General features: G+C 75.7%; 22 protein-coding genes and 1 pseudogene (1 of these 23 running past the window's edge). 19 read left to right on the top strand and 4 right to left on the bottom strand.

All coding sequences use genetic code 11. The features are described from left to right. From ACFVXK_RS05960 to ACFVXK_RS05930, 7 genes are all read left to right on the top strand, one after another. On the top strand, positions 1 to 466 hold the 3' end of the coding sequence (locus tag ACFVXK_RS05960) for an NAD(P)/FAD-dependent oxidoreductase (RefSeq protein WP_389610302.1). Its footprint begins 728 nt before the window's first position; only the last 466 of its 1,194 coding nucleotides appear in the window; its start codon lies off the left edge, out of view; it ends in the stop codon at positions 464 to 466. Positions 467 to 528: 62 nt separating this feature from the next. Then, the gene (locus tag ACFVXK_RS05955; protein WP_389610301.1) at positions 529 to 8,313 is read left to right on the top strand and encodes an amino acid adenylation domain-containing protein; all 7,785 of its coding nucleotides are present in this window, start codon (positions 529 to 531) and stop codon (positions 8,311 to 8,313) included. Beyond that, positions 8,310 to 17,117, top strand: a complete 8,808-nt coding sequence (locus ACFVXK_RS05950; RefSeq protein ID WP_389610300.1) for an amino acid adenylation domain-containing protein — start codon at positions 8,310 to 8,312, stop codon at positions 17,115 to 17,117. The genes ACFVXK_RS05955 and ACFVXK_RS05950 overlap by 4 nt, the downstream gene beginning before the upstream one ends. A gap of 11 nt (positions 17,118 to 17,128) precedes the next feature. Further along, complete coding sequence (locus ACFVXK_RS05945; protein WP_389610299.1) at positions 17,129 to 20,941, top strand: amino acid adenylation domain-containing protein; 3,813 nt, start codon at positions 17,129 to 17,131, stop codon at positions 20,939 to 20,941. A 43-nt stretch (positions 20,942 to 20,984) separates the two neighbouring features. Then, positions 20,985 to 21,692: a thioesterase II family protein gene (locus ACFVXK_RS05940; RefSeq protein WP_389610298.1), complete on the top strand. Its 708-nt coding sequence runs from the start codon at positions 20,985 to 20,987 to the stop codon at positions 21,690 to 21,692. 65 nt (positions 21,693 to 21,757) lie between these two features. Then, the gene (locus ACFVXK_RS05935) at positions 21,758 to 22,714 is read left to right on the top strand and encodes an ATP-binding cassette domain-containing protein (RefSeq protein WP_389610297.1); all 957 of its coding nucleotides are present in this window, start codon (positions 21,758 to 21,760) and stop codon (positions 22,712 to 22,714) included. Then, the gene (locus tag ACFVXK_RS05930) at positions 22,711 to 23,472 is read left to right on the top strand and encodes an ABC transporter permease (protein WP_389610296.1); all 762 of its coding nucleotides are present in this window, start codon (positions 22,711 to 22,713) and stop codon (positions 23,470 to 23,472) included. The genes ACFVXK_RS05935 and ACFVXK_RS05930 overlap by 4 nt, the downstream gene beginning before the upstream one ends. 90 nt (positions 23,473 to 23,562) lie before the next feature. Here ACFVXK_RS05930 and ACFVXK_RS05925 read toward each other — a convergent pair whose 3' ends face one another. Continuing rightward, positions 23,563 to 25,077 (bottom strand): FAD-dependent monooxygenase, encoded by a 1,515-nt coding sequence (locus tag ACFVXK_RS05925; RefSeq protein WP_389610295.1) that lies wholly within the window; start codon positions 25,075 to 25,077, stop codon positions 23,563 to 23,565. A gap of 328 nt (positions 25,078 to 25,405) precedes the next feature. Between ACFVXK_RS05925 and ACFVXK_RS05920 the strand changes: the two genes are divergently transcribed. The 8 genes and pseudogenes from ACFVXK_RS05920 (at position 25,406) to ACFVXK_RS05885 (ending at position 49,745) form a co-directional block, all read left to right on the top strand. Beyond that, positions 25,406 to 25,639 carry a phosphopantetheine-binding protein gene (locus tag ACFVXK_RS05920; protein ID WP_389610294.1) on the top strand — a complete coding sequence of 78 codons (234 nt, stop codon included), beginning with the start codon at positions 25,406 to 25,408 and terminating at the stop codon, positions 25,637 to 25,639. Next, positions 25,636 to 26,886 carry a cytochrome P450 gene (locus tag ACFVXK_RS05915; RefSeq protein ID WP_389610293.1) on the top strand — a complete coding sequence of 417 codons (1,251 nt, stop codon included), beginning with the start codon at positions 25,636 to 25,638 and terminating at the stop codon, positions 26,884 to 26,886. The genes ACFVXK_RS05920 and ACFVXK_RS05915 overlap by 4 nt, the downstream gene beginning before the upstream one ends. Next, positions 26,883 to 27,626 carry a thioesterase II family protein gene (locus tag ACFVXK_RS05910; protein WP_389610292.1) on the top strand — a complete coding sequence of 248 codons (744 nt, stop codon included), beginning with the start codon at positions 26,883 to 26,885 and terminating at the stop codon, positions 27,624 to 27,626. Before ACFVXK_RS05915 ends, ACFVXK_RS05910 begins: the two co-directional genes overlap by 4 nt. A gap of 96 nt (positions 27,627 to 27,722) precedes the next feature. Next, entirely contained in the window at positions 27,723 to 30,878 is a 3,156-nt protein-coding gene (locus ACFVXK_RS05905; protein ID WP_389610291.1) for a type I polyketide synthase, read from the top strand. Positions 30,879 to 30,931: 53 nt separating this feature from the next. Continuing rightward, positions 30,932 to 36,586: pseudogene (locus tag ACFVXK_RS05900) on the top strand (SDR family NAD(P)-dependent oxidoreductase); the annotation flags it as partial. Positions 36,587 to 36,595: 9 nt separating this feature from the next. Next, positions 36,596 to 43,234, top strand: a complete 6,639-nt coding sequence (locus ACFVXK_RS05895) for a type I polyketide synthase (RefSeq protein WP_389610290.1) — start codon at positions 36,596 to 36,598, stop codon at positions 43,232 to 43,234. 4 nt (positions 43,235 to 43,238) lie between these two features. Then, positions 43,239 to 46,370: a type I polyketide synthase gene (locus tag ACFVXK_RS05890; RefSeq protein ID WP_389610289.1), complete on the top strand. Its 3,132-nt coding sequence runs from the start codon at positions 43,239 to 43,241 to the stop codon at positions 46,368 to 46,370. Positions 46,371 to 46,547: 177 nt separating this feature from the next. Next, entirely contained in the window at positions 46,548 to 49,745 is a 3,198-nt protein-coding gene (locus tag ACFVXK_RS05885) for an AMP-binding protein (protein WP_389610288.1), read from the top strand. Between the two features lie 416 nt (positions 49,746 to 50,161). Here ACFVXK_RS05885 and ACFVXK_RS05880 read toward each other — a convergent pair whose 3' ends face one another. Together ACFVXK_RS05880 and ACFVXK_RS05875 are read right to left on the bottom strand one after the other, a co-directional pair. Next, complete coding sequence (locus ACFVXK_RS05880) at positions 50,162 to 50,923, bottom strand: thioesterase II family protein (RefSeq protein ID WP_389610287.1); 762 nt, start codon at positions 50,921 to 50,923, stop codon at positions 50,162 to 50,164. A 65-nt stretch (positions 50,924 to 50,988) separates the two neighbouring features. Continuing rightward, positions 50,989 to 52,290, bottom strand: a complete 1,302-nt coding sequence (locus ACFVXK_RS05875) for a PLP-dependent aminotransferase family protein (RefSeq protein ID WP_389610286.1) — start codon at positions 52,288 to 52,290, stop codon at positions 50,989 to 50,991. A 223-nt stretch (positions 52,291 to 52,513) separates the two neighbouring features. Between ACFVXK_RS05875 and ACFVXK_RS05870 the strand changes: the two genes are divergently transcribed. The 3 genes from ACFVXK_RS05870 to ACFVXK_RS05860 all read left to right on the top strand — a co-directional run bounded on the left by ACFVXK_RS05870 (position 52,514) and on the right by ACFVXK_RS05860 (position 55,646). Continuing rightward, positions 52,514 to 53,317 (top strand): alpha/beta fold hydrolase, encoded by an 804-nt coding sequence (locus tag ACFVXK_RS05870; protein WP_389610285.1) that lies wholly within the window; start codon positions 52,514 to 52,516, stop codon positions 53,315 to 53,317. A gap of 188 nt (positions 53,318 to 53,505) precedes the next feature. After that, positions 53,506 to 54,996: an MFS transporter gene (locus tag ACFVXK_RS05865; protein ID WP_389610284.1), complete on the top strand. Its 1,491-nt coding sequence runs from the start codon at positions 53,506 to 53,508 to the stop codon at positions 54,994 to 54,996. Positions 54,997 to 55,169: 173 nt separating this feature from the next. Continuing rightward, on the top strand, positions 55,170 to 55,646 hold the full coding sequence (locus ACFVXK_RS05860) for a carboxymuconolactone decarboxylase family protein (RefSeq protein ID WP_389610283.1): 477 nt from the start codon (positions 55,170 to 55,172) through the stop codon (positions 55,644 to 55,646). A gap of 4 nt (positions 55,647 to 55,650) precedes the next feature. Here the strand turns inward: ACFVXK_RS05860 and ACFVXK_RS05855 are convergent, their stop codons facing one another. Continuing rightward, a complete protein-coding gene (locus tag ACFVXK_RS05855; protein WP_389610282.1) occupies positions 55,651 to 56,046 on the bottom strand; it encodes a MarR family winged helix-turn-helix transcriptional regulator in 396 nt (131 codons plus the stop codon). A gap of 57 nt (positions 56,047 to 56,103) precedes the next feature. Here ACFVXK_RS05855 and ACFVXK_RS05850 point away from each other — a divergent pair. Continuing rightward, on the top strand, positions 56,104 to 57,671 hold a 1,568-nt coding region (locus tag ACFVXK_RS05850), incomplete at its 3' end, for a DHA2 family efflux MFS transporter permease subunit (RefSeq protein ID WP_389610281.1).

The following is a 57,671-nucleotide window of genomic DNA, read 5'->3' as shown; positions in this document are numbered from 1 at the left end:
CAGCACCGCCCCCGACCTGTACGAGCGGATGCGCGGCGGCCGCCGCGAGGAGCAGATGTACGGCACCGGCCACCAGGAGAACTTCTTCCGCAAGGCCTACGGGCCCGGCTGGGTGCTGGTCGGCGACGCGGTCAACCACAAGGACTCCATCACCGCCCGCGGGATCACCGAGGCCTTCGTCCAGGCCCAGTCCCTCACCGACCTGATCGGCGACCGGCTGCACGAGGACGCCCCGCTCCGCTCCGCCCTGCGCCGCTACGAGAACGAACTGGGCAACGAGGCGCACAGCCAGTACCAGGGCGCCCTCAACGTGGCCGAGCTCAAGCCCGAGGGGCGCACGGACATGCTGCGCAAGCTCGTCGGCCACCAGGAGCACATCGACCGGTACTTCTCCACCCTCTCCGGGGCGGTCTCGATCGACGACTTCTACAACGAAGAACTCTTGACCCTGCTCGACCAGAGCTGAGCGACGACCCGCCTGCCCGACCCGCTCGACCTGCTCCCTGGTTCGCCGATTTTGGAGACACAATGATCCCGTTGTCGTTCGCGCAGCGCCGGCTGTGGTTCGTGGACCGGTTCGAAGGCCCTTCCCCGACCTACAACGGCGCGTTCGCCCTGCGGCTGACCGGTGAGCTGGACGCGGGCGCCCTCGAAGCGGCGCTCCGCGACGTGGTCGACCGGCACGAGGTCCTCCGCACGGTGATCGCCGAGGGCGACGACGGGATCCCGCACCAGCGGGTCCTGGCCTCCGGGGAGCGGCACGTCACCCTGCCGGCCGTCGACACCGCCCCGGACGAGCGGGCGGCGGCGGTCGACCGGGCGGCCAAGGAGACCTTCGACCTGGCCGCCGACACCCCGATCCGCGCCACCCTCCTGCGGACCGGCCCCCGCGAGCACACCCTCGTGCTCGTGGTCCACCACATCGCGCTGGACGGGGAGTCCCTCGGACCGCTGCTGCGCGACCTCACCGAGGCCTACGCGGCCCGGCAGCGGGGCGCGGCCCCGGCCTGGGAGCCGCTGCCCGTCCAGTACGCGGACTACACCCTGTGGCAGCAGGACGTCCTCGGCGACGAGTCCGACCCCGAGAGCCTGGCCGCCGGACAGCTGGCGTACTGGCGCGAGGCCCTGGACGGCATGGCGCAGCCGCTGGCCCTGCCGACGGACCGCCCCCGCCCGCAGCGCACCGCCCCCGACGGCGGCCTGGTCCGCTTCCCCGTCGGGCCGGACCTGCTGGCCGCCGTGGAGAAGCTGGCCGCCGAGCAGGACCTCACCGTCTCCATGGTCATGCACTCGGCGCTCGCGGTGCTCCTGCACCACCTCGGCTGCGGGGACGACATCCCCATCGGCGCGCCGATCGCCGGCCGCACCGACGAGGAACTGCGCGACCTCGTCGGCTTCTTCGTCAACACCTGGGTGCTGCGCGTCGACCTCTCCGGCAACCCCACCTTCCGCGAGCTGCTCCGGCGGGTCCGGGACCGGGCGCTGGCCGCCTACGACAACCAGGACATCCCCTTCGAACGGTTGGTGGAACTGCTCAACCCGGACCGGTCCATCGCCTACCACCCGTTCTTCCAGGTGATGCTCGCCTGGCAGGAGCCGCTGGGGGAGCTGGAGTTCCCGGGCCTGGCGGCCGAGGCCGAGACGCTGGAGACCGGAACGGCCAAGTTCGACCTGTTCTTCAACATGATCCCGGACGGCACCGGCGGGGCGGGCGTCCGGCTGGAGTACGCCACCGACCTCTTCGACCGGGCCACCGTCGAAACCCTCGCGGCCCGGTTCGTGCGCGTCCTGGAGGCCCTCGTGGCCGGCTCGGACCGCACCGTCGGCTCCGTCGACGTGCTCGACGCGGCCGAACGCGAGCGCCTGCTCGGCCGGTTCAACGACACCGCGACCGAGCTGCCCGCCCTGACCGTCCCGCAGCTGTTCGAGGAGCAGGCGGCCCGCACGCCCGACGCCCCGGCGCTCGTGTGCGACGGCCGGACGCTGACCTACCGGGAGCTGGACGCGCGGGCCGAGTCCGTCGCCCGGGAGCTGGTGCGGCGCGGCGCCGGACCGGAGGACCTGGTGGCGCTGGCCCTGCCGCGCACCGGGGAACTCGTCGCGGGCCTGCTCGGCATCCTCAAGTCCGGCGCCGGCTACGTCCCGCTGGACCCGCAGTACCTCGCCGGACGGGCGCGGACCGTACTGGCCGAGGCCCGCCCCAAGCTGGTGCTCACGGACACCGCCACCGCCCGGGAGCTGCCGCCCCACGAGATCCCCGTCCTCGACGTGGACGACCGCGCGGCCTGGGCGACCGGTCACGTGGACCGGACCGCGCCGGCGCCGGACAACCTGGCGTACGTGATGTACACCTCCGGCTCCACCGGCAAGCCGAAGGGCGCGGCGATCACCCACCGCGGCGTGGTCAACGGCGTACGGGAGCTGGTGCGCGTCCTCGACGTGGAGCCCGGCTGGAAGATGCTCTGCGGCACCTCCGTCAACTTCGACGTCTCGGTCTTCGAGCTGCTGACCACCCTCTCCACCGGCGGCACCGCCGAGCTCGTGGACAACGCCCTGGCCCTCGCCGACCGCGACGGCTGGGACGGCCACGTCCTCAGCGGGGTCCCCTCGGTCCTCGGCGAGCTGGTGGGCCGGCTGGACCGGGCGCCGGAGGTGTGCAGCGTCGTCCTCGCGGGCGAGGTGCTCCCGGCCCGGCTGGTGCGGCAGCTGCGCGAGGCGCTGCCCGGCGCGCAGATCGTCAACTCCTACGGGCAGAGCGAGAGCTTCTACGCCACCGCCTTCTCCCTCCCCGCCTCCGAGGAGTGGGCCGGGGGCGAGGTCGCGCCCATCGGCACCCCGCTGGGCAACATGCGCGCCTACGTGCTGGGCCCGGGACTCGCCCCCGTCCCGCAGGGCGTGGTCGGCGAGCTGTACGTGGTCGGCACCTGCCTCGGCCGCGGCTACCACGGCCGCCCGGGCCTGACCGCCGAGCGCTTCGTCGCCAGCCCCTTCGGCCCGCCCGGCGAACGGATGTACCGCACGGGCGACCTCGCCCGCTGGGACGCCCTCGGCCGGCTGGAGTGCGTCGGCCGCGGTGACGGCCAGGTGAAGGTGCGCGGCTTCCGCATCGAGACCGCCGAGGTCGAGGCGGCGCTCACCGCGCACCCCGGCATCAGCGAGGCCGTGGTCATCGCCCGCGAGGTGCCCGCGGGCGGCAAGCGGCTCGTGGCGTACGTGGTCCACACCGGCGAGGGGGCCGTCGGCGACGACGGGGCCGGCGGCATCGGCGACGTGGACGTGCAGGCCGGCGCCTCGGCCGCCGAACTGCGCAAGTTCACCGCCGCCCGGCTGCCCGACTACATGGTGCCCTCGGCCTTCGTGGCCGTCGGCCGGCTGCCGCTGGGCCCGACCGGCAAGCTCGACCGTGCCGCGCTGCCCGAACCGGAGTTCCTGGGCGGCGCCTACCGGGAGCCCCGCACCGAGGCCGAGCGGATCATCACCGCCGCCTACGCCGACGTGCTCGGCGTCGACCGGGTCGGCGTGGACGACGACTTCTTCGCCGTCGGCGGCGACAGCCTCCGCTCGATCCAGGTCGTCGCCCGGGCCCGGGCGCGGGGCCTGGAGGTGACCACGCGCGAGATCTTCGAATGCCGTACGGCGGCCCGGCTGGCCGAGGCGGCCGCCGACCGCCGGGACCGGGTCCCCGTCCTCGCGGAACTCGACGGCGGCGGCGTCGGCACGCTGCCGCTCCAGCCGGTGGCGCGGCACGTGTTCGAGCACGGCGGCGGGCTGAACCGTTTCGCCATGTCGCTCGTCGTGGACCTGCCCGAGGGCATCGACGAGACGGCCCTGGCCGCCACCCTCGACGCCGTGCTCGACCGCCACGACCTGCTGCGCTCCCGGCTCGTGCGCGACGCCGGCGAGCCCACCCTCGTCGTCCGCCCCCGGGGCGCCGTCCGGGCGGCGGAGCTGATCCGCCGCGTCCCCGTCACCGGCGGCTGGGACGACCCCGCCGCCCTGGCGGCGGCCAAGGCGGAACTGGAGGCCGCGGCGGACCGGCTCGACCCGGCCGCCGGGACCATGGCGGACTTCGTCTGGTTCGCCGCCGGCTCCGGCCAGGGCCGGCTCCTGCTGGTCCTGCACCACCTCGTGGTGGACGGGGTCTCCTGGCGCATCCTCATGTCCGACCTCGCCGAGGCCTGGCAGGAGGTCCGCTCCGGCCGCACCCCCGCCCTGCCCGCCGTCGGCACCTCCGCCCGCCGCTGGGCGACCGCCCTGGACGACGCGGCCTTCTCCCCGGAGCGCGAGGACGAGCTCGACCACTGGCGCGACGTGCTGGAGTCCGCCAACCTCCCGCTGGGCGAGCGGGCCTTCGATCCGGCCGTGGACACCATGTCCACCCTCGACACCGTACGGGTCCAGCTGCCCGCCGAGGTCACCGAGGCGGTCCTGACCCGCCTCCCCGCCGCCTTCCGGGCCACCGGCACCGACGTGCTGCTCGCCGCCCTCGCCCTCGCGGTGGGCCGCTGGCGCGGCGACGGGCGCTCGACCCTGGTCCGGCTGGAGGGCCACGGCCGCGAGGAGGACGCCGTCCCCGGCGCCGACCTCTCGCGCACCGTCGGCTGGTTCACGAGCATGTACCCGGCGAAGGTCGACGTGGCGGGCCTGGACCTGGCCGAGGCGCTGGCCGGCGGCCCCGCGGCCGGCGCCGCCGTCAAGCGGGTCAAGGAGCAGCTGCGCGCGATACCCGGCAAGGGCCTCGGCTACGGGCTGCTGCGCTGGCTGAACCCGGAGACCGCCGTCCAGCTGGAGGAGTACGCGGCCCCGCAGATCGGCTTCAACTACCTCGGCCGGATCTCCGACGCCGACGTGCCCGAGCACCTGCGCGGCCAGGGCTGGGCCCCGTCCGACTGGTCCGCCGAACTGGTCCCGATGCCCGACCCGGACCTGCCCGCGCTGTCCGCGCTGGAGGTCAACTCCGTCGTCACCGACACCGAGGACGGCGCCCGCCTCCAGACCGTGTTCATGTTCCCCACCGGGGTCCTCTCCCGCGAGCGGACCGCCGAACTCGCGGACCTGTGGGTGGAGGTGCTGCACGGCTTCGCCGCCCACGCCGCCCGCCCCGGGGCCGGCGGCCTCACCCCCTCCGACGCCCCCCTGGTCACCGTGCGGCAGCAGGAGATCGAGGAGTGGGAGGAGCGCTACGGCCGCCTCGTCCAGGTGTGGCCGCAGGCCCCCGGCCAGTCCGGGATCCAGTTCCAGGCGGCCCTCGCCGACGGCACCTTCGACGTCTACCACATGCAGTTCGTGCTGCACCTGTCCGGACCCGTGGACCCCGCCCGCATGCGGGCGGCCGGCCAGGCCCTCCTGGACCGCTACCCCAACCTGCGTTCCGCGTTCCTCGCCGCCGACGGCGGCGACCCGGTCCAGGTCGTCGCCGAGCACGTCGCCGTGCCCTGGCGCCACCTCGACCTGACCGGCCGCACCGGCGCCGAGCAGGACGCCGCCCTCGACCGGGCCCTCGCCGACGACCGCGCCGACCAGCTCGACCCCACCCGGCCGCCGCTGTTCCGCCTGGCCCTGCTCACCTGCGGGCCCGACCGCTCCAAGCTGATCGTCACCGCCCACCACACCCTCTTCGACGGCTGGTCCTCGCCGCTCGTCATCAAGGACCTGGTCCGGCTGTACGCCGGCGACGAGGAGCTCCCCCCGGTCCGCGGCTACGGCGACTACCTGGCGTGGCTGTCCCGCCAGGACCGGGAGGCCTCGGCCGCCCGCTGGCAGGAGGAGCTCGACGGCTTCGAGCAGCCGACCCTCGTGGCCGCCGACCGCGCCGCCGAGGGCGAGGCCACCGCCCTCGGCCGCGTAGAGGTCCCCTTCACCATCGACCAGGGCCGCGAACTCGCCCGCCGCGCCGCCGGACTCGGCGTCACCCTCAACACCCTCCTCCAGGGCGCGTGGGCCGTGGTCCTCTCCAAGCTGACCGGGCAGCACGACGTGGTCTTCGGCGCCGCCGTCAACGGCCGCCCCGCCGACCTGGCCGGATCGGACGAGATGGTCGGCCTGTTCATCAACACCCTCCCCACCCGGGTCCGCTGCCGGCCCGGCGACACCCTGGCCCGGGTCGTCACCGACCTCCAGGACCGGCAGATCTCCCTCCTCGACCACCACTACTACGGCCTCGCCGACATCCAGCGCGGCGTCGGACTGCCCTCGCTGTTCGACACCATCGTCGTCTTCGAGAACTACCCGATCGACCGCGAAGGCATCGTCGAAGCCAACGAGTCGGCGGGCCTGACCATCGACGCCATCCGGCCCTTCGCCGGCTCGCACTACCCGCTCACCCTCAACTCCTCCGACCCCTACCTGCGGCTCTCCCTCGACTACCAGACCACCCTCTTCGACCGCGGGGCCGCCGAGGCCGTCGCCGCCCGCCTGGTCCGGGTGCTGGAGCGGTTCCTCGCGGACCCCGACACCCCCGTCGGCGCCGTCGACGTCCTCTCGGCGGACGAACGCCACCTGCTGACCGAGCGGGTCAACGACACCGCGCACCCCGTCGCCGACGACACCCTGCCCGGCGCCTTCGAGGCCCAGGTGCGCCGCACCCCCGACCGGGTGGCGCTGATCGGCGAGCACGAGACCCTCACCTACGACGCGTTCAACCGCCGCGCCAACCGCCTCGCCCACTGGCTGGTGGAGCAGGGGGCCGGCCCCGAGCGGCTCGTCGCCGTACGGATCCCCCGCTCCGTCGACCTGATGGTGGCGATCTACGCCGTCGTCAAGGCGGGCGCCGCCTACGTGCCCGTCGACACCGAACTGCCCGAGGACCGGGTACGGCTCGTCCTGGACACCGCCGACCCGCTGCTCGTCCTCGACGCCGCCCTCCCCGACGTCTCCGGGTACCCGGACACCGACCCGGCGCCCGCGCTCACCCCGGACCACGCCGCCTACGTCATCTTCACCTCCGGCTCCACCGGCCGCCCCAAGGGCGTCCAGGTCGCCCACCGGGCCATCATGAACCGGCTGGCCTGGGGCCTGTCCCACTTCGACGTCACCCCCGAGGACCGGATCCTGCTCAGCACCACCGCGAGCTTCGACGTCTCGGTCCCGGAGATCTTCGCCCCGCTCCAGGCGGGCGCCGCCGTGGTCGTCGCCCGCCCCGACGGCCGGCGCGACCCCGCCTACCTCGCCGACCTGATCCGGCGCGAACGCGTCACCGGCGCCGACTTCGTGCCCTCCCTGCTGGAGGCCTTCGCCGCCGAACCCGCCGCCGGGGACTGCGCAAGCCTGCGCTGGATCGAGGTCGCCGGCGAGGCCTTCCCGCCCGCCCTGGCCAACAAGGTCGCCGCCCTCCTGCCGGACCTCGGCGTGTACAACCTCTACGGGCCCACCGAGGCCTCCGTCGAGGTCACCGCCCACCGCCACGTACCCGGCGCCGACCGGGTGCCCATCGGCGCCCCCGTGTGGAACACCCGGGTCTACGTCCTCGACGCGGCCCTGCGCCCCGTCGCCCCCGGAGTCCCCGGCGAGCTGTACCTGGCCGGCACCGGACTCGCCCGCGGCTACCTCGGCCAGACCGCCCTCACCGCCGAACGCTTCGTCGCCTGCCCGTACGGCGAGCCGGGCGGCCGCATGTACCGCACCGGCGACGTCGTCCGCTGGAACGCCGACGGCCAGGTCGAGTACATCGGCCGCTCCGACTTCCAGGTCAAGCTCCGCGGCTTCCGCATCGAGCTCGGCGAGATCGAACAGGTCATCGCCGCGCACCCCGACGTCGAGAGCGCCGTCGCCCTGGTCCGCGAGGACCGCCCCGGCGACCAGCGCCTGGTCGCCTACGTGGTCCCGGCCGCCGGCCGCACCCCCGCCCGCCTCGACCTGGCAGCCCTGACCGCCCTGGTCGGCGAGCACCTGCCCGCGTACATGGTCCCCTCGGCCGTCGTCCCCCTCGACGCGCTCCCCTCCACCCCCAGCGGCAAGCTCGACCGCAAGGCGCTCCCGGCGCCCGACCTCCCCGCCCGGGCCGAGCCCGGACGCGGCCCGCGCAACCCCACCGAGGAAGCCCTGTGCCGGCTGTTCGCCGAGCTGCTCGGCGTGGACGAGATCGGCATCGACGCCGACTTCTTCGACCACGGCGGCCACTCGCTGCTGGCCACCCGGCTCACCGGCCGCATCCGCAACGCCCTCCACGTCGACGTGAAGGTCACGACGGTGTTCCGCAACCCGACCGTCGCAGGCCTCGCGGAGAAGATCGCGGAAACGGCCGGGTCGACGTCGAACCGCCCCCAGCTGCGCCCCCGACTGGGCCAGATGACCGTATCGGAGCAGGCCCGATGATCCCCCTGTCCCACGCGCAACGCCGGATGTGGTTCCTCCACCGCCTGGAGGGCCCCTCCGCGACCTACAACATCCCGTTCGTCCTGCGCCTGGACGGGCCCCTGGACACGGGCGCCCTGGCCGCCGCCGTACGGGACGTCGTCGCCCGCCACGAGAGCCTGCGCACCCTGATCGAGGAGGACGAGGACGGGACGCCCGAGCAGCGGATCATCCCGCCCCAGGAGGCCGACCCGGGCCTGCGGGTGACCGACGTGCCCGCCGGGGCCGTGGACGCGGCGCTGCGCGCGGCCGTCGCCGAGCCCTTCGACCTGGACACCGAGCTGCCCCTGCGGGCGACCGTCCTGCGCACCGCCCCGCAGGAGCACGTCCTCGCGTTCGTCTTCCACCACATCGCCGCGGACGGCGCCTCCATGGGCCCCTTCCTGCGCGATCTGATGGAGGCCTACACCGCCCGCCACGCGGGCGAGGAGCCCGGCTGGGCCCCGCTGGACGTGCAGTACAAGGACTACACGCTGTGGCAGCGGCAGCTGCTGGGCGACGAGGACGACCCGCAGAGCATCGCGGCGGCCCAGCTCGACCACTGGCGCCGCGAACTCGCCGACGTCCCCCAGCCGGTCAACCTGCCGCTGGACCGGCCCCGTCCGGCCGTCGCCAGCCACCGCGGCGGACACGTCTCCTTCGAGCTGGAACCCGAACTCGTCGCCCGGCTCGGGAAACTCGCCGCCGAACACGGCGCCACCGCCCCCATGGTCGCCCAGGCCGCCCTCGCCGTACTGCTCCAGAAGCTCGGCGGCGGCGAGGACGTCACCATCGGCAGCCCCATCGAGGGGCGCACCGAGGAGGCCCTCGCCGACCTGATCGGCTTCTTCGTCAACACCTGGGTGCTGCGCGCCGACCTGTCCGGCAACCCCTCCTTCGGCGACCTGCTGGACCAGGCCCGCGACAAGGCCCTCGCCGCCTACGACAACCAGGACGTCCCCTTCGAACGGCTGGTGGAGCTCATCGGCCTGGACCGCTCCACCTCCTACCAGCCGCTGTTCCAGGTGATGCTCGCCTGGCAGTTCGTCTGGCCGGAGATCCGGATGCCCGGACTGCGGGTCACCCCCGTCGCCCTGGGCACCGACACCGCCAAGTTCGACCTGTTCTTCAACATCGTCCCGGACGCCGCCGGCCGCGCCCACGGCCGCCTGGAGTACGCGGCGGAACTCTTCGACCACCCCACGGCCGTCGCCGTCGTCGACCGCTTCGTGCGCATCCTGGAGCAGGCGGTCGCCGACCCCGCCCTGCGCCTCGCCGACCTCGACGTCCTCGACGCGGACGAGCGGGACTGGCTGCTGCGCACCGCGAACGACACGGCCGAACCGACCCTGGAGCCGGGCCTGGTGGAGGCCGTGGCCCTCCGGGCCCGGACGGCGCCGGACGCCCCCGCCGTCATCGGGGAGGACGCGACGCTGACCTACGCCGAGCTGGAGGCGCGGGCCGGCCGGCTGGCGCACTGGCTGGCCGGCCGCGGGGTGCGGCCCGAATCCCTGGTCGCCGTCCGCCTGCCCCGCTCCGCCGACCTCGTGGTCGCCCTGCTGGCGGTCCTGAAGACCGGCGCCGCCTACGTGCCGGTCGACCCCGACCACCCCCGGTCGCGCATCGAGTACATCCTCGCCGACTGCCGCCCGGCGCTCGTCCTCGACGCCGACGCCCTGGCCACCGCCCGCGAAGAGGCCGCCGGCCCCGGCCCCGCGCCCCTGCCGCAGGCCTCCCCGGACAACACCGCGTACGTCATCTACACCTCGGGCTCCACCGGCAACCCCAAGGGCGTCGCCGTCCCGCGCGGCGCCCTGGACAACTTCCTCGCCACCATGGGCCGCCGGGTCCCGCTCACCCCCGCCGACCGGTGGCTCGCGGTGACCACCGTCTCCTTCGACATCGCGGCCCTGGAGCTGTACCTGCCGCTGGTCAGCGGCGCCGCCGTCGTCCTCGCCGGGAAGGACACCCTCGCCGACCCCTCGCAGACCCTCGCCCTGCTGCGCCGCCACCGGGTCACCGTGGCCCAGGCCACCCCGGCGTTCTGGCAGATGCTGCTGATGTACGAGCCGGACGCCGCCACGGGCCTGCGGGTCCTGACCGGCGGCGAGGCCCTCCCGGCCCGGCTGGCCGACACCCTGGCCGGCGCCGCCGCCGAGGTGGCCAACGTCTACGGCCCCACCGAGACCACCATCTGGTCGACCCTGGCCCCCGTCGGGGCCGGGACGGGCGTGTCCATCGGCGCGCCCATCGGCAACACGCAGGTGTACGTCCTCGACGCCCGCCTGAACCCCGTCCCGCGCGGGGTCCAGGGCGAGCTGTACATCGCCGGGGACGGGCTGGCGCGCGGCTACCAGGGCCGCCCGGAGCTGACCTCCGAGCGGTTCACGGCCTGCCCGTTCGGCCCCGCAGGCGCCCGCATGTACCGCACCGGCGACCTGGTGCGCTGGTCCGCCGACGGCCGGCTGGAGTACGTCGGGCGGACCGACTTCCAGGTGAAGGTGCGCGGCTTCCGCATCGAGCTCGGCGAGATCGAGAACGCGCTCGCCGGGCACGAGGGCGTGGCGCAGGCCGTGGTCGTGGTGCGCGAGGACCAGGAGGGCGACAAGCGGCTCGTCGGCTACGTGGTGCCCGACCCGGACGGCGCGGCGGCCGGCGCCGACGCGGACGCCCAGGTGGACGAGTGGCGCCAGGTCTACGACGACACCTACGCCGGCTCCGGGGACGAGGCGCTCGGCGAGGACTTCGAGCTGTGGACCTCCTCCTACGACGGCGAGCCGATCCCCCGCGAGCAGATGCGGGCCTGGCAGGACGCGGCCGTGGCCCAGGTCCTGCGGTACCGGCCGCGGCGGGTGCTGGAGATCGGCGTCGGCTCCGGCCTGCTCCTGGCGAAGATCGTCGGAGAGGTCGAGGAGTACTGGGGCACCGACATCTCGGCCACCGTCGTCGACCGGGTCCGCCGGCAGGCCGAACAGGCCGGCCACGGCGCGCGGGTGCGGCTCAGCGCCCAGCCCGCGGACGACGTGTCCGGGCTGCCGCGCGGCACGTTCGACACGATCGTCCTGAACTCGGTCGTCCAGTACTTCCCGAGCGCCGGCTACCTGGACCGGGTGCTGCGCCAGGTGACGGAACTCCTCGCGCCCGGCGGCCGGGTGGTCGTCGGCGACGTCCGCAACGCCGCGACGCTGCGGATCCTGCTCACCGCGACCCAGCGCGCGGCCCACCCGTACGCGGCCCCCGAGGAGCTGCGCAGCCTGGTGGAGAAGGCCCTGTTCGCCGAACGGGAGCTGGTGGTCGCCCCCGAGTGGTTCACCGCCTGGGCGCAGGAGCACGGCGCCGCCGCCGACATCCGGCTCAAGCCGGTCACGGAGCACAACGAACTGACCCGGCACCGCTACGAGGTCGTGCTGCACGCGGATCCGGCCCGGGTGCTCGACCTGACCGGCGTCCCGGCCGTGCCCTGGAGCCGGGAGCAGGACTCCGGCCTCGCCCGACTGGCCGCCGCCGTGGACCGGGAGGGCCCGCTGCGGGTGACGGGCATCCCCAACGCGCGGCTGGCCGAGGAGGCCGCGGCGGCCGTCGCGGCGGGAGTCCTCGCCCCGGTGCCGCTGCCCGCCCCCGGCGCCGCCGACCCCGAGGAACTGCGGGCCGCGGTGCGCGGCCTGGGCGCCGACGCCGTCGTCACCTGGTCCGGCGAGGACCCGCGCCACTTCGACCTGGTCCTGCTGCCCCCGGGCCAGGTCGGCCCGGACGCCGCCGTCGCCGCCTTCGCCGCCGCGCCCGGCGGGGCGGCCGGGCGGATCCGGGCGAACGACCCCTCGCTGGCCGGCTCGATCGGCCCGCTCCTGGCCCGGCTGCCCGAGTACCTGCGCGGACACCTGCCGGACTACATGGTGCCCACGGCGATCGTCCCGCTCACGGAGATCCCGCTGACCCCGAACGGCAAGCTCGACCGCCGGGCCCTGCCCGTCCCGGACTACGCGCAGGTCTCCACCGGCCGGGCGCCGCGCACCGCGCGCGAGGAGACCCTCTGCGCGCTGTTCGCCGAGGTCCTCGGCCTGGAACGGGTCGGCATCGACGACGACTACTTCGCCCTCGGCGGCGACAGCATCCGCTCCATCCAGGTCGTCGCCCGCGCCAAGGCCCGCGGCACGGTCCTCACCGTGCGGGAGATCTTCGAACACCGCACCGTCGCCCGGCTCGTGGAACTGGCCGACGCCCGGGACGAGGAGGGCCCCGCCCTGCCCGAACTCCCCGGCGGCGGCACCGGCCGGGCCCCACTGCCCCCGCACGGCACCGCCGTGGGCCGGCCCTACACCTCCACGCTGCTCACCCTGCCCGAGGGCGTCGGCCACGAGGAACTCGTCACGGCGGTCCAGGCCCTCCTCGACCGGCACGACGTCCTGCGCGCCCGCCTCGACCGGGAGGACCCGGGCCTGCTCATCGAGCCCCCCGGCACCCCGGACGCGCGCGGACTCCTGCGCGAGGCCCCCGGCGGCGGCGCGGACGCCGCCGAGGACGCCGTGCGCGCCGCACTCGACGCCGCCGCGGCCCGCCTGGACCCGGACGCGGGCGTGATGGCGCAGTTCGTCCGGCTCGGCCCCGCGTCCGGCACCCAGGACGGAGGGCGGCTGCTGGTCGTCGCCCACCGCCTGGCCGTGGACCCGGCGTCCTGGCCGATCCTGGTCGCGGACCTGGTCCGCGCCTGGCAGCAGGCGCGCGAGGGCCGGATCCCCGCCCTGCCCCGCACGGGCACCTCCTACCGCGGCTGGGCCCACGCCCTGGCCGAAGCCGCGCCCTCCCCGCAGCCGCAGCGGGCCCCGTACGGGGACGAGTCCCCCTTCGGCAGCCACGAGGCGCCCGGCACCGGCACCGGCACCGGCACCGGCGCCGCGGACCGGGTGCGGGTGCGCGTACCGGCGGAGGTCACGGCCACCCTGCTGGACCGGCTGCCCGCGCTGCTGCGCACCGGCGCCGAGGACGGCCTGGTCACCGCGCTCGCCCTGGCGCTGGCCCACTGGCGCGCGGCGCGCGGCCTGCCGGCGGCGCCCGCCCCGGTCCGGCTGGAGGCGCGGGAGCGGCCCGCGCACCTGGTGCCCGGCGCCGACCTGGCCCGCACCGTCGGCCCGTTCACCCCGGTGTTCCCCGCCCGGCTGGACCTCACCGGCCTCGACCTCGCGGAGGCGCTCGCCGCGGGACCGGCCGCCGGCCGGGCCCTGAAGGCCGTCAAGGAACAGGTCCGGGCGGCGGCGGCCCACCTCCCCGGCCCCGGCGCCCCCGCACCGCGCATCGGGTTCGGCTACCTCGGCCGCACCTCCGCCGCGCGGCTCCCCGAAGACCTGCGCGGCCTGGGCTGGGCCGTCGACCCCGCCCACCCGGACCCGGCCGCCGCCCCGGACGCCGGGATCCCGCTGCCGTCCGGCCTGGAGGTCGAGGCCGTGGCCGCCCCCGGCCCCGGCGGCGAGGAACTGACCGCCGCCTTCACCTTCCCGGCCGGGACCCTCTCCCGCGAGGAGGTGACCGAACTGGCCCTGCTGTGGGTCCGGGCCCTGACCGCCCTGGCCCGGTACGCCGCCACCCCCGGCGCCGGCGGGCTCACCCCCTCCGACGCGCCCCTGGCCGGCGTGACCCAGGAGGAGATCGACACCTGGGAGGCCCGGTACGGACGGCTCGCCGAGATCAGGCCGACCACCGCGACCCAGTCCGGGATGCTCTTCCACACCCAGCTCGCCGGGACCTCGTTCGACCCGTACCACAACCAGCTGGTCTTCCAGCTCTCCGGCGACGTCGACCCCGACCGGATGCGCCGCGCCGGACAGGCCCTGCTGGAGCGCCACCCGGGCCTGCGCGCCGCGTTCGTGGCCCGGGCCGACGGCGACCTCGTCCAGGCCGTCCCGGCCGCAGGGGTCGTCCTGCCCTGGCGCCACCTCGACCTGACCGGGACCGGGGAAGGCGTACGCACCGAGGAGTTCGAACGGTTCCTCACCGAGGACCGGGCCGCCCACTTCGACCTGGACGCCCCGCCCCTCTTCCGGCTCTCCCTCGTCGTCCTGGAGCCCGGCCGCGCCGAACTCGTGATGACCTCCCACCACGTCCTGTTCGACGGCTGGTCCACGCCCCTGCTGATGCGGGACCTGCTGCTGCTCTACGGATCCCGCGGCGACGGCTCCGCCCTGCCCCCGGCCCCCGGCTTCGACGCCTTCCTGAGCTGGCGCGCCCGGCAGGACACCGCGGAGTCCCTGCGGGCCTGGACCGCCGAACTCGACGGGGCCGAGGAGCCCACCCTGCTCGCCCCCGGCTCCGAGGGCGTCGGCGAACAGGGCGTCGCCCAGCTCGACGTGGACCTCCCCGCCGAGGAGGCGCGCGCCCTCGCGGCCCGCGCCGCCGAACTGGGCGTCACCGTCAACACCCTGGTCCAGGGCGCCTGGGCGCTGCTGCTGGGCCGGCTCACCGGCCGCCGGGACGTGGTGTTCGGCGCCACCGTCTCCGGCCGCCCGCCCGCCGTGCCGGACGTGGACGCGATGGTCGGGATGTTCATCAACACCCTTCCCGTGCGCGTCGCGTACGCCCCCGGCGACACCCTCGCCGAGATCCTCACCCGGCTCCAGGACCGGCAGGCCGGCCTCCTGGACCACCACCACCTCGGGCTCACCGAGATCCAGCAGGCCCTCGGCCGGCCGTCCCTCTTCGACACGCTGTTCGTCTTCGAGTCCTACCCGGTCGACCGCGAGGGCCTCGGCGCCGCGAGCGCCGCAGCGGACGGCATCGCCTTCACCGGCCTGCGCCCGGCCACCGCCACCAACTACCCGCTGGCCCTGATGGCCGCCGTCGACCCGCACCTCCAGCTGATCCTCCAGTACGCGCCCGGAGTCTTCGACCGGGAGGCGGCGCAGGTGATCGCGGCCCGCCTGGTCCGCGTCCTGCGGCAGCTGGCGGCCACCCCGGACCTCAAGGCCGCGCACCTGGAGGTCCTGGACCCGGCCGAACGCGAACGGCTGCTCACCGGCCTCAACCCCCCGGCCGCGCCCGCCCCGGACACCACGGTCCCCGGCCTGGTCGGGGCCCAGGCCGCCCGGACCCCGGACGAGCCCGCCCTGGTCACCGAGGACGAGACCCTCACCTACCGCGAACTCGACTCCCGCGCCGAGGCCCTGGCCCGGGTCCTGGCCGCGCACGGGGCGGGCCCGGAGTCGCTGGTCGCCCTGGCCCTGCCCCGCTCGGCGGCCCTGGTCGTCGCCCTCCTCGCCGTCCTGAAGGCGGGCGCCGCCTACCTGCCGGCCGACCCCCGCTACCCGAGCCACCGCCTGGCGGCCATCCTCGCCGAGGCCCGCCCGCACCTGGTCCTCACGGACTCCGCCACGGCCGCGGCCCTCCCGGAGCACGAGGCCCCGGCCCTCCTCCTCGACCGGCTCGCCCCGGCCGCGGACGACGCCGCCGCCCCGGCGCCCCGGATCCACCCGGACCAGCTGGCGTACGTGATGTACACCTCCGGCTCCTCCGGGAAGCCCAAGGGCGTCGCCATCACCCACGCCAACATCGTGAACGGCGTCCGCCAACTCGCCCCCGTCGTCGGGATGGGGCCCGGCAAGAGGCTCCTCGCCGGCACCTCCGTCAACTTCGACGTCTCGGTGTTCGAGATCGTCACCACCCTCGCCTCCGGCGGCGTCGTCGAACTGGTCCGGGACGTCCTGGTCCTGGGCGAACGCAAGGAGGGCTGGAGCGGCGCCGTCGTCTCCACCGTCCCCTCCGCCTTCGCCGAACTCCTCGACGCCATCGCCGGCCGCACCGAGGTCGAGACGGTCGTCTTCGCCGGTGAGGCCCTGCCCGTCTCACTGGCCGAGAAGGTCCGCGCCGCCTTCCCCGGCGTCCGGGTCGTCAACGCCTACGGGCAGAGCGAGTCGTTCTACGCCACCGCCGCCGTGGTTCCGGCCGGCGCCGGCCGCTCCGGCAGCGCCCCGGTCGGCGCCCCCCTCGGGGGCATGCGGGCCTACGTCCTGGGCCCCGACCTGGCCCCGCTGCCGCAGGGCGCGACCGGCGAACTGTACGTCGGCGGCAGCCTGGGCCGCGGCTACCAGGGCCGCGCCGACCTGACCGCCGACCGCTTCGTCGCCGACCCCTTCGGTCCGCCCGGTGCCCGCATGTACCGCACCGGCGACCTGGCCCGCTGGAACGCCGAGGACCAGCTGGAGTACGCGGGCCGCGGCGACGCCCAGGTCAAGGTGCGCGGCTTCCGCGTGGAGCCCGGCGAGGTCGAGGCCGCGCTCACCGCGCACCCCGCCGTCGCCCAGGCCGCCGTCGTCGCCCGGCCGGGCCCCGGCGGCGGGCAGCAGCTCGTCGCGTACGCGGTCCCGGCGGGCGCCCTGACCGCCGAGGAGCTGCGCCGGTCCACCGCCGAGCGGCTGCCCGACTTCATGGTCCCGTCCGCCTTCGTCCTCCTGGAGCGGCTGCCGCTGATGCCCAACGGCAAGCTCGACCGGGCCGCGCTGCCCGAACCCGAGTTCACCGGCGCCCCCTACCGGGCCCCCCGCAGCGCCCGCGAGGAGTCCCTGGCCGCGCTGTTCGCCGAGGTCCTCGGCCTGGAGCGGGTCGGCATCGACGACGGCTTCTTCGAGCTCGGCGGGCACTCCCTGCTCGCCACCCGGCTGATCAGCCGCGCCCGTGCCGAGCTGGGGCTGGAGATACCCATCCGCAAGATCTTCGACCTGCCGACCGTCGCGGCGCTCGCACCGTGGCTGGCGGAATCGGCCGCCGCGCGCCGCCCCGGTCTGCGCCGGATGTTCGTATGAGGAGTGAAGCAATGATCCCGCTGTCCTTCGTGCAACGACGCACATGGTTCCTGCACCAGCTGGAGGGTGCGGAGACCTGGAACATCTCCTCGGCGTTCCGGCTGACCGGGCCGCTGGACCGGGAGGCCCTCCTCGCGGCGCTCGGCGACCTGGTCGACCGGCACGAGGTCCTGCGCACCGTCTACCGCACGGACGAGGACGGAGAGCCGTACCAGGTGATCCTCCCGCTGGACGAGGCGCTGGCGCAGGTGTCCGTGCCGGTCGCGGACGTGGCGCCCGAGGGCGTCTCCGCCGCCGTCGACGAGACCGTCGCCCACTGGTTCGACCTGGAGACGCGGATCCCCCTGCTGGCCCGGCTGCTGCGCACCGCGCCCGAGGAACACGTCCTGGTCCTCGTCATCCACCACATCGCCTCCGACGGCAGCTCGGGCGCCCCCCTCGCCCGGGACCTGGCCACGGCCTACAACGCGCGCCGGGCCGGCCGGGCGCCCGGCTGGGAGCCGCTGCCCGTCCAGTACAAGGACTTCACCATGTGGCAGCGCGAGGTCCTCGGCGACCTCGCCGACCCGGAGAGCCTGGGCGCGCAGCAGGTCGCCTACTGGCGCCGCGAACTGGCGGGCGTGCCCCAGCCGCTCGACCTCCCGCTGGACCGGCCCCGCTCCGTGGAGGGCGGCACCGACGGCGACGCCGTCCCCATCCCCGTCGCCGCCGACGTCATGGCCGGACTGCAGAAGCTCGCCGACGGGCGCGGGCTGACCATGTCGATGGTCATGCAGGCCGCCCTCGGCGTCCTGCTGGGCAAGCTCGGCGGCGGCGAGGACATCCCCGTCGGCACCCCCATCGCCGGCCGCACCGACGAGGCCCTCAACGACCTCATCGGCTGCTTCGTCAACAACCTGGTCATCCGCATGGACCTCTCCGGCGACCCCACCTTCGCCGCCCTCCTCGCGCAGGTCCGCGACAAGGCGCTGACCGCCTACGAGAACCAGGACGTGCCCTTCGAGGTGCTGGTCGAGCAGCTCAACCCCGACCGCTCCGCCGCCTACCGGCCGTTCTTCCAGGTGATGTGCGGCTGGCAGAACACCGAGAAGTGGTCCCTCACGCTCGACGGCCTCGACGTCGAATACCGCCAGGCCCTCCTCGCGACCACCCAGGTCGACGTCTTCTTCAGCATGACCACCGGCGAGACCGGCGCCCTGCGCGGCGACATCTCCTACGCCACCCACCTCTTCGACCGGGACACGGTCGAGGACATGGCCGCCCGCTACGCCCGCGTCCTCCAGCAGCTCGCCGCCGACCCGCAGATCCGCATCGGCGAGGTCGACGTCCTCGTCGACGGCGAACGGGAAATGCTGCTGACCGAGGTCAACGACACCGCCGCACCCACCCTCGACGGCGGCATCGCCCAGGCCCTGCGCCGGCAGGCCGAGGCCGCCCCCGACGCCCTCGCGATCGTCGCCGAGGAGGAGACGCTCACCTACCGCGAGCTGGAGGCCCGCTCCAACCGGCTCGCGCGCTGGCTCGTCGGCCGCGGCGTGCGCCCCGAGTCGCTGGTCGCCGTCATCCTGCCGCGCACCGCGAACCTGCCGGTGGCCCTGCTCGCCGTCCTCAAGGCCGGCGGCGCCTACATCCCCGTCGACCCCGACCACCCGCGCTCGCGTACCGACTTCGTCCTCGACCAGGCGAAGCCGACCCTCGTCCTCGACGCCGACACCCTGGCCGCCGCCGACTGGGAGCACTGCCCCGACACCCCGCCCGAGGTGGCCGTCCACCCCGACAACACCCAGTACGTCATCTACACCTCCGGCTCCACGGGCACCCCCAAGGGCGTGACCATCCCGCGCGGCGCCGTCGCCAACTTCCTGGCCGCAGCCCGGCGCCGGTTCCCGCTGACCGCCGCCGACCGGATGCTGTTCAGCACCACCGTCTCCTTCGACATGGCCAACACCGAGCTCTACCTGCCGTTCGTCTGCGGCGCCACCATGGTTCTGGCGAAGAAGGAGACCGTCACCGACCCCGCCGCCATGACGGCCCTGCTGCGCCGCCACGCCGTCACCGTCGTCCAGGCCACCCCCGGCTTCTGGCAGATGCTCCTCGCCCACGAACCCGACGCCGCCCGCGGCCTGCGGATCATCACCGGAGCCGAGGCCGTCCCGCTGCGCCTCGCCGAGACCCTCGCCGAACAGGCCGCCGAGGCCGGCAACTGGTACGGCCCCTCCGAGACCACCACCTGGTCCACCACCGCCCCCCTCAAGGCCGGCGCGGGCGTCTCCATCGGCACCCCGATCGGCAACACGCAGGTGTACGTGCTCGACGCGCGGCTGCGCCCCGTCCCGCGCGGGGTCCAGGGCGAGCTGTACATCGCCGGAGACGGACTCGCGCGCGGCTACCAGGACCGTCCGGACCTGACCGCGGAACGCTTCGTCCCCTGCCCGTTCGGCCCCGCCGGCGCCCGCATGTACCGCACCGGCGACCTCGTGCGCTGGAACAAGACGGGCGCCCTGGAGTACCTCGCCCGCACCGACCACCAGGTCAAGGTCCGCGGCTTCCGCATCGAGCTCGGCGAGATCGAGCACGTCCTCGCGGGACACCCCGACGTGGCGCGGGCGGCCGTCGTGGTCCGCGAGAACCGCCAGGGAGACCGGAGCATCGTCGGCTACGTGGTCCCCGCCGCGGACGCCGCCGACCCCGCCGCGCTGCTCCCCGAGCTCACCGCGCACCTGCGCGGACGGCTCCCGGACTACATGGTCCCCGCCGCCCTGGTGCCCCTCGCCGAGATCCCGCTGACCCCCAACGGCAAGCTCGACCGGCAGGCCCTCCCCGACGGGCAGAACCCCGCCGCGGCCGCCGGCGGGGCCCCGCGCAACTCCCACGAGGAGAGGCTCGCCGCCGTCTTCCGCGAGCTGCTGGACCTGGAGCACGTCGGCGTCGACGACGACTTCTTCGCCCTCGGCGGCCACTCCCTGCTGGCCACCCGGCTCAGCGTCCGCATCCGCAAGGACTTCGACGTCGAGTTGCCGCTGCGGACGATCATCAAGTTCCCGACGGTGGCCGAGCTCGCCGCCCTGCTGCTCGCCGGGGCCGTCCCCGACGAGGTCGCCGACCCCTTCGGCGTCGTCCTGCCCCTCAACAGCGACCCCGGCACCGGCAGGAAGCCCCTGTGGTTCTTCCACGGCGGGGGCGGCCTGGGCTGGGCCTACTTCAGCTTCGTCACGCACGTGCAGGGCCGGCAGGCCTACGCCCTCCAGTCGCGCGGCGCCGACGGCCGGGCCCCGCTGGTGGAGTCCATCGACGAGATGGTCGACCACTTCATCGAGGAGATGCTCGCGGTCCAGCCCGAGGGCCCCTTCAACCTGGTCGGCTGGTCCTACGGCGGCACCCTCGTCCAGGCCGTCGCCGCGGGCCTGGACCGGCGCGGCCACGAGATCGCGCTGACCGCGGTCCTCGACTCCCAGCCGGGCGGCCAGGGCTGGTCGGACATCCACCGCAACAAGACGGTGGAGGACTACCGCGACGAGCTCGAGGACTTCTTCGGCCAGTACATCGGCACCGGGAACCAGCAGGAGTTCCTGGACAACATGTCGAAGGTCCTCGCCAACAACACCAATCTGATGATGGATTGGGAATCCCCCGTCTACGGCGGCGACATCGTCTTCTTCCACGCCACCCTCAAGGACGAGATGTACGCCCACCTGTGGCGCCCCTACGTCCTGGGCACCATCGAGGAGTACGACGTGGCGGCCACCCACCACGAGATGAACCTCCCCGGACCCGTGTCCGAGGTCTTCGAGGTCCTCAACGCCAAGCTGGCGGACCTGGCGTGACGCGCCGGTCCAGCCACGGAACCGATGATCGGAGCTGGTCGCGATGACGCGGACCACCCTGCTGTGCGTCCCGTTCGCGGGCGCCGGCCCCTCCTTCTTCCACCCCTGGCGGGAACTGGCCGCCGACCGCTGGCGCGTCACCTCGGTGGAGCTGCCGGGCCGCGAGCGGCGGATCCTGGAGGAGCCCTACCGCAACGTCCAGGAAGCCGCCAAGGGCGTGATCGACGGCGTCGTCGCCGACCTCGGCGAAGGCTCCCGGACCGTCCTGTTCGGCCACAGCCTGGGCGCCGTCCTCGCCTACGAGCTGGCCCACCTGCTCGGAGAGCGGGGGATCCACGTCGAACGGCTGGTCGTCAGCGGTTCCCCCGGCCCCTGGACCCAGCGCGAACGCCGCGCCGCCGGCCTGCCCGACGAGGAGTTCCTGGCCCGGGTCGAGGAGTTCGCGGGCTTCCGGCACGAAGCCCTGGACCACCCGGAGATGCGGGAGCTGATCCTCCCCGTCCTGCAGGCCGACTGCGAGATGCACGAGAGCTACGTACCGAGCACCGACGAACCGCTGGCGGTGCCGATCTGCTCGCTGCGCGGAGCCGACGACGGACTGGTCAGCGCGCAGGAGGCCCGCCAGTGGCGGGCGGCGACCACCGCCGCCTTCACCTGGGCGGAATTCCCCGGCGACCACATGTACCTGGTCGGCGCCGGCCGCGAGGTCCTCGACCTGATCGCCCGGCAGTCCCGCTCCGACCGGCAGTGACGTGCTCCAGCGCCGTGTCAGCGGCGTGACAGGTCGATGACAGGACCGAAGAGGAAAGTGGAGGCATGAGAAGCTCAGCGATCGCAGTTTCAGGGCTGCGTAAGGCATACGGTGACAAGGTCGTGCTCGACGGCATCGACTTCGACGTCGCCGCGGGATCGGTCTTCTCCCTGCTCGGCCCCAACGGGGCGGGCAAGACGACGACGGTCAACGTCCTGACGACGTTGATGAAGGCCGACGCCGGCACGGTGCGGGTCGCCGGGTACGACGTGGCCGCCGAGACCCGGCAGGTGCGCGGCGCCATCGGCGTGACCGGACAGTTCGCCGCGGTCGACGAGCTGCTGACGGGCCGTGAGAACCTGCAGCTGATGGCGGACCTGAAGCGCGTGCGCGACGGCGGCAGCCTGGTCACCGGGCTGCTGGAGCGGTTCGACCTGGCGGAGTCCGCGGACAAGCAGGCGTCCACCTACTCCGGCGGCATGCGCCGCAAGCTGGACCTGGCGATGACCCTGGTCGGCAAGCCGCAGGTGATCTTCCTGGACGAGCCGACGACGGGCCTCGACCCGCGCAGCCGGCGCACCATGTGGGGCATCGTCCGCGAACTGGTCGCCGAGGGCGCCACCATCTTCCTCACCACCCAGTACCTGGAGGAGGCCGACCAGCTCGCCGACCGGATCGCGGTCCTCAACCAGGGCCGCCTGGTCGCCCAGGGCACCCCCGAGGAGCTCAAGCGCCAGATCCCCGGCACCCACGTCCGGTTCCGCTTCGCCGACCTCGCCGGCCTCGACGCCGCGGCCCGGGTCCTCCTGGAGGCCACCCGCGACGACGAGGAGCTGACCCTGAGCGTGCCCGGCGACGGCGGGACCCGCTCGGTGCGGGCCCTGCTGGACCGGCTCGACGCCCACGGGCTCGACGCCGAGGAGTTCTCGGTGCAGCGCCCCGACCTCGACGACGTCTTCCTCGCCCTCACCGACCAGTCGGCGGGCGTCCAGAACACCAGCAAGGAGGCGATCGCACAGTGAGCACGGTCTCGACGCCGTTGGCCGACTCGGCGATCATGCTGCGCCGCAACCTGAAGCACACCGTGCGCAACCCCGTCACGGTCTTCAACGCGGTCCTGTTCCCCATCATCATCATGCTCATGTTCGTCGGGGTGTTCGGCGGCGCCTTCAGCGTCGGCGAGGACTACGTCGACTACGCCACGCCCGGCCTCCTCGTGATGGCCATCAGCTACGGGCTGGGCGCCACCGCCACGGCGGTGAACGACGACATGACCAAGGGCATCATCAACCGGTTCAAGACCATGGACGTCTCGCGCGGCGCCATGCTGACCGGTCACGTGATCATCACCTCGGTGCGCTGCCTGGTGGCCTGCGCGGCCATCGTCGGCGTGGCCTTCGCCATGGGCTTCGACCCGGGGGCCAGCGCGCTGGACTGGCTCGGCGTCGTCGGCGTCGTCGTGCTGCTGAGCTTCGCGGCCGGCTGGCTGACCGTCGCCACCGGCCTGGCCGCCAAGACCGTGGAGTCCGCGGGCCTGGCCACCGTGCCGCTGATCATGCTGCCGTTCCTGAGCACCGCGTTCGTCCCCGCCGAGTCCATGGGCACCGGCATCCGGCAGTTCGCCGAGTACCAGCCCTTCACCCCGATCATCGAGACGCTGCGCGGGCTGCTGAACGGCAACCCCTCGGGCGGCGACGCCCTCGCGGCCGTCGCCTGGTGCGTGGGCCTCGCCCTGCTCGGCTACGTCTGGGCGGTCTCCACGTTCAAGAAGCGGGCGTGAGCCCGGCCTGAGCGCCGCCACCACGACGGCGGCCGCCGGACCCCGACAGGGTCCCGGCGGCCGCCGTACGCGTTCCCGGGGAAGCCCGCCTCACCCCGCCAGGGCCGGACCGAACCAGGTGGTCAGGGCCGCCCGGAGCGCGGCGGTGTCCGGCTCGCCGCCGGCCTCCGCCGCCCAGGCCACGTGCCCGTCGGGCCGGACCAGCAGCGCCGCCGGAGCGGGCACCTCGCCGACCGGCGGCACGGGCCACAGCTCGTCCTCCGCGCGCGCCGCGACCAGGTCGACGCGCCCGGCCCAGCCCGCGGCGACCGCGGCGAGCCCCGCGCCGCCGCACAGGTCGAGCAGGACCGGCCGGCCGCCGTGCAGCAGTTGGTAGACGCCGACGACCCCCTCGTCCGTCTTCAGGTCGGCGTCGAAGACCCGGCGGCCCTCCATCGGGTGGTCCCCGTCGACGGGATAGCGGACGTCCAGCGCGGTCAGCATGTGCCGCAGGACCCGGTTGACGTCGTCGAAGACCATCAGCGAGCCGAACACCTCGCGCAGCGCGTCCGTCGCCGCACCGGGGCGGGCCAGGGCCGCCTGGGCCCGGGTGTTGTGCAGCACCCGCTCCCCGACCGGGTGGCGCTCGTCGTGGTAGCTGTCCAGCAGGCCCTCCGGAGCGTCGCCCCGGACCACCGAGGCCAGCTTCCAGCCCAGGTTGACCGCGTCCTGCACGCCCATGTTCAGCCCCTGCCCGCCGGCCGGGAAATGGATGTGCGCGGCGTCGCCCGCCAGCAGCACCCGCCCCGACCGGTACCGGTCGGCCTGCCGCGCCGCGTCGTTGAACCGCGACACCCAGCGCGGGGCGCGCATGCCGAAGTCGCTGCCCGCGACCCGGACCAGGGACTCCCGCAGCAGCTCGAACGTCGCCGGCTCGTCGCGGTCCGCGACCCGGTCGTACTCGGAGGTGATCACCCGGTACCAGCCCGGCTGGAAGGCGATCGCCGAGTAGTCGCCGCCCGGGGTGCGCCGCACCCACACGTAGTCCTCCGGCAGGCCGGGCAGTTCCACGTCCCCGATCAGCGCCGTCATCGTCGCCTCGGTGCCGGGGAAGCCGATGCCGGCCAGCTTGCGCACCGTGCTGCGCCCGCCGTCGCAGCCCACCAGGTAGCGGGCGCGCAGCTCCGCCGCCCCGTCGGCCGTCTCCAGCCCGACCGTCACCCCGTCCGCGTCCTGGCCGACCGCGCTCACCGCGGCCGACCGGCGCACCCGCACGCCGAGCTCGGCGGCCCGCTCCTCCAGCAGCCGCTCCACGGCGGACTGCAGGATCATCAGCGGATAGGGGTGCCTCGACTCCGACTCGTCGAAGTCCAGATACAGACCGGAGAAATGCCCGACCGGCTGCGGTTCCCCCTCCGCCAGGAACCGGTCGAGGATCCCGCGCTGGTCGAGCACCTCCAGGGTCCGCGAGTGGATCCCGCCGGCCCGGGACTCGCCGGTACGCGCCGGGAGCCGCTCCACCACCACCACGTCCACGCCCGCCAGCCGCAGCTCGCAGGCGAGCATCAGGCCCGTCGGCCCCGCGCCCGCGACGATCACGTCCGCGTCCGTACCCGTATGCCCCACGTCGTTCCCCCTCGTTCGACTGCGCCTCTAACGACGTTGAATCACCTTCACGTTCACTGAACGCGAATCAGCCGGTCAAGGAACGCCACTGCCGGGGCGGGGCAACCCGTGGGCGGACTTCCGCCGTCCCGCCGGCGGGACGGTCCCCGGGAACGGACCCCCGGCGCACTCTCAACCCCACCGGCCGGCGAGCGCCGGGACACCGCCGAAGCGGTGTGGGCGGACGGACGACCGCGCGAGACTCGGTCCGGCCGTTCGAGGAAGTGTCTCGCCGGCGGGACGGCGCGGCCGGGGGACCCCCGGCCGGCGGAGGAAGGACAGACGGGCAATGGGATCGTTGGGACAGGAAATCGCGGAGCTCTGGGGACAGCACCTGGGCGGCCGTGAGGTCGGTGTGGACGACGACTTCTTCGCGATCGGCGGCAATTCGCTGAGCGGCATCAAGATCATCGAGCGGGTGTCGGAGGAGTACGGCGTCCAGCTGTCCGTGCGCGACTTCTACCTGGCGCAGACCCCGGCCCGGGTCGCCGAGCTGATCGAGCAGGGCAGGACCGGGGCGTGAGGCTCACGCCGGGTCCCGCCCGCGACGTCGACCTCGCCGGCGTCGACCTGTTCGACCTGGACCTCTACACCTCCGGCGACCCCCACCCGGTCTGGGACGTGATGCGGGCCGAGGCCCCCCTGTTCCACCAGGTCCTGCCGGACGGCCGGGAGTTCTGGTCGGTCACCCGCTACGAGGACGTCCGCCGGGTCCTGTCCGACCACCGCGAGTTCACCTCCGAACGCGGCACCGTCCCCACCCACCTCGGCACGGACGACCCCGCCGCCGGCGTGCTGATGACCTCCACCGACCCGCCGCGGCACACCGAGGTCCGCCGCCCGCTCGGCTCCAAGCTCACCGCCCGCGCCGTCCAGGCCTGGGAGGACCGGATCCGCGCCACCGTCGTGCGCTTCCTCGAACCCGCCCTGGACGGCGCCGTCTTCGACCTCGCCGAGCAGGCCCTGCTGCTGCCCGCGCTGGTCACCGGCCCGCTGCTCGGCATTCCCGAGAAGGACTGGGAGGAGCTCGTCCGGCTCACCGCCATGGTGACGGCCCCCTCCGACCCGCACTTCCTCCTCGGCAGCGAGGCCGCCACCCTGGCCATCTCCCACCACGAGCTCCTCACCTACGTCCGGGACTGGGCCAGGACCCACCGGGCCTCCGGCGAGGAGGACGAGAGCCTGCTCCACCACCTCACGAGCGTCCGCCCCGGCGGCGAGCCGCTGTCCGACGAGGAGATCGCCCTCGACGGCTACAGCATCCTGCTGGGCGCCAACGTCACCACCCCGCACACCGTCTCCGGCACGGTCGAGGCGCTCATGGAGCGCCCCGAGCAGTACGCCAAGGCGGCGGCCGACCCCACGCTGGTCCCCAACCTCGTCGAGGAGGGGCTGCGCTGGACCTCGGCCGCCTGCAACTTCATGCGGTACGCGGTGGACGACGTCGAGATCGCCGGCGGCACCGTCCCGGCGGGCGGCGCGGTCGTCGCCTGGATCGGCTCCGGCAACCGGGACGCGTCCGTCTTCCCCGACCCGCACGCCTTCGACCTCACCCGGGCCGGCGCCAAACGCCACGGCGCCTTCGGCTTCGGCCCGCACTTCTGCATCGGCGCCCCCCTCGCCCGGATGACCCTGCGCGTCTTCTTCGAGGAGCTCCTCGCCCGCTTCGAGTCCCTCGAACCCGCCGGTGAACCGCAGCACCTGCGGTCGTACTTCATCGCCGGAATGACCCACCTGCCCCTCGTCGGCAAGAAACGGCGGACCCCATGACCACCGGCACCCCCACCGCGCCCTCGCCGTGGTTCGTCCGGCCGCCCTCCGCGGACGCCGCCGCCCGGCTGTTCTGCCTCCCCTTCTCCGGCTCCGGGGCCTCGGCCTTCAGCGCCTGGCCCGCCGAGATCGGCGGCGCCGAGGTCTGCCCGGTGCAGTTCCCCGGCCGCGAGAACCGGCTGGCCCACCCGCACTACGGCACCTACGAGCAGCTGGCCGACGGCCTCGCCGAACAGTTGGCACCGCTGCTCGACCGGCCGTACGCGGTCTTCGCGCACTGCGCCGGGGCGATCCCCGCCTACGAGACGGTGCTGCGGATCGCCGAGCGCGGCCTGCCCGGCCCGCGCTGCCTGTTCGTCTCGGGCCAGCCCGCCCCGCACGACGCCGCCCGCGACCGGATGCTCGGCCTGACCGAGGCCGAACTCCGCGACGAGCTGGAGGCGTTCGTCCGCGGCCGCGGCATCGAACCCCGTCCCGACATGATCGACCTGGGCATGTTCGTCCTGCTGCGCGACCACGCCGCCGCGGGCGCCTACCGGCGGACCGAGGCCGCCCCGGTGGACTGCCCCGTCGTCGTCCTGCACTGGCGGGAGGACTCCGACGTGAGCGCCGAGGACCTCGAAGGATGGCGCCGGTACGCGGACCGGGTCGAGTTCCGGGTGGTCGGCGGCGGCCACTACGGCTTCATGGACGCGCCCGCCGACCTGCTGGCCGCGCTGTCCCCGTCCCACTGGCGCTGACCCCCGGCGGCCGTCCGCCCCCGTCCGCCCCCGTTCACCCAAGCCCGCCCACGCTCGCCCCGGCGATCTGCCGAGAGAATCCGGAAGGGAACGTCTATGAGTGGCGCAGCCGCCGACATCGCCGTCGTCGGGATGTCGTGCCGGTTCCCCGGCGTGACCGGCCCGGACGCCTTCTGGCGCCTCCTGCACGACGGGGAGTCGACCGTCGCCGGCTTCCCGGCCGCCCGCCCGGCCGGCCCCGGCCGCGGCTCCCACCCGGACGCGGCCCTCCTGGAGCGGGGCTCCTTCCTCGACTCGATCGACGGGTTCGACGCCGCCTTCTTCGGCACCGGACCGGCCGAGGCCGCCGCCATGGACCCCGTGCAGCGGCTCGGACTGGAGCTGGCCTGGGAGGCCGTCGAGGACGCGGGCATCCCGGCGGAGACCCTCGCCGGCCGCGAGATCGACGTCGTGGTCGGCACCGCCCCGTCCGGGTACGACGTGCTGCGCCGGCTCTCCGGCAGCGACCGGGACGACCACTACGCCGCCATCGGCGCCAACGGGGCGATGATCGCGAACCGGATCTCCGCCCTCTTCGACGTCCGCGGCATGAGCTACTGCGCGGACTCCGGCCAGTCCTCCTCCCTGGTGGCACTGGCCCTGGCCTGCGAACGGATCCGCGCCGGCGCCGTCGACGCGGCCCTGGCGGGCGGCGTCCACCTGATCGCCGACCCGGAGGCCGGAGCGGCCCTCGCCAACCTGGGCGCCCTCTCGCCCGACGGCCGCTGCTTCACCTTCGACGCCCGGGCCAACGGCTTCGCCCGCGGCGAGGGCGGGGCGTTCGTCCTGCTCAAGCGGCTCGACCTGGCCCTCGCCGACGGCGACCGCGTCTACGCCGTGGTCCGCGGCTGGGGCGTCGGCAGCGGCGGCGCCTCCACCAAGATGCCCGACCCCAGCCCCGCCGGTCAGGCCGCCGCCGTCCGGGCCGCCCTCGCCCGCGCGGACGTCCCCTTCGACACCGTCGACTACGTCGAGGCCCACGGCACCGGCACCCGCATGGGCGACCCGGCCGAGGCGGCCGGGCTGCGCGAGGTGTTCCGGGAGACGGGCCGCGGCCGCCGCCTGGTGATCGGCTCGGTGAAGACGAACGTCGGCCACCTGGAGCCGGCCGCCGGGATCACCGGCTTCGTGAAGGCGGCCCTCTGCCTGGACCGGGGCCGGCTGGTCCCGAGCCTGGGCTTCCGCTCCCCGAACCCCGCCATCGAGGACTTCCACGAGCACTTCGAGGTGCTGCGGGCCGCCCGCCCCTGGCCGGAGGTGCCCGGCCGGCCGCGCCGGGCGGGGGTGTCGGCGTTCGGCATGGGCGGCACCAACGCCCACGTGATCCTGGAACAGGCGCCCCAGGCCCCGGCGCCGGGCCCGGCCGCCGACGGCGCCCCGGCCGCCCCCCGCGTGCTGCCGTGGGTGCTCACCGCCCGCTCCGAGCCCGCCCTGCGGGAACAGGCGGCCCGGCTGCGGGACCGCGTGGCCGCGGACCCCTCGCTCTCCCCGGCCGACGTCGGCCACTCCCTGGCCACGACCCGGGCCCGGTTCGAACACCGGGCGGTGGTCCTGGGCACCGGCCGGGACGAGGCCCTGGAAGCCCTCGGCCGGTTCGCCGAGGGCGGCGACCCGGCGCGCGTGGTGCGCGGGACGGCCGCACGCCCGGCGGGCCCGGTGGTCTTCGTGTTCCCCGGCCAGGGATCGCAGTGGCAGGGCATGGGCGCACGGCTGTACGAGGAGTCGGAGGTCTTCGCGCACTCGGTCGACGCCTGCGCGCGGGCCCTGGCACCGCACGTGGACTGGTCGCTGGTGGACGTGCTGACCGGCGCCGCGCCGGCCGCCGAGCTGGAGCGGATCGAGGTCGTCCAGCCGGCGCTGTTCGCCGTGCTGGTGTCCCTGGCCCGGGTGTGGGGCTCGCTGGGCGTGACCCCCGACGCCGTCATCGGCCACTCCCAGGGGGAGATCGCCGCCGCCCACGTGGCGGGCGCCCTGAGCCTGGAGGACGCGGCCCGGATCGTGGCCCTGCGCTCCCGGCTGCTGGCCGAGGTCGCCGGGCAGGGCGCCATGGCCGGGCTCCTGCTGCCCGAAGCGCGGGTGCGGGAGCTGCTGGGGAGGTGGGGCGGGCGGCTCGGGATCGCCGCCGTCAACGGCCCCAACTCCACCACCGTCTCGGGTGAGACGGAGGCGGTCCGGGAACTGGTCGCGGCCTGCGAGGCCGACGGCGTCCGCGCCCGCCTGATCAGGTCCACCGTGCCCGGCCACTCCCCGCTGCTCGACCGGTTCGAGGCGGAACTGACCGCCGGACTGGGCCGGATCACCCCGCTGCCCGCGACCGCGGCGATCCACTCCACGGTCACCGGCGGCCCCGTGGACCCGGCGGGGCTGGACGCCGCCTACTGGTTCCGCAACCTGCGGCACACCGTCCGGTTCGAGGCCGCCACCAGGGGCCTGATCGCCCAGGGGCACACCACCTTCGTCGAGATCAGCCCGCATCCCGTCCTCCAGGTGGCCATCGAGGAGACCGCCGAGGCGCTGGGGGCCTCGCCGGTGGTGACCGGCACCCTGAACAAGCACGACGGGAGCACGGGCAAGGTCCTGGAGTCCCTGGCCCAGCTGCACGTACGGGGCGTCCCGGCGGACTGGCGCGCGGTGTTCGCCGCCGACGGGCCGCGCCGGATCGCCCTGCCGACCTATCCGTTCCACCGCAGGCCGTACTGGCTGACCGCGCCCGGTGAGGAGACCGCCGCCGACGGACCCGGCGCGGCCGCCGGGACGGCGGCGGCCCCGGCGACGGAAGCGGCGGCCCTCACCCTGGTGTGCGCCGAGGCGGCGGCCCTGCTGAGCGCCGCCCTGGGCACGGACCTGACGGGCGCCGCGCTCGCCGCGCGGGCGGGCGACACCTTCAAGGACCTGGGGCTCGACTCCGCGACGGCGGTGGCCCTGCGCAACCGGCTCGCGGCCGCGGCCGGGGTACGCCTCCCGGCCACCGTCGCCTTCACCCACCCGACCCCGCGCGACCTCGCCCGCCACCTCTTCTCCCTCCTCGCCCCCGAACCGCCCGAGCTGCCGGAAGCGCCCGGAGCGCCCGAGGCACGCGAGGCGCCCGGGGCACGCGAGGCGCCCGGGGCACGCGAGGAACCCGGCGGCGTGCGGACGGAGGAGACGGCCGGCCCGGACGGCGGCCCCAGCGACGACGACCTGTACGCGCTGATCGACCGCGGCTACCTGTAGCCGCACCGGTACTGCTGAGCAACGGTTTGGGGGAGGCCCTGGTGGAGGATGTCGACAAGCTCCGTTCCTACTTGCGACGCGCCGTCGGCGACGCGCAGGAGCTGCGCGAGCGGGTGCGCGCGCTGGAGGAGTCCGCGCGCGAGCCCATCGCGGTCGTGGGCGCGGGCTGCCGCTTCCCCGGCGGGGCGGACTCCCCCGAAGCGCTCTGGGACCTCGTCCGCGACGGCGTGGACGCGATGGGCGCCTTCCCGCAGGACCGAGGCTGGGACCTGGAGGCGCTCCGCGCCGAGGAGCCCGGGGCGCCGGGGACGACGTACGCGCGCGCCGGCGGCTTCCTGCCCGGGCTCGCCGGGTTCGACGCCCCGTTCTTCGGCATCAGCCCGCGCGAGGCCCTGGCGATGGACCCCCAGCAGCGGCTGATGCTGGAGACCTCGTGGGAGGCGCTGGAACGGGCCGGCATCGACCCCGCCGCACTGCGCGGGTCGGCCACCGGGGTGTTCACCGGGATCTACTCCGTCGACTACGGCCCCCGCATGGGCGGCGCGGCGGCGGGCGAGGTGGAGGGCTACGCCCTCGCCGGGACGTACACCAGCGTGGCCTCGGGCCGGGTGGCGTACGTCCTGGGCCTGGAGGGCCCCGCCGTGTCGACCGACACGGCCTGCTCGTCCTCGCTCGTCGCCGTCCACCAGGCCGTGCGGTCCCTGCGTTCGGGGGAGTGCTCCCTGGCGCTGGCCGGCGGGGTGTCCGCGATGCCCACCCCGGGCGTGCTCGTGGAACTCGGCCGCCAGCGGGGCCTGTCGGCCGACGGCCGCTGCAAGGCCTTCGCGGACGCGGCCGACGGCACCGGCTTCTCCGAGGGCGCGGGCGTGCTCGTCCTCGAACGCCTCTCGGACGCGCGCCGTCACGGCCGCCGGATCCTCGCCGTGATCCGCGGCTCCGCCGTCAACCAGGACGGGGCCTCCAACGGGCTGACCGCGCCCAACGGGCTCGCGCAGGAGAAGGTCGTCCGCGCCGCCCTGGCCGACGCCGGCCTGACGGCCGCCGACGTGGACGCGGTGGAGGCGCACGGCACCGGCACCACCCTGGGCGACCCCCTGGAGGCGGAGGCCCTGATCGCCGCCTACGGGCGGGACCGGGAGCCGGGCAGCCCGTTGTGGCTGGGCTCGCTGAAGTCGAACATCGGGCACACCCAGGCCGCCGCGGGCGTGGGCGGCATGATCAAGATGGTCATGGCGATGCGGCACGGGGTGCTGCCCGCGACCCTGCACGTGGACCGCCCCTCGCGGCACGTGGACTGGTCGGCCGGCGCCGTCGAACTGCTCACCGGAGCCCGCGAGTGGACCACGGCACCCGGCCGCCCCCGCCGGGCCGGCGTGTCCGCATTCGGGATCAGCGGCACCAACGCCCACCTGATCCTGGAACAGGCCCCCGAGGAGCCGGCCGCGCCCGGCACCCCCGAACCCCCGACCGCCGCCCCCGCGTCCGTGCCCTGGGTGCTGTCCGCCCGCTCGCCCGAGGCCCTGCGGGACCAGGCGCTGCGGCTGCGCGAGCACCTCGCCGCCCGCCCGGAGCTGACCGCCGACGGCGTGGGACACGCCCTGGCCGCCACCCGCTCGCGGTTCGACCACCGCCAGGTGCTCGTCGGCGAAGGCCGCGAGGCCCTCCTGGCCGCCCTCACGGCCGCCGCGGCCGGCGAAGGCGACGGCGGCGCGGTGTCCGGCGTCGCCGGGCCCGTCGGCCGGACGGTGTTCGTCTTCCCCGGCCAGGGCTCCCAGTGGGCCGGCATGGGCCGCGAACTGTGGGACACCTCCCCGGTGTTCGCCCGCCGGATGCGCGAGTGCGCCGACGCGCTCGCCCCGTACGTGGACTGGTCCCTGCCCGAGGTCCTCGCCGACGAGGCGGCCCTGGCGCGGGTGGACGTCGTCCAGCCCGTGCTGTGGGCCGTGATGGTCTCGCTGGCCGAGCTGTGGCGCTCGTACGGGGTGCTGCCCGACGCCGTGGTGGGCCACTCGCAGGGGGAGATCGCCGCCGCCTGCGTGGCGGGCGCCCTCACGGTCGAGGACGCCGCCAAGGTGGTGGCGCTGCGCTCCCGCGCGATCCTGGCCCTGTCCGGGCGCGGCGGCATGGTCTCCGTGGAACTCCCGGCCGAGGCCGTGCGCGCCCGCCTCACCGGCGGGCTGTCGGTCGCGGCCGTCAACGGGCCCTCGTCCGCGGTGGTCTCCGGCGACGCGGCCGAACTGGACGCGCTGCTCGCCGCCTGCGAGCGCGACGGCGTCCGAGCCCGCCGCGTCCCGGTCGACTACGCCTCCCACTCCGCGCACGTCGAAGAGGTCCGCGGGGAGCTCGCGCGCCTCCTGGAGGGCCTGGAGCCGCGCCCCGCGCAGGTGCCCTTCTTCTCCACGGTCACCGCCGGATGGCTGGACACCACCGGCCTGGACGCCGGGTACTGGTACACCAACCTGCGCCGGACGGTCCGCTTCGAGGAGGCGGTCCGCGCCCTGGCCGCCGAGGGCTTCCGCCACTTCGTCGAGGCCTCCGCCCACCCGGTGCTGACGGTCGGTCTGGAGCAGACCCTGGAGGACGCGGGCGCCGACGCCCGCGCCGTCGGCACCCTGCGCCGCGGCGAGGGCGGCCTGGCCCGGTTCCACCGGTCGGCGGCCGAGGCCTTCGTGGCCGGCGCCCCGGTGACCTGGCGGAGCGCCTTCCCCGACCGGGAGGGCCCGTGGACCGAACTGCCCACGTACGCCTTCCAGCGGCAGCGCTACTGGCTGGACACCCCCGCCGAGGGCGCCGGCGCCACCAGCTCCGACCACCCGCTGCTCGACGCCGTCGTCGACCTGCCCGCCGACGCCGCCACCGGCACCGGGGGCCTGGCGGGCAGCGGACGGCTGTCCCTCGCCCGCCGGCCGTGGCTCGCCGACCACGTGGTCCACGGCGCCCTCCTGGTGCCGGCCGCGGTCCTGCTGGAACTGGCGCTCTGGGCCGCACACCGCGCGGGCGGCGGGTCCGTCGCCGAACTCGCCCTGGAAACCCCGCTGGTCCTGCCCCGCACGGGCGAGCGCGAGCTCCGCGTGACCGTCGACGGCCGGGGCACGATCGGCGTGTACTCCCGGGGCGAGGGCGACACCGGCTGGACGCGCAACGCCTCCGGCGCCGTCGGCCACGACCCCGCACCCGCCCGCCCCGACGGTGCGCCCGCCGCGTGGCCCCCCGCCGGGGCGGCCCCTGTCCCCGTCGAGGAGGAGTACGCCCGGCTCTCCGGTCTCGGAGTCCACCTCGGCCCCCTCTTCCGCGGCCTGCGCGCCGCCTGGCGCGACGCCGACGGCCTCTACGCGGAGGTCGAGCCGCCCGCCGCCGGCGGCCGGTACCTCCTCCACCCGGCGCTGCTGCACGCCGCGCTGCTCCCGGCCGCCTTCGCCGGGACCGCCGACGGCTCCCGGCCCGGGGCCCGGCTGCCGGTGCGCTGCACGGGCCTGCGCGCCGGCCGCGCCGAACCGGGCGTCCTGCGCGTGCGGCTGACCCCGGCCGGGGAGGACACCGTGTCCCTGACCCTCGCGGACGCCGCCGGAATCCCCCTCGGCGGCATCGACGCGCTGACCCTGGCGCCCGCGGACCCGGCGGAGCTGACCGCCCTCGGCTTCGACCGGAACGACTCCCTTTTCCGGGTCGACTGGACCCCCCTCGCACTCCCCTCCACCGCTCCGGACCGCTACGCGGTGCTGGGAGCCCCCGCCGGGATCCCCGCGCCCCCGGCGACCGGCGCGGAACCACACCCGGACCTGACCGCCCTCGCCACCTCGGGCACCCCGATACCCCCGATCGTCATCACCACCGCCGCCACCGCGACCGGCACCGGTACCGCGACCGGTACCGCGACCGGCACCGGTACCGCGGCCGGCACCGCCACTGCCACCGGCACCGGCACCGCCACGGCCGCCGGCACCGTGGCCGCCTCCGGGACCGGTTCCGCCACCCACGGGCAGCCGGACCCGGCCGGGGACGACACCCCCGCCCGCGTCGCGGAGACCCTCCACGACCTGTTGCGCCGCACCCGGGACTGGCTCGGCGACGACCGGTTCGCCGGCTCCCGCCTGGTCCTCGTCACCCGGAACGCGACCGGTGACGGCCCGGAGGCGCCCACCGACCCCGCCGCGGCCGCCGTCTGGGGCTTCGTGCGCACCGCGCAGACCGAGAACCCCGGCCGCTTCACCCTCGTGGACACCGACGGCACGCCCGCCTCCCTGGCCCGCGTCCCGGAGGCGGCCGCCTCCGGCGCGCCCCAGCTCAGGATCCGGGCCGGCGAGGCCGCCGTCCCCGTACTGGCCCGCACCCCCGCCCCCGGCGGCCCCGGCGGCGTCCCCGCCCTCGGCTCCGGCACCGTCCTGATCACGGGCGGCACCGGCGGCCTCGGCGCGAAGCTGGCCCGGCACCTCGTCGAGCGGCACGGCGTGCGCCGGCTGCTCCTGGCCGGCCGGCGGGGCCCGCAGAGCCCGGCGGCGGCCGCGCTGAGCGCGGAACTGACCGCGGCCGGAGCCCACGTCGAGGTCGCGGCCTGCGACGTCGCCGACCGCGGGGCCGTCGCCCGGCTCCTCGCCGCCGTGCCCGCCGAGCACCCGCTGACCGCGGTGGTCCACTGCGCGGGGGCGCTGGCCGACGGGGTCGTGGAGGCGCTGACCGGGGACCGCCTGGAGACCGTCCTCGCACCGAAGGTGCACGGCGCCTGGCACCTCCACGAGCTGACCCGGCACCTGGACCTCTCCGCGTTCGTGCTGTTCTCCTCGGTCGCGGGCGTCCTCGGAACGGCCGGACAGGCCAACTACGCGGCGGCCAACGGGTTCCTCGACGGCCTCGCCCGCGTCCGCCGGGCCGCAGGGCTGCCCGCCACCTCGCTGTGCTGGGGCCTGTGGGCCGACCGCAGCGAGATGCTCGCCGGCCTCGCCGACACGGACGTGGAACGGCTGCGCCGCCAGGGCGTCCTCCCGCTGGCCTCCCGCGACGGGCTCGCCCTCTTCGACCTCGCCCTCGCGCTGGACGAGGAGCCGGTCCTGGTCCCGGCCCGGCTGGACCCGGCGGCCTCCGGGGCGGCCTCACCGCTGCTCGCCGGCCTCACCGCGGCCCCCGCCGCCCCCGGCGCACCGGGCGGCCCGGCGGGCCCGCAGGCCACCGGCCCGGACCTGGCACAGCGGCTGGCCGCACTGGCGCCGCAGGAGGCGCAGGCCCTGCTCCTCGACGAGGTCCGCACCCGCACCGCCCTCGTCCTCGGCCACCGCGACACCGCGAGGATCGGACCGGACGCGGCGTTCAAGACGCTCGGGATCGACTCGCTGACGGCGCTGGAACTGCGCAACAAGCTGGCGGCGGCCACCGGCCTGAAGCTGCCCGCCACCCTCGTCTTCGACCACCCGAGCCCGGCCGCCCTCGCCCGCTTCCTGCACGCGGGCCTCACCACCGGCTCCGAAGGCACCGGGGTCCCGCCGTCCCCGGCCGACTCCCTGGCCAAGGAGATCGAACAGCTCGGCGCCCGGCTGGAGGAGGCCTTCCTCCGGCTCGACGCCGACGCCCGGAGCACCCTGTCCACCCTGCTCGGCGAAGTGCAGGGCCGCGTCCGCACGATGGCGGGCGGCGCGGCACCGGCCGGCCTCGTCGACCAGATCACATCCGCCTCAGCGGGGGAGCTCCTCCGGCTGCTGGACCAAGAGCTCGGCTAGGGGAGAGCGATGACGAACGACAACGGCGCCGAGGTCCTGGAGTACCTCAGGCGGACCTCGATCGAGCTGCTCGAGACCCGCAAACGCCTCCAGGAACTGACCGACGCCACCGCCGAGCCCATCGCGGTGGTCGGCGTCGCCTGCCGCTATCCGGGCGGCGCCGGCTCCCCGGAGGACCTGTGGGAGCTGGTGCGGACGGGCGCGGACGCCGTCTCGGAGTTCCCGCAGGACCGCCACTGGGACCTGGAGGGGCTCTACGACCCCGACCCCGACCGGCCCGGCACCTGCTACACCCGCTCGGGCGGGTTCCTCGACGGCGCCGGGGACTTCGACGCCGAGTTCTTCGAGATCAACCCGCGCGAGGCGCTGGCCGCCGACCCGCAGCAGCGGCTGCTCCTGGAGACCTCGTGGGAGGCGCTGGAACGGGCCGGCATCGACCCGCACTCCCTGCGCGGCAGCGCCACCGGCGTCTTCGCGGGCCTCGCCTACTTCGGCTACGGCAACCACCACTTCACCCCCGAGGTCATCTCCGGTTACGCCCAGACCGGCTCCCTGCTGAGCGTGGCCTCGGGCCGGGTCTCGTACGCGCTGGGTCTGGAGGGCCCGGCCGTCTCCACCGACACCGCCTGCTCCTCCTCGCTGGTGACGGTGCACCAGGCCGTGCAGTCGCTGCGCCAGGGCGAGTGCGGCCTCGCCCTGGCCGGCGGGGTCACCGTCATGGCGACGCCCCAGGTGTTCCGGGAGTTCGCCCGCCAGCGCGGCCTGTCGGCCGACGGCCGCTGCAAGGCGTTCGCCGACGCGGCCGACGGCACCGGCTTCGCCGAGGGCGTCGGCATGCTGGTCCTGGAGCGGCTCTCCGACGCCCGCCGCAACGGCCGCAGGATCTGGGCGGTCGTCCGCGGCTCCGCCGTCAACCAGGACGGCGCCTCCAACGGCCTGACCGCGCCCAGCGGTCCCGCCCAGCAGCGGGTGATCCGGGCCGCGCTGGCCAACGCCCGCGTCCAGGCCGGGGACGTCGACGTCGTGGAGGCCCACGGCACGGGAACCACCCTCGGCGACCCCATCGAGGCGCAGGCCCTGCTCGCCACCTACGGGCAGGACCGGGAGCCGGGCAGCCCGTTGTGGCTGGGCTCGCTGAAGTCGAACATCGGCCACACCCAGGCCGCCGCCGGCGTGGGCGGCATCATCAAGATGATCATGGCGATGCGGCACGGGGTCATGCCCAGGACCCTGCACGTGGACCGGCCCTCGACCCACGTGGACTGGTCGGCCGGCGCCGTCGAACTGCTCACCGAGGCCCGCGAGTGGACCACGGCACCCGGCCGCCCCCGCCGGGCCGGCGTCTCCAGCTTCGGCGCCAGCGGCACCAACGCCCACCTGATCCTGGAACAGGCCCCGGAGGAGGAGCCCGCCTCCGCCACTTCCAGGCCCGCATCCGGTTCCGCCCCCGCGCCCGAATCCGCCCCCGCCCCCGACGCCCTGGGTGCCGCCGGTCCGCTGCCCTGGCTGCTGTCGGCCCGCTCCGAGCAGGCCCTGCGGGACCAGGCCGAGCGGCTGCGCGCGTTCGTCGCCGCCGACCCGGACGCCGATCTCGCGGGCATCGGCGCCTCCCTCGTGTCGGGCCGGGCCCGCTTCGAGCACCGCGCCGTCGTCCTCGGCCGGGGCCGTGACGCCCTCCTCGACGGCCTCGCCGCCCTCGCCGGGGGCGCGGAGGGCCCCGCCGTGGTCCGCGGCACGGCCGCAGACTCCGGCGCCGCCGCCTTCCTGTTCCCCGGGCAGGGCGCGCGGTGGACCGGCGTGGCCCGCGAACTGTGCGCGGCCTTCCCCGTGTTCGCCCGGACCCTCGACGAGGTCTGCGCCCGCTTCGACACCCACCTCCCCTTCGCCCTGAAGCCCCTGCTCCTCGCCGACGAGCCCGAGGGCGCCGACCGCACCGACGTCATGCAGCCCGCCCTCTTCGCCCTCCAGGTCGCCCTCTACCGGACCCTGACCCGCTACGGCCCGCGCCCGGACCGGCTGATCGGCCACTCCGTCGGCGAGATCGCCGCCGCGCACGTTGCCGGGGCGCTCGACCTGGACACCGCGACCCGGCTCGTCGCCGCCCGCGGCCGCACCATGCAGGCCGTCACCGAACCCGGCGCCATGCTGGCCGTCCGCGCCCCGCTGGCCGAGGTGGAGCCGCTCCTCGACGGATCCGGCCGGGTCGGGACCGCCGCCCTCAACGGCCCCGAGTCGGTGGTGGTGTCCGGACTGCGCGAGGAGGTCCACGCCCTGCGCGACCGGCTCCTCGCCGAGGGCCGCTCGGCGAAGCTCCTCCCGGTCGACCACGCCTTCCACTCCCCGCTGATGGACCCGGTCCTGGAGGAGTTCGAGGCGGCCCTGCCCGCCTTCCCCGAAGCCGACGCCGACGGGGAACCGGCGATCCCGGTCGTCTCCACCCTCCTGGGCCGCGAGGCCACCCTCCGGGAACTGCGCTCCGCCGCCCACTGGGTGGACCACGTCCGCGCCCCCGTGCGCTTCCACGACGCCGTCGAACGGGCCCGCGCCGCCGGGACGGACGTCTTCCTCGAAGTCGGCCCCGGCCCGACCCTGGCCGGCCTCGTCAAGGACGCCTTCGCCGCCGAGGGCGTGGACGCGGCGGTCGTGGCCTCCTCCCGGCGCGGCCGCGACGCCGCGGAGGGCCTGGCCGGAGCCCTGGCCGCCCTGCACGTGCGGGGCGCCGCCGTGGACTGGGCCGCCCTCACCGGCCCCCGCCCGCCCGTCGACCTGCCCACGTACGCCTTCCAGCACCAGCGCTACTGGCTGGACTTCCTCGCCGGGTCCGGCCCGGCCGACGTGGCCTCCGCCGGGCTGTCGGCCCCCGGCCACCCGCTGCTGGGCGCGGTGGTCGACCACCCCGGCACCGGGGAGAGCGTGTTCACCGGCCTGTGGTCCCTGCGCACCCACGGCTGGCTCGCCGACCACGCGGTGTTCGGCTCGGCCGTCGTCCCGGCGACCGCCTACCTGGACCTGGCCCTGTCGGCGGGCGCGCACACCGGCTGCCCGGCGGTCGCCGAACTCTCCCTGGAGGTCCCGCTGGTCCTGCCCGACGAGGGCGAGGTGCAGGTGCGGATGGTCGTCGGCGCCGCGGACGGGACGGGACACCGCCCCCTGGACGTGTACGCGCGCCCCGCCGACGGCGCCACGGCCGACGGCGGCTGGACCCGCCACGCCCTGGGCACCCTGGCCCCGCACGGAGCGGCACCGGCGGCCGACCGCGCCCCGGCCGCCGCCCCGCTGTCCGTCTGGCCCCCGGCCGGTGCCGAACGGCTCCCCTTCGACGGCCTCTACGACTCCCTCGCCGGCCACGGCTTCGACTACGGCCCCGCCTTCCGCGGGCTGCGCGAGGTCTGGCGGCGCGGCGAGGACCTCTTCGCCCTCGCCACCCTCCCCGAGGAGGCCGCCTCGGGCGCCTTCGCCCTGCACCCGGCGCTCACCGACACCGTCCTGCACGCCGTGGTCGTCGGCGGGGTCATCACCGTCACCGACGAGCAGGGCTGGATGCCGTTCTCCTGGTCCGGCGCCGCCCTCACCGGGCCGTGCGGCCCGACCGTCCGCGTCCGCCTGACCCCCGCCGGCGAAGGGACCGTGTCCCTCACGGTCGCCGACGAACAGGGCCGCGAGAGCGCCCGCGTGGACGCGCTGACCTTCCGCCCGGCCACCGCCGAGCAGGTGCGCGCCGCCCGCGGCGGCCCCGAGCACCCGCTGTACGCCCTGGAGTGGCGCCCGGTCCCGGCCGCCCCGCAGGACACCGCCCCCGGCCCCTGGGCCGTGCTCGGCCCCCCGGACGGCCGGGCCGCCCGGCTCGCCGCGGAAGCCGGCGCCGTCCTCCACGCCTCCCTCGCCGCCCTCCCCGCCGACGGAGGCGCCCCCGGCCACCTGGTGTTCTGCCCGGACGACCACACCACCGCCGACGAGGACGTCCTCGGCTCCGTCACCGCCGCCGGGGAACGCGTCCTCGGCCTGCTCCAGGCCTTCCTCGCCGACGAGCGGCTCGCCGCGACCACCCTGGTGGTCCTCACCCGCCGGGCCCTCGCCACCGCCCCCGGCGAGGACGTCGAAAGCCTCCCCGGCGCCTCCGTGTGGGGCCTGGTCCGCTCCGCCCAGACCGAACACCCCGGCAGGTTCCGCCTGCTCGACACCGACGACGCCGACACCTCCCGGGCCGGCCTCCCGGGCGCCCTGCGCCTGCCCGACGAGCAGCTGGCGGTCCGCGAGGGCGCGTACCTCGTCCCCCGCCTGGCGCCGGCCGCGCCCGCCGACGGGCGCCTCGAACCCCCGTCGGACGGCGCCCACCGCCTCGGCATCCCGCGGCGCGGCACGCTGGAGAACCTCACCTGGGTGCCCTGCCCCGAGGTGGAGGCGCCCCTGGAGAGCGGACAGGTCCGCATCGCCGTCCAGGCGGCCGGCCTCAACTTCCGCGACGTCACGATCGCCCTGGGCCTCATCGACCGGACGGCCTTCGACGCCGGACTCGGCAGCGAGGGCTCCGGCGTGGTCCTGGAGACGGCGCCCGACGTGACCGCCTTCCGGCCCGGCGACCGGGTGACCGGCATCTTCCCCGGCGCCTTCGGCAAGGTCGCCGTGGCCGACCACCGCCTGCTGGCGGCGGTCCCCGACGGATGGAACCACGCCGAGGCGGCGTCCGTGCCCAGCACCTTCCTCACCGCCTACTACGCCCTCTTCCACGTGATGCGGCTGAAGAAGGGCCAGCGCATCCTGGTCCACGCCGCGGCCGGCGGCGTCGGCACGGCCGCCGTCCAGCTGGCCCGGCACGTCGGCGCGGAGGTCTACGCGACCGCGAGCCCGGCCAAGTGGCCCGCCCTGCGTGCCCAGGGCCTGGACGACGCCCACCTGGCGTCCTCGCGCGACCTGCACTTCGTGCAGAAGTTCCTCGACTCCACCGGCGGCCGCGGGGTCGACGTGGTCCTGAACTCCCTCGCGCACACCTTCGTCGACGCCTCGCTGCAACTCCTCCCCGACGGCGGCGACTTCATCGAGATGGGCAAGACGGACATCCGCGAGCCCGGGCAGGTCGCCGCCGACCACCCCGGGGTCCGCTACCAGGCCTTCGACCTCTACGGCTCGGCCGGCCCGGACGCGCTCCAGGAGATGTTCCGCGAGGTCATGGCCCTGTTCGCCGACGGCCGGATCCGGCTCGGCCCGGTCTCCGTGCGCCACGTCCGCGACGCGCGCGCCGCCTTCCGCGAGATGAGCCAGGGCCGCCACACCGGCAAGCTCGTCCTCGAACTGGGCGACGGCTTCGGCGGCGGCACCGTCCTGGTCACCGGCGGCACCGGCGGCGTGGGCTCGCTCGTGGCCCGCCACCTGGCCGCGCACCACGGCGTCCGCAGCCTGCTGCTGGCGAGCCGCCGGGGCCCGGCGGCCGACGGGGTGCCCGAACTGGTCGCCGAGCTGGAGGCGGCGGGCGCCGCCGTGCGGGTCGTGGCCTGCGACGTCGCCGACCGGGACGCCGTGGCCGCGCTGCTCGCCGACGTGCCCGCCGGGTACCCGCTGACCGCGGTGGTCCACGCGGCCGGCGCGCTGGCGGACGGCACCCTCGCGTCCCTGACCGCCGAAGGGCTGCGCCACGTGCTGGGCGCCAAGGCCGGCGGCGCGCTCCACCTGGACGAACTGACCCGGGACCACACCCTGTCGGCGTTCCTCCCGTTCTCCGCCCTCGCCGGCACGCTCGGCACCGCCGGCCAGGCCAACTACGCCGCCGCGAACGCCTTCCTGGACGCCCTGGCCACCCGCCGCAGGGCCGCCGGACGGCCCGCCACCTCCCTGGCCTGGGGCTGGTGGGAACAGAGCAGCGCCATGACCGAGGGCCTGGAGGGGGCCGACCTCTCCCGGCTCCGCCGGATGGGCGTCGCCCCCATGCCCACCGCGGAGGCCCTCGCCCTGTTCGACGCGGCCTGCGCGCACGGCGCCCCCGTCCTCGTCCCGGCCCGGATGGACCTCGCCGGGCTGCGCGGCCGGCCCGCCGGGGAACTGCCGCCGCTGCTGCGCGGCCTCGCCGACGCCGGACGCCCGCGCCGGACGGGGAACGCCGCCGCACCGCACTCCGGCCCCTCCGGACTGCCCGCGGGACTGGCGTCCCTGCCGGCCGGCGAGGCGCGGACGGCCGTCCTGGACTGGCTGTGCGACCAGGCGGCCGTCGTCCTCGGCCACCCGGCCGGTACCGCGGTCGACGCCGGCCAGCCGTTCACCCAGCTCGGGTTCGACTCGCTGACCGCCGTCGAACTGTGCAACCGCCTGGCCGCCGCGACCGGACTGCGCCTGCCCTCCACCCTCGTCTTCAGCTACCCCACCCCGGACGAACTCGCCGGACACCTCCTCGACCTGCTCCGCCCCGCGGCGCCCGAGGACGCCGGCGCGGGCACGGCCGCGGAACCGGCGCGGGACGCGGAGATCCGGGAGGCGCTGCGCACCGTATCCGTCGAGGCCCTGCGCCGGGCGGGCCTCCTGGAGGCCGTCCTCGCCTGCGCGGACGCGCCCGGGCCGCAAGCCGGCCCCGGCGCGGCGCCGGAGGCCGCCGACGCGGAGGAGCTCGCGGGCATGGACCTGGACGCGCTGCTCGACCTGGCCCTGGATGAGAAGAGGTAGAGACATGACCAACGCCGCGGACCAGACGGCGGAGGGCTCGGACCGGGTCCAGCGGGCGCTGCGCACCCTGCTGGAGGAGCGCGACCGGCTCCGCCAGGAGAACGAGGCCCTCAGGGCCGGCCGGGACGAGCCGATCGCGGTGGTCGCCATGGCCTGCCGCTACCCGGGGGGCGTCTCCTCGCCCGAGGAGCTGTGGGAGGTGGTCCGCGAGGGCCGCGACGTCGTGGACGCCTTCCCGGCCGACCGCGGCTGGCGCGACGTGTACGACCCGGACCCCGACACCCCCGGCAGCGCCCACGTCCGCCACGGCGGGTTCCTGGCCGACCCGGCCGGGTTCGACGCCGAGTTCTTCGGCATCAGCCCCCGCGAGGCCCTCGCCACCGACCCGCAGCAGCGGCTGCTCCTGGAGACCTCCTGGGAGGCCTTCGAACGGGCCGGCATCGTCCCCGCCGACGTCCGCGGCACCGAGGTCGGGGTGTTCACCGGGGTGAGCTCCACCGAGTACGGATGGCGCTTCCTGGAGGCGGGCCAGAGCGAGCTGGAGGGCTACCTGCTCTACGGCAGCTCGCTGAGCGTCGCCTCCGGCCGGGTGGCGTACGAACTGGGCCTGACCGGCCCGGCCGTGTCCCTGGACACCGCCTGCTCCTCCTCGCTGGTGGCCCTGCACATGGCGGCGCGGTCGCTGCGCGCGGGGGAGTGCTCGATGGCGCTGGCGGGCGGCGCGCTGGTGATGTCCTCGCCCGCGGCCTTCGTGGAGTTCGCCCGCCAGGGCGCCCTCTCGCCCGACGGCCGCTGCAAGGCCTTCGCCGACGGCGCGGACGGCACCGGCTGGGCCGAGGGCGTCGGCGTCCTGCTGCTGGAGCGGCTCTCCGACGCCCGCCGCCACGGCCACCCGGTGCTCGCCCTCCTGCGCGGCTCCGCGGTCAACCAGGACGGCGCCAGCAACGGCCTCACCGCGCCCAACGGCCGCGCCCAGGAGAAGGTGATCCGCCGGGCCCTGGCCGACGCGGGCGTCACCGCCGCCGAGGTGGACCTGGTCGAGGCGCACGGCACCGGGACCGTCCTGGGCGACCCCATCGAGGCGGAGGCCCTGCTCGCCACGTACGGCCGCGACCGCGACCGGGACCGCCCGCTGTGGCTGGGCTCCCTGAAGTCGAACATGGGCCACGCCCAGGCCGCCGCCGGGGTCGCCGGGGTCATCAAGGCCGTGATGGCGCTGCGCCACCGCCACCTGCCCCGGACCCTCCACGTGGGCGAGCCCTCCCGGCACGTCGACTGGTCCTCCGGCGGCGTCGAACTGCTGGTGGAGGGCCGGGAGTGGACCCGGCCCGACGGCCCGCGCCGGGCCGGGGTGTCCTCGTTCGGGGTCAGCGGCACGAACGCCCACGTGATCCTGGAGGAGGCCCCGCAGGAGCCGGCGCCGGAGCCCGCTGCCGCGGGCCCGGAGGTCGCGGGCGGAGTGCTCCCCTGGATCCTCTCCGGCAAGAGCGCGGCCGCCCTGCAGGGGCAGGCGGCCGCCCTGCGCGCCCTCCTCGCCGCCGATCCGCACGCCGACCTCCCCGCCGTCGGCGCCTCCCTGGTCGCGCACCGGTCGCGGTTCGAGCACCGGGCGGTGGTGCTGGGGCGCGGCCGCGACGGGCTGCTGGACGCGCTGGCCGCCCTCGGCGAGGGCGCCGAGTCCCCGGCGGTGGTGCGCGGGACGGCCGCCAGGCCCGGCGGGACCGTCTTCGTCTTCCCCGGGCAGGGCTCGCAGTGGGTGGGCATGGGCCGGCAGCTGTACACCGCGTTCCCGGTCTTCGCCCGGCACCTGGACGCGTGCGCGGACGCCCTGTCGGAGTGGGTCGACTGGTCGCTGCTCGACGTGGTGCGGGGGGTGGAGGGGGCGCCGTCCCTGGACCGGGTGGACGTGGTCCAGCCCGCCCTGTTCGCGATGATGGTCTCCCTGGCCGGCCTGTGGCGCTCCTGGGGCGTGGAGCCGGGCGCGGTGGTCGGGCACAGCCAGGGCGAGATCGCCGCCGCCTGCGTCGGCGGCGCGCTGTCGCTGCGGGACGCCGCCCGGATCGTGGCGCTGCGCAGCCGGGCCCTGGTGGAGCTGATCGGGCACGGCGGGATGGCCTCGGTGGCCGAGTCCGCGGAAGTGGTGGCGGAGCGCCTCGCCCCGTGGGACGGCCGGCTGGCCGTCGCCGTCGTCAACGGGCCCCGCTCGGTGGTGGTGTCCGGGGAGCCGGACGCGCTCGACGAGTTCGTCGAGAAGATGAAGGCGGACGGGGCCCAGGCCCGGCGGATCGCGGTGGACTACGCCTCCCACTCCCACCAGGTGGCGCGGGTCCGCGACCAGGTGACCGGCCCGCTCGTCGGGGTGGAGCCGCGCCCCTCGGAGGTCCCCTTCTGCTCCACCCTGTACGGCGGGTTCATCGACACCACGCGGCTGGACGCCGGCTACTGGTACGACAACCTGCGCGAAAAGGTGCTTTTCGAGCCCTCCGTGCGGCGGCTGGCCGAGGACGGCTTCCGGGTGTTCATCGAGATGAGCCCGCACCCCGTGCTGACCGTCCCGGTCCAGGAGATCGTCGAGGACCTGGACGACGCCCTCGTGCTGTCCTCGTCCCGGCGGGACCGCGACGAGGTGGAGTCCGTGCTCGGCTCGCTGGCCGGGCTCCACGTCCGCGGCGGCTCCGTGGACTGGACCGCCCTGTTCGGCGAGCGCCCCCGCGCCGACCTCCCGACGTACGCCTTCCAGCGCCGGCGGTACTGGCTGGCCGCGGCGCAGCCGGCCGCGGCGGTGGCGGACGCGCAGGCCCCGGCGGCGGCGGAGGGGCCGGCGGACGAGGAGCACCTGGTCCCCCTGCCCGAGCGGGTCGCCGCCCTCTCCGGGGAGGACGCGCGGGCGCTCGTGCTCGCACACGTCCTGGAGAAGGTCGCCGTCGTCCTCGGCCACGCCTCGGGCGCCTCGGTCGACCCCGACCAGGAGTTCAAGGAGATCGGCTTCGACTCGCTGCTGTCGGCGGAGCTGAGCAAGCGCCTGACCGCCTCGACCGGGCTGAAGCTGCGGGCGAACCTGGTGCTGCGCCAGCCCTCGCCCCGGCGCATCGCCGGGCACATCGCGGACTCGCTCGCCGGCGCCGCGGGGCGGTGACCGGGCGGCGCCCGGGCCGCCCGGGGGAGTGTCCCGCCGGCGGGACACTCCAGGCCCGGCCGTGTCCGTCCCGCCCGGCGGCCAGGTGTCTTGAACGGCCGAACCGCTTCCCCGAAGGTGGGGGTGATCCGCGAGTTCCGCCGATTCCCGGGCCTGTCTGCTGAGGGGTTGATCTGTGTGCCTTCGTTCGGTGTGTCGTCCGCGCACGAAGGGATGTGGCGGGCGCAGAAGATGGCGCCCGACACGCCCAACCATGCGCTGACCATGTGGGACGTGGCCGGTGCGCTGGACGGGGAGGCCATCGCGTCCGCGTTCCGGCACGTCATGGGCGAGGCGGAGGTCCTGCGCGTCAACTTCGTCGACGAGGGCGCCGGACTGCGGCTGGTCCCCCGGGAGCTGGGGGACTGGCAGCCGTTCCTCCTCGACCTGTCCGCCGAGGCCGACCCCGAGCGGGCGGCCCGCGAGGCCCTGGCCGAGATGGTGCGCCAACCCTTCGACCTGGAGCGGGACCTGCTGTTCCGGCTCGGCGTGGTCCGGCTCGCGGCGGACCGCTCCCTGCTGGTGATCGCCTACCACCACCTCATATCCGACGGCTTCGGCGCCGGCGGCCTGCTCTCGCGCCGGCTCGCCGAGGTGTACACGGCGCTGGTGCGCGGCGAGGCGGTGCCGGAGCCCGCGCACCCGTGGGACGCGGAGTCCTTCGCCGCCGAGGCGGTCGAGTACCTCGCCTCCCCGCGGTTCACCGAGGACGGCGCCTTCTGGCGCGACTACCTCAAGGACGCCCCCGCGCCCGCCCAGGTCCCGCGCGTCGCCCTCTCCGACGCCCAGCGGGCCGCCCTCTCCGAGCCGCTGAGCAGCGCCGACCGCTGGTCGGAAGTGGCCGAGACCATCGGCATGGTGAGCCGGACGCTCACCGTCCCGCGCGCCGAGGCCGACGCCTGGACCCGGGCCGCCCAGGACCTGGGCGTGTGGACCTCGCAGCTGCTGACCGCCGCCACCGCCGTCTTCCTGCGCCACCGTTGCGACCGGCCCGAGTTCCTCTTCTCCCTGGCCGTCAGCAACCGGGTCGGCGTGGCCAGCCGGACCCCCGGCCTCGCGGTCAACGTGGTGCCCGTCCGCGCCAAGGTGCCGCTCGGCGCCACCTTCGCCGAGGTCGCCGAGGCCCTCGCCGACGAGACCTACGAGATCTTCGACCACACCGCCTGCCACTACTCGGACATCCAGCGCGCCGCCGGGACCGTGCTGAGCGGTCGCGGCAGCTTCGGCGCCGTGGTCAACGTCGTCGAGTTCGCGGAGCAGCTCCACTTCGGCGACAGCCCGGCCCGCTACTCCGGAGCGACGACGGGCACCTTCGAGGAGCTGTCGATCGGCGTCTACACCGACGGCGGCCCCGACAGCGACCTGTACGTCCGCCTCGACGCCCCCGCCGGCCTCTACCACCGCGCGGAACTGCGGTTCATCGGCGAGGAGCTGATCGGCTGCGTCCGCGCCGCGGTGGCCGGCGCCGACCGGCCCGTCGGCGCGCTGGAGCTGCGGGCCGAAGCGGGACCGGAGCAGCTGCCGGCGGCCCCGGACGCGGACGCGCCCGAGGCGGAACTGACCATTCCGGAGCTGTTCGCCCAGCAGGTCCGCCGGGACCCCGACGCCCTCGCGCTCGTCTCCGGCGACCTCGCCCTCTCCTACCGGGAACTCGACGCCCGCGCGACCCGCCTGGCGGCGGCGCTGCGCCGGCTGGACGTCGGCCCCGAGACGGTCGTGGCGGTCGCGCTGCCCCGCTCGGCGGACCTGGCCGTGGCCCTGCTGGGCGTGGTGCGGGCCGGGGCGGCCTACCTGCCGCTCGACCCCGCCGCCCCCGCCGAGCGGATCGCCGAACCGGCCGCCGCCTCGGCCCGCTTCCTGCTCACCGGCGCGCCCGCCGCGCTCCCGGACGTCCCCGGCCTGCCGGTGCTCGTCCTCGGGGACCTCCTCGACCAGGCCGGGGACCCCGCCCCGCAGGCCGCGCCCGCCGCGCACCCGGACGGCCTGCTGGCCGTACTGCCCGGCTCCGAGCCCGCCGACGGGGCCGCCGTCGCCCTGACGCACCGCAACCTGGCGCGCTTCGTCCAGGACCGCCGCCGGCGGCGCACCGGCCACGGCACCGTGCTCTGGCACGCCCCGCACACCGGCGGCGCGCTCGCCCTCGACCTCTGGGTGCCCCTGCTCAACGGCGGCCGGGTGGTCGTGGCCGGGCCGGGCGAGCTCGACGCCGACGCCCTCGCCGCGGCGTGCGCGGCGGACGGCGTCACCACGGTGTGGCTGCCCGCCGGCCTGTTCACGGCCGTCGCGGCGGACCGTCCCGAACGCCTCGCCGCCCTCCGCGAGGTGTGGACCGGCGGCGACCGGGTGCCCGCGGCCGCGCTGCGCCGGGTCCGCGAGGCCTGCCCGGACCTGACGATCGTCCACGGCCACGGCCCCGTGGAGACCACCGTCTCCGCCGCCCGCCACGTCCTGGCCGCCGGCGAACCGGTGCGCCACGCGGGCGCGGCCGGCCGCCCGGCCGACGGCGCCGCCCTCCACGTGCTCGGTCCGGGCCTCGCGCCCGTCCCCGTCGGCGTCGTCGGCGAGCTGTACGTGGCAGGCCCCGGCGTGGCCCGGGGCTACCCCGGCCGGCCCGGGCTGACCGCCGGACGCTTCGTGCCCTGCCCCTACGGCCCGCCCGGCACGCTCATGTACCGGACCGGGGACCGGGTGCGGTGGGGCGGCGACGGCCTCCTGGAGTACGTGGGCGCGGAGGCCACCCGGGCCGAGGTGCGCGGGGTGCGGGTCGAGCTCGCCGAGATCGAGGAGGTGCTCGCCGAGCACACCGGGCTCGCCGGCTCGGCGGTGGCCGTCCGCCAGGACGGCACCGGCCGGCAGCGGCTCGTGGCCTACGTGGTCCCGGCGCCCGGCCGGACCGTGTCGGCCGAGGAGCTGCGCCGGTTCGCCGCCGGATGGCTGCCGGAATCCCTCGTCCCGGCGGAGTTCACCGTGCTCGGACGCCTGCCGCTGACGGCCGACGGGAGGCTGGACCGGGCGGCGCTGCCGGAGCCGGAGACCGCCGGCGGGACCTACCGGGCCCCGCGCAACGACACCGAGCGGGTGCTCGCCAAGGCCTTCGCCGAGGTGCTGGAACTCGACCGGGTGGGCATCGACGAGGACTTCTTCGACCTCGGCGGCAACTCCCTGCGGGCCATCCGGCTGGTCGGCCTGATCCGGGCGGAGCTGAACCAGGAGGTGTCCATCCGCAGGCTGTTCGCGGCGCGCACGGTCACCGGCCTGTCGGACATGTGGAAGGACCTGGCCCGCTCCAGCCGCCCAAGCCTGAGCCGCCGCACGAGGGACGGCGCAGTCCTCTGACACAGCCCCCGGGCCCCACACCCGGCCGCGCCCGGGCCGTACGCCCGGGCCGCGTCCCGGCGGCGGCTCGGCCACGTGCCCGCCCACGACCTGGTCCACGTGCCCGGGGGCGGACCCGGCCACGGGCGCGTCCGCGCCAGGGCCGTACGCTCCGGCCGCGCCCTGACGGTGGCCGGGCCGCCGCCCGCCCGCGGCCCGGCCCACATGCCCGCCCTCGACTTGGGCCACGTGCCTGGCCATCCGTCCGGCCGTGGACTGGCAGCTGCCCGGTCGTGGCCCGGCCGCGTGCCCGGACGGGTCCGGGTCGTACGTCCGGGCCGTACCCCCCGGCCGCGCCCGGCGACGGGCACGCGCAGCGGGCCGTGGGATCCCGGGAGGATCCCACGGCCCGTCCGGCGGCTCGCGGCCGTGCGGTGTCAGAAGGCGGAGGCCCGGGCGAGCAGTCCCTCGGTGACGGCCGAGGCGACCGGGCCCAGCTGCGCGTCGAGGTAGAAGTGGCCGCCGGGGAAGACCTCCAGGGCGCACCCGCCCCGGGTGTGCTCCCGCCACGCCCAGGCCTCCCCGACCGTCACCATCGGGTCCCGGTCCCCGACCAGGGCCGTCACCGGCGCGCGGAGCGGCTCCCCGCCGCGCCAGGCGTAGCCGGCGACGACGCGGTAGTCCGCGCGGAGCGCCGGCAGCACCATCTCCAGGACCTCCGGATTGTCCAGCAGGGCCTGGTCGGTACCGCTCAGCGTGCGCACCTCGGCCAGCACGTCGGCGTCGTCGTAGTGCAGGTAGTGCGCCCCGGACCGGGTGCCCGGCGCGCCCCGCCCGGAGAGGAACACCCGCAGGGGGCCCGGCAGTCCGGCCCCTTCGAGGCGCCGGGCCGTCTCGAAGGCGACGAGCGCGCCCATGCTGTGGCCGAACAGCGCGTAGGGCCGTCCGGGATCCGCGGCCAGCGTGCGGGCCAGTTCCCCGGTCACCGCCTCGACCAGCGGCTCCAGTTCCGTGAACGGCTCCTCGGCGAACCGGTCCTGACGGCCCGGGTACTGCACGGCCAGCACGTCGAGCTCCCCGGCCAGGGCGTGCGCCAGCGGCTTGTACGCCGTCGCGGAGCCCCCGGCGTGCGGGAAGCACACGAGCCGCGGACCGCGCCCCGCCGCCGTGGAGTAGCGCCGGAACCAGGTGCTGTTCACTGTCGTGTGTCCCTTCGTCTGGCGGGCGCCCCGGCGGCCCGGGGCGCCCGGGGGTCCCGCCGCCGTCAGACCGCTTCGGGTGCCGGCGTGCGCCGCCGCGCCCTGCGGCCGGGGCCCGCGGCGGCGCGGGCGAGGGCCGGTTCGGCCTCCAGCACGGCGGCCAGCCGGCGCACGCCCTCGCGGATCCGCTCCGGCGTGGGGTAGCAGTAGGACAGCCGCATCCGGCGGCTGCCGAGCCCGTTCGTGTAGAAGCCGGTGCCGGAGGCGTACGCCACCCGCGCGGCCACCGCCCGCGGCAGCATCGCCCGCGTGTCCACGCCCTCGGGCACCTTCACCCACACGTAGAAACCGCCCTCCGGCTCGGTCCACGAGCATCCCGGCGGCAGGAACTCCTCCAGGGCGCGGAGCATCGCGTCGCGGCGCTCGCGGTAGTTCTCCCGGAAGGTCGCGATCTGCCCCTGCCAGTCCTGCGTGGCCAGGTAGCGCGAGACGATCATCTGGTTGAGGGTGGGCGGGCACAGCATGGCCGACTCCGCGGCCAGCACCAGCTTCTCCCGCACCGGGTGCGGCGCCAGCACCCAGCCGACCCGCAGGCCGGAGGCGAAGGTCTTCGAGAACGAGCCCAGGTAGACCACGTTCTCCGGGTCCATGGAGTGCAGCGCCGGGCGGGTGCGCCCGTCGAAGCCGAGCAGCCCGTACGGGTTGTCCTCGACCACCAGCACGCCGTGCGCGCGGCAGATCTCCAGGACCTCCGCCCGCCGCCCCACCGCCAGCGTCACCCCGGACGGGTTGTGGAAGTTCGGGACCGTGTACAGCAGTTTCACCCGCCGGCCGGCGTTCCTGGCCTGCCGCAGCGCCGCCCGCAGGGCGTCCGGGACCAGGCCGTGCTCGTCCATGGCCACGTGCGCCACCTCCGCCTGGTAGGCGGCGAAGGAGCCCAGCGCGCCGACGTACGAGGGGCCTTCGGCCACCACCACGTCACCCGGGTCGCAGAACAGCCGGGCGACCAGGTCCAGGCCCATCTGGGAGCCGACCGTCACCACGACGTCCTCCGGGTGGCCGGAGATCCCCTCCAGCGCCATGACCTCGCAGATCTGCTCCCGCAGCAGGGGCAGGCCGTGGGCCGAGGCGTACTGGAGCGCCGTCAGGCCGTGTTCGGCGACGATCCGCGAGGTTTCGGCCGCGAGCGTCTCCAGCGGCAGCGCGGCCAGGTCGGGCATCCCGCCGGCCAGCGAGACCACCTCGGGCCGGCTGGCGACCGCGAACAGGGCCCGGATCTCCGAGGCCGTCATGCCCGCGGTACGGGCGGCGTACCGGCCGAGATACGGGTCGGGGGCGCCGCGGCCGTCCTGCGGACAGTGACCCATCGCGTCTCCCCACCCCTCGTCCGGCCTTGGCGGCCAGCATCGGAGCCCCCGCTCGTGACCTCCTCAATTCCCTCTCGCGGGATGGCCGGAAGCAGCCCCTGCCGGCCACCCCGCGGGCTGCTCCCCACGAGCGCGATCTATACAAGCGTATTGAACATCTGTCATAGACATGCGTATAGTCGATCTCGGCAAGCCCGCCCCACCCGACCGAGGGAGCCCCGACGTGAACGCCACCACCACCGCCCAGCCCACCCGCGCCACCCTGACCGTCGACGGCCGCACCCTCTCCTACCTGGACTTCGGCGGCGCGGGCCGCCCCCTCGTCGCCCTCCACGGCCACCTCTCCGAGGGCGCCTCCTTCACCGCCCTGGCCGCCGCCCTCGGCCCCGAGTGGCGGGTGATCGCCCCCGACCAGCGCGGCCACGGCGACTCCGACCGCGCCCCGGAGTACACCCGCGCCGGCTACGTCGCCGACCTCCTCGCCCTCCTCGACCACCTCGGCATCGACCGCGCGGTCTTCCTCGGCCACTCCCTCGGCGCGGTCAACGCCTGCCACCTGGCCGCCGAACGCCCCGGGCTGGTCGAGGCGCTGATCGACGTCGACACCGCCGCCGACCTGCCCGACCACGGCGCCTCCCCGCTCGCCTTCGTGCTGGACTTCCCCTACGCGGCGCCCACCCGCGAGGAACTCGCCGCCTCCTGCGGGCCCCTCGCCGCCGCCCTCGGGCCGGTGCTGCGCCCGCTCGCCGACGGCTCCGGCTGGCGGCTGCCCTTCCACCCCCGGGACACCGTCGACTCCGAGACCCTGGTCCGCGGCGACCACTGGCGCCAGTGGCTCGCCACCGACTGCCCCGCCCTGCTGATCCACGGCCTGCGCAGCCAGGTCCTCCCCGGGGAGCAGGCCCGGGCCATGGTCGCCCGCCGCCCCCGCACGGCCTACCGGGCCCTGGACGCCGACCACTTCGTCCAGCAGGCCGATCCCGAGGGCTTCGCCGCCGCCGTCCGGGAGTTCCTCGCGACCCTCTGACCCGGAGTCCCTGACCCCGCCTCACCACCGCCCGCCCCCCGGTCCGTTCGAGCCGGGGGGCGGGCGGCGTGCGTACGACACACACCCCTTGCGAACGGCGTTCCATCATGCGTACAGTGTTCGCATCAAGCAACGCCGTACGCCACCCGGGCGCCGGCACCGCCCGCGAAGCCGAGAGGGAACCACCCATGGAAACCCGCAACCCACGCCGCTGGTGGATCCTGATCGTGCTGTGCCTGAGCACGCTGGTCCTCGTCGTCGACTCCATGGCGCTGACCGTCGCGGTCCCGTCCATGACCGCCGACCTCGGCGCGAGCGCCCAGGACACCCAGTGGATCCTCGACTCCTACGTCCTCGTGTTCGCGGGCCTCCTGCTCACCTCCGGCAGCCTCGGCGACCGGTTCGGCCGCCGCCGGGTCATGCTGATCGGCCTCCTCCTCTTCGGCGCCGCCTCGCTGGCCGCGACCTTCGCGGCCGACCCCGCCGAAGTCATCGCCGTACGCGTCGCCATGGGCGTCGGCGGGGCGCTGATCATGCCGTCCACCCTGTCCATCCTGATCACCGTCTTCGACGAGGAGGAGCGGCCGAAGGCCATGGCCGCCTGGGGATCCGTCTCGATGCTCGGCCTGGTCGGCAGCCCCGTCCTCGGCGGCGTCCTGATCGACCGGTTCTCCTGGCAGTCGATCTTCCTGATCAACGTTCCGGTCGTCGCCCTCGCCGTCGCCGCCGCCCTCACCCTGATGCCGGAGTCCAAGGGCCCCTGGCAGAAGGCCGACCCGCTGGGCGCGGTCCTGTCCGCCACCGGGATGACCGCCCTGGTCTGGTGGATCATCGAGATCCCGCAGCACGGAGCCTTCGGCGGCCGCTCCGCCCTCACCCTGGCCGTGGCCGTCGTCGCCCTCGCCGGCTTCGTGGTGTGGGAGAACACCACCGCCTCCCCGATGGTCCCCCTCGTCCTCTTCAAGAACCGCAACTTCAGCGGCGGTTCGCTCTCCCTGACCCTGGTCCAGATCGGCAACGGCGGCCTGCTGCTGGTCCTCACCCAGTACCTGCAGTTCGTCCTCGGCTACTCGCCCCTCGAAGCGGGCCTCGCCTTCGTGCCGCTCGCCGTCGCCGCCCTCGTCGGCAACGGCGCCGGCGCCGGGCTGGCCGCCCGGATCGGCAACCGCCCCCTGGTCCTGGCCGGGATGCTCGTGATGGCCTCCTCGTTCGCCCTCCTGACCACCGTCTCCGCCGACACCGGCTTCGCCGTCCCGGCGGTCGCCCTCGGCCTCCTCGGCCTCGGCGCCGGTCTGGCCATGCCGGCCGCGGTCGGCGCCCTGATGGCCACCATCCCCGAGGAGCGGGCGGGCGTCGGCTCGGCCCTCAACGACACCATCCAGCAGGCCGGCACCGCCCTCGGCATCGCGATCCTCGGCTCCCTGCTGACCAGCGGCTACACGGCGAAGATGCCGGCCGGCGCCCCCGCCGGGGCCCGCCACTCGCTCGCCGGCGCCCTGGCCGCCGCCCCCGGCGACGCCGCCCTGCTGCGCACCGCCCGCGAGGCCTTCACCTCCGCGATGGCCACCACCTTCACCCTCAGCGCCGCCGGCCTCCTCGCCGCCGCCCTGCTGGCCACGGTGGTCATGCGCGACAAGAAGAAGCCCGCCCCGGCGGCGGAACCCGAACTCGCCGCCTGACCCGCCCTCCTGACGGCCCGGAGGCCGACCCCCGCCCGGGGGCCGCCCTCCGGGCCGTTCGCGCGCCCGCCCGGCGAGACGCGGGTCACACCACCGGAGCTGTCACAGAACCCCGCCGCCCGGCGTCTGGTGGGCGTATCCGCGAACGGACCACCGCGAAGGAGCGGCACACCATGGACGCGCGACTCGACTACTTCACCAGCGCCACCGCCGGCAAGGCCCTCAAGTACGTCACCTCGGCGGGCAAGGCCGTCAAGGAATCGCCCCTGCCGGTCACCACGCAGGAACTGGTGGCGCTGCGCGTGAGCCAGATCAACGGCTGCGCGGTCTGCATCGACATCCACACCAAGGAGGCCGCCGCGGCGGGCGAGAGCGACGTACGGCTCCACCTGGTCGCCGCCTGGCGCGAGGCCACGGTCTTCACCGAAGCCGAACGCGCCGCCCTGCGGCTGGCCGAGGAGGGCACCCGGATCGCGGACGCGGCCGGCGGCGTCGGCGACGAGGCGTGGGCGCAGGCCGCCGCGCACTACGACGAGGAGCAGCTCACCGCCCTCGCCCTGCTGATCTCCTTCATGAACATGGTCAACCGGCTGAACGTCATCGCCCGCCGCCCGGCCGCCGGCGACCACGTGGCGGGCCGGTTCGGCTGACCGGTCAGCCCTGCACCCTCGCCATGGCCTGCGGCGGAAGGTGACGGGCCAGCACCTCCAGGGCGTCGGCGACCTCCTGGAGGTGCTCGGGGGCGGCCTCGCCCAGGGCCGCGGCGAGGGTGTCCGCGACGGTGCCGGCCCGCACCTCGGCCACCCGGCCGGACACCTCGGCGGCCTGGGTGACCAGCATGCGGCGGCGGTCGGCGGGGTCGGGTGCGGTGACCACGGCGCCGGCCTCCTTGAGGCGGGCGACCGCGGTGGAGACCTGGCTCTGCGGCAGCCCGGTGCGGGCGGCGATCTCGCCCACCGCGCTGCCGGGCCGGGCGGCCACGTCGCTGGCCACGATCAGGACGGACCGGACGCTCCCTCCGTGCCGGCCGCCGCCCGCGGGTTCGGGCATGGCCGCTTCGTCCCAGGCGGCCCGAACGGGTGCGGCGGCGACGACAAGGAGCGGACCGTGCGGAAGTGGCGAGCGAACCCCTGGGCGGTCCTGGTGACCCTCTCCCTCGGGTTCTTCATGACCCTGCTCGACCTGACGATCGTCAACATCGCGATCCCCGACATGATGAGCGGCCTGGGGGCCTCGCTCGACCGGACCCTGTGGGTGGTCAGCGGCTACGCCCTGGCCCTCTCGGTCCTGATCATCACCGCGAGCCGGCTCGGCGACCGGTACGGGCCGCGCGCCCTCTTCGCGGCGGGTCTCGCGGTGTTCACCCTGGCCGGCGTCGGCTGCGGGCTGGCCTCCGGAGCCACCGCCCTGATCGCCGCCCGCGTCGTCCAGGGCCTGGGCGCGGCCCTGCTCACCCCGCAGACGACGACCCTGATCGCCTCCGTCTTCCCCGCCGCGCGGCGCGGCACCGCGATGGGTGTCTGGGGCGTGGTCGCCGGTCTCGCCACCCTCTCGGGGCCCACCCTGGGCGGCATCCTGGTCTCCGCCGCCGGCTGGCGCTGGATCTTCCTGGTCAACGTCCCCGTCGGCCTCGCCGCGCTCGCCCTGACCTTCCTGGTCGTCCCCGACATCCGGCCCGCCCGCACCCGCCGCTTCGACCTGACCGGCGTCCTGCTCTCCGGCGCCGCCCTGTTCTGCCTGGCCTTCGGCCTCCAGGAAGGCCGGCGCTACGACTGGGGCACCGGGATCCAGGCCCTGCTGGCCGCCGGCGCCGCGCTGGCCGTCGCCTTCCTGCTGCACCAGCGCCGCCGGCAGGGCCGCGAACCCCTCGTCCCCTTCGCCCTCTTCCGGGACCGCGGGTTCACCGCGATGACGGCCCTGGTCGGTCTGGTCTCCGTGGCGATGCTCGGGCTGGTCCTGCCCTTCAACCTCTACCTCCAGTCCGTCCTCGGCCTCAGCGCGGTCAAAGCCGGCCTGGTCCTCGCCCCGTCCTCCCTGGTGTCGATGGCCGTCGGACCCTTCGCGGGCCGGCTCGCCGACCGGATCGGCGGCAAGTACGTCCTGCTGGCCGGACTCGCCTGCTACACCGCGGGCATCGTGGCCATCGTGCTGATCGCCGCCCCCGCCACCGCCTGGTACGCCTTCGTCCCGGCCACCCTGGCCACCGGGCTCGGCGTGGGGTGCATCGTCGCCCCGATGTCCGCCGAGGCCATGCGCCACGTCCCGCCCCACCTGGCCGGTGCCGCCTCCGGGGTCAACAACACGGTCCGGCAGATCGGTTCGGTGGTGGGCGCGGCGGCCGTCGGCGCGCTGCTCCAGGGCCGCCTCGCCGCCGAGCCGGCGACCGGCAAGGCGTACGCCGTCGCCTTCACCGCCACCCTGCACACCACGGCGGTCCTGCCGGTGGCCGTCCTCGTCGCCGGAGCAGCCGTCTGCCTCCTGCTCCGCACCCCCACCGCGAAGCCCCAGCCGACCGCCGCCCCGACCCCCACAGCCCCGGCCCCCGCAGCCCCGGCCCCGGCAGCCCCGGACCCGGCGGCCGCAGCCCCGGCCCCGGCAGCCCCCGCCCTCGCCGCCCCGGCCCCGGCGGCCCCCGCCCCGGCCTCCGTAGTCCCGGCCCCGGCAGTCCCCGTGCC

This window comes from Streptomyces sp. NPDC058157, from assembly GCF_042884105.1.
Lineage (GTDB): Bacteria > Actinomycetota > Actinomycetes > Streptomycetales > Streptomycetaceae > Streptomyces.
This window is presented reverse-complemented; position numbering and strand designations above follow the sequence as displayed.

What these genes read in the sequence shown, in the direction of transcription:
- ACFVXK_RS05940 (WP_389610298.1), top strand. Translation starts at nt 20,985, where the DNA reads ATGACGCGGACCACCCTGCTGTGCGTCCCGTTCGCGGGCGCCGGCCCC.
- ACFVXK_RS05905 (WP_389610291.1), top strand. Translation starts at nt 27,723, where the DNA reads ATGAGTGGCGCAGCCGCCGACATCGCCGTCGTCGGGATGTCGTGCCGG.
- ACFVXK_RS05860 (WP_389610283.1), top strand. Translation starts at nt 55,170, where the DNA reads ATGGACGCGCGACTCGACTACTTCACCAGCGCCACCGCCGGCAAGGCC.
- ACFVXK_RS05920 (WP_389610294.1), top strand. Translation starts at nt 25,406, where the DNA reads ATGGGATCGTTGGGACAGGAAATCGCGGAGCTCTGGGGACAGCACCTG.
- ACFVXK_RS05950 (WP_389610300.1), top strand. Translation starts at nt 8,310, where the DNA reads ATGATCCCCCTGTCCCACGCGCAACGCCGGATGTGGTTCCTCCACCGC.
- ACFVXK_RS05945 (WP_389610299.1), top strand. Translation starts at nt 17,129, where the DNA reads ATGATCCCGCTGTCCTTCGTGCAACGACGCACATGGTTCCTGCACCAG.
- ACFVXK_RS05895 (WP_389610290.1), top strand. Translation starts at nt 36,596, where the DNA reads ATGACGAACGACAACGGCGCCGAGGTCCTGGAGTACCTCAGGCGGACC.
- ACFVXK_RS05875 (WP_389610286.1), bottom strand. Translation starts at nt 52,290, where the DNA reads ATGGGTCACTGTCCGCAGGACGGCCGCGGCGCCCCCGACCCGTATCTC.
- ACFVXK_RS05910 (WP_389610292.1), top strand. Translation starts at nt 26,883, where the DNA reads ATGACCACCGGCACCCCCACCGCGCCCTCGCCGTGGTTCGTCCGGCCG.
- ACFVXK_RS05855 (WP_389610282.1), bottom strand. Translation starts at nt 56,046, where the DNA reads ATGCCCGAACCCGCGGGCGGCGGCCGGCACGGAGGGAGCGTCCGGTCC.
- ACFVXK_RS05935 (WP_389610297.1), top strand. Translation starts at nt 21,758, where the DNA reads ATGAGAAGCTCAGCGATCGCAGTTTCAGGGCTGCGTAAGGCATACGGT.
- ACFVXK_RS05865 (WP_389610284.1), top strand. Translation starts at nt 53,506, where the DNA reads ATGGAAACCCGCAACCCACGCCGCTGGTGGATCCTGATCGTGCTGTGC.
- ACFVXK_RS05955 (WP_389610301.1), top strand. Translation starts at nt 529, where the DNA reads ATGATCCCGTTGTCGTTCGCGCAGCGCCGGCTGTGGTTCGTGGACCGG.
- ACFVXK_RS05890 (WP_389610289.1), top strand. Translation starts at nt 43,239, where the DNA reads ATGACCAACGCCGCGGACCAGACGGCGGAGGGCTCGGACCGGGTCCAG.